This is a genomic window from Tropicimonas sp. TH_r6 (assembly GCF_033101155.1).
Classification (GTDB): Bacteria; Pseudomonadota; Alphaproteobacteria; order Rhodobacterales; family Rhodobacteraceae; genus Tropicimonas.
This window is the reverse complement of the sequence record NZ_JAWMPX010000027.1, coordinates 1-55257: the sequence shown is the minus strand read 5'-3', so window position 1 is coordinate 55257 and position 55257 is coordinate 1. Positions and strand designations below refer to the sequence as shown.

55 protein-coding genes and 2 tRNA genes (1 of these 57 only partly in view) are annotated in these 55257 nt (G+C 64.2%); 25 read left to right on the top strand and 32 right to left on the bottom strand.

The genetic code is table 11. The annotated features are described in order from the left end of the window. Positions 1–670, top strand: the 3' portion of a protein-coding gene (locus tag R3X27_RS20400; RefSeq protein ID WP_317710736.1) for a Hint domain-containing protein. The gene continues 458 nt to the left of window position 1, outside the view; the window shows 670 of its 1128 coding nt (coding positions 459–1128); its start codon lies beyond the left edge, outside the window; it ends in the stop codon at positions 668–670. Here the strand turns inward: R3X27_RS20400 and R3X27_RS20395 are convergent. Beyond that, positions 660–1754 carry an alcohol dehydrogenase family protein gene (locus R3X27_RS20395; protein WP_317710735.1) on the bottom strand — a complete coding sequence of 365 codons (1095 nt, stop codon included), beginning with the start codon at positions 1752–1754 and terminating at the stop codon, positions 660–662. The genes R3X27_RS20400 and R3X27_RS20395 overlap by 11 nt on opposite strands. Positions 1755–1950: 196 nt before the next feature. Here R3X27_RS20395 and R3X27_RS20390 point away from each other — a divergent pair, with 196 nt between their 5' ends. Together R3X27_RS20390 and R3X27_RS20385 are read left to right on the top strand one after the other, a co-directional pair. Further along, positions 1951–3405, top strand: a complete 1455-nt coding sequence (locus tag R3X27_RS20390) for an aldehyde dehydrogenase family protein (protein ID WP_317710749.1) — start codon at positions 1951–1953, stop codon at positions 3403–3405. A 333-nt stretch (positions 3406–3738) separates the two neighbouring features. Then, a complete protein-coding gene (locus R3X27_RS20385) occupies positions 3739–3966 on the top strand; it encodes a DUF1127 domain-containing protein (protein ID WP_317710734.1) in 228 nt (75 codons plus the stop codon). Positions 3967–4070: 104 nt separating this feature from the next. Here R3X27_RS20385 and R3X27_RS20380 read toward each other — a convergent pair whose 3' ends face one another. Next, the gene (locus R3X27_RS20380; protein ID WP_317710733.1) at positions 4071–4484 is read right to left on the bottom strand and encodes a response regulator; all 414 of its coding nucleotides are present in this window, start codon (positions 4482–4484) and stop codon (positions 4071–4073) included. 72 nt (positions 4485–4556) lie between these two features. Further along, positions 4557–7004 (bottom strand): ATP-dependent helicase, encoded by a 2448-nt coding sequence (locus tag R3X27_RS20375; RefSeq protein ID WP_317710732.1) that lies wholly within the window; start codon positions 7002–7004, stop codon positions 4557–4559. A 226-nt stretch (positions 7005–7230) separates the two neighbouring features. Here R3X27_RS20375 and R3X27_RS20370 point away from each other — a divergent pair, with 226 nt between their 5' ends. From R3X27_RS20370 to ureG, 6 genes are all read left to right on the top strand, one after another. Next, complete coding sequence (locus tag R3X27_RS20370; RefSeq protein ID WP_317710731.1) at positions 7231–10671, top strand: pyruvate carboxylase; 3441 nt, start codon at positions 7231–7233, stop codon at positions 10669–10671. A gap of 183 nt (positions 10672–10854) precedes the next feature. Next, positions 10855–11166 (top strand): hypothetical protein, encoded by a 312-nt coding sequence (locus R3X27_RS20365; protein ID WP_317710730.1) that lies wholly within the window; start codon positions 10855–10857, stop codon positions 11164–11166. A gap of 82 nt (positions 11167–11248) precedes the next feature. Beyond that, entirely contained in the window at positions 11249–11860 is a 612-nt protein-coding gene (locus tag R3X27_RS20360; protein WP_317710729.1) for a hypothetical protein, read from the top strand. 84 nt (positions 11861–11944) lie between these two features. Next, complete coding sequence (locus R3X27_RS20355; RefSeq protein ID WP_317710728.1) at positions 11945–12415, top strand: urease accessory protein UreE; 471 nt, start codon at positions 11945–11947, stop codon at positions 12413–12415. Next, positions 12405–13058: an urease accessory protein UreF gene (locus R3X27_RS20350; protein ID WP_317710727.1), complete on the top strand. Its 654-nt coding sequence runs from the start codon at positions 12405–12407 to the stop codon at positions 13056–13058. Before R3X27_RS20355 ends, R3X27_RS20350 begins: the two co-directional genes overlap by 11 nt. A 21-nt stretch (positions 13059–13079) precedes the next feature. Then, positions 13080–13691 carry an urease accessory protein UreG gene (gene ureG, locus R3X27_RS20345; RefSeq protein WP_317710726.1) on the top strand — a complete coding sequence of 204 codons (612 nt, stop codon included), beginning with the start codon at positions 13080–13082 and terminating at the stop codon, positions 13689–13691. A gap of 195 nt (positions 13692–13886) precedes the next feature. On the opposite strand, the gene ureC is transcribed toward ureG, so the two are convergent. The 7 genes from ureC to R3X27_RS20310 form a co-directional block, all read right to left on the bottom strand. Then, positions 13887–15596, bottom strand: a complete 1710-nt coding sequence (gene ureC / locus R3X27_RS20340; protein ID WP_317710725.1) for an urease subunit alpha — start codon at positions 15594–15596, stop codon at positions 13887–13889. 26 nt (positions 15597–15622) lie between these two features. Then, positions 15623–15943, bottom strand: a complete 321-nt coding sequence (locus R3X27_RS20335; protein ID WP_317710724.1) for a hypothetical protein — start codon at positions 15941–15943, stop codon at positions 15623–15625. A 208-nt stretch (positions 15944–16151) separates the two neighbouring features. Further along, complete coding sequence (locus tag R3X27_RS20330; protein WP_317710723.1) at positions 16152–16823, bottom strand: hypothetical protein; 672 nt, start codon at positions 16821–16823, stop codon at positions 16152–16154. A gap of 64 nt (positions 16824–16887) precedes the next feature. Beyond that, the gene (locus tag R3X27_RS20325; protein ID WP_317710722.1) at positions 16888–17193 is read right to left on the bottom strand and encodes an urease subunit beta; all 306 of its coding nucleotides are present in this window, start codon (positions 17191–17193) and stop codon (positions 16888–16890) included. After that, on the bottom strand, positions 17190–17636 hold the full coding sequence (locus R3X27_RS20320; RefSeq protein WP_317710721.1) for a hypothetical protein: 447 nt from the start codon (positions 17634–17636) through the stop codon (positions 17190–17192). Before R3X27_RS20320 ends, R3X27_RS20325 begins: the two co-directional genes overlap by 4 nt. Positions 17637–17647: 11 nt before the next feature. Next, on the bottom strand, positions 17648–17950 hold the full coding sequence (locus R3X27_RS20315) for an urease subunit gamma (protein ID WP_317710720.1): 303 nt from the start codon (positions 17948–17950) through the stop codon (positions 17648–17650). Between the two features lie 8 nt (positions 17951–17958). Further along, on the bottom strand, positions 17959–18786 hold the full coding sequence (locus R3X27_RS20310; RefSeq protein WP_317710719.1) for an urease accessory protein UreD: 828 nt from the start codon (positions 18784–18786) through the stop codon (positions 17959–17961). 185 nt (positions 18787–18971) lie between these two features. On the opposite strand from R3X27_RS20310, the gene pyrC reads away from it, so the two are divergent. Next, a complete protein-coding gene (pyrC, locus tag R3X27_RS20305) occupies positions 18972–20012 on the top strand; it encodes a dihydroorotase (protein ID WP_317710718.1) in 1041 nt (346 codons plus the stop codon). On the opposite strand, the gene R3X27_RS20300 is transcribed toward pyrC, so the two are convergent. Beyond that, positions 20009–20824: an alpha/beta hydrolase gene (locus R3X27_RS20300; RefSeq protein ID WP_317710717.1), complete on the bottom strand. Its 816-nt coding sequence runs from the start codon at positions 20822–20824 to the stop codon at positions 20009–20011. The two genes, pyrC and R3X27_RS20300, sit on opposite strands and share 4 nt — an antisense overlap. 107 nt (positions 20825–20931) lie before the next feature. Here R3X27_RS20300 and R3X27_RS20295 point away from each other — a divergent pair, with 107 nt between their 5' ends. Continuing rightward, positions 20932–21609, top strand: coding sequence for an orotate phosphoribosyltransferase (locus tag R3X27_RS20295; protein WP_317710716.1), 678 nt, complete (start codon positions 20932–20934; stop codon positions 21607–21609). A 209-nt stretch (positions 21610–21818) separates the two neighbouring features. After that, positions 21819–23336: a replicative DNA helicase gene (locus R3X27_RS20290; protein WP_411572517.1), complete on the top strand. Its 1518-nt coding sequence runs from the start codon at positions 21819–21821 to the stop codon at positions 23334–23336. Position 23337: 1 nt separating this feature from the next. On the opposite strand, the gene R3X27_RS20285 is transcribed toward R3X27_RS20290, so the two are convergent. Together R3X27_RS20285 and R3X27_RS20280 are read right to left on the bottom strand one after the other, a co-directional pair. Then, positions 23338–24387: a Gfo/Idh/MocA family oxidoreductase gene (locus R3X27_RS20285; protein ID WP_317710715.1), complete on the bottom strand. Its 1050-nt coding sequence runs from the start codon at positions 24385–24387 to the stop codon at positions 23338–23340. A 197-nt stretch (positions 24388–24584) separates the two neighbouring features. Then, entirely contained in the window at positions 24585–25283 is a 699-nt protein-coding gene (locus R3X27_RS20280) for a helix-turn-helix transcriptional regulator (protein ID WP_317710714.1), read from the bottom strand. 157 nt (positions 25284–25440) lie between these two features. Here R3X27_RS20280 and R3X27_RS20275 point away from each other — a divergent pair, with 157 nt between their 5' ends. From R3X27_RS20275 to rarD, 5 genes are all read left to right on the top strand, one after another. After that, positions 25441–25797: a VOC family protein gene (locus R3X27_RS20275; RefSeq protein WP_317710713.1), complete on the top strand. Its 357-nt coding sequence runs from the start codon at positions 25441–25443 to the stop codon at positions 25795–25797. Positions 25798–26223: 426 nt separating this feature from the next. Beyond that, positions 26224–27273 (top strand): alanine racemase, encoded by a 1050-nt coding sequence (alr, locus tag R3X27_RS20270; protein WP_317710712.1) that lies wholly within the window; start codon positions 26224–26226, stop codon positions 27271–27273. After that, complete coding sequence (locus tag R3X27_RS20265) at positions 27270–28058, top strand: ABC transporter permease (RefSeq protein WP_317710711.1); 789 nt, start codon at positions 27270–27272, stop codon at positions 28056–28058. The genes alr and R3X27_RS20265 overlap by 4 nt, the downstream gene beginning before the upstream one ends. Continuing rightward, positions 28055–28801, top strand: a complete 747-nt coding sequence (locus R3X27_RS20260) for an ABC transporter ATP-binding protein (RefSeq protein ID WP_317710710.1) — start codon at positions 28055–28057, stop codon at positions 28799–28801. Before R3X27_RS20265 ends, R3X27_RS20260 begins: the two co-directional genes overlap by 4 nt. 195 nt (positions 28802–28996) lie before the next feature. Then, complete coding sequence (rarD, locus tag R3X27_RS20255) at positions 28997–29908, top strand: EamA family transporter RarD (protein WP_317710709.1); 912 nt, start codon at positions 28997–28999, stop codon at positions 29906–29908. Here rarD and R3X27_RS20250 read toward each other — a convergent pair. Then, positions 29839–30405 carry a TIGR00730 family Rossman fold protein gene (locus tag R3X27_RS20250; protein ID WP_317710708.1) on the bottom strand — a complete coding sequence of 189 codons (567 nt, stop codon included), beginning with the start codon at positions 30403–30405 and terminating at the stop codon, positions 29839–29841. The genes rarD and R3X27_RS20250 overlap by 70 nt on opposite strands. Before the next feature lie 105 nt (positions 30406–30510). Between R3X27_RS20250 and R3X27_RS20245 the strand changes: the two genes are divergently transcribed. Then, entirely contained in the window at positions 30511–31971 is a 1461-nt protein-coding gene (locus R3X27_RS20245) for a LysM peptidoglycan-binding domain-containing protein (RefSeq protein WP_317710707.1), read from the top strand. A 6-nt stretch (positions 31972–31977) separates the two neighbouring features. Here R3X27_RS20245 and R3X27_RS20240 read toward each other — a convergent pair whose 3' ends face one another. The 13 genes from R3X27_RS20240 to R3X27_RS20180 all read right to left on the bottom strand — a co-directional run bounded on the left by R3X27_RS20240 (position 31978) and on the right by R3X27_RS20180 (position 45815). Beyond that, on the bottom strand, positions 31978–33045 hold the full coding sequence (locus R3X27_RS20240; RefSeq protein ID WP_317710706.1) for a Hint domain-containing protein: 1068 nt from the start codon (positions 33043–33045) through the stop codon (positions 31978–31980). Between the two features lie 180 nt (positions 33046–33225). Then, a complete protein-coding gene (locus tag R3X27_RS20235) occupies positions 33226–33642 on the bottom strand; it encodes a secondary thiamine-phosphate synthase enzyme YjbQ (RefSeq protein ID WP_317710705.1) in 417 nt (138 codons plus the stop codon). A 223-nt stretch (positions 33643–33865) separates the two neighbouring features. Continuing rightward, complete coding sequence (locus R3X27_RS20230) at positions 33866–34300, bottom strand: hypothetical protein (protein ID WP_317710704.1); 435 nt, start codon at positions 34298–34300, stop codon at positions 33866–33868. 79 nt (positions 34301–34379) lie between these two features. Then, positions 34380–34874, bottom strand: a complete 495-nt coding sequence (locus tag R3X27_RS20225) for a mismatch-specific DNA-glycosylase (RefSeq protein WP_317710703.1) — start codon at positions 34872–34874, stop codon at positions 34380–34382. Next, positions 34874–35146, bottom strand: coding sequence for an HlyU family transcriptional regulator (locus R3X27_RS20220; protein WP_317710702.1), 273 nt, complete (start codon positions 35144–35146; stop codon positions 34874–34876). The genes R3X27_RS20225 and R3X27_RS20220 overlap by 1 nt, the downstream gene beginning before the upstream one ends. A 9-nt stretch (positions 35147–35155) precedes the next feature. Beyond that, a complete protein-coding gene (gene rpoD / locus R3X27_RS20215; RefSeq protein WP_317710701.1) occupies positions 35156–37147 on the bottom strand; it encodes an RNA polymerase sigma factor RpoD in 1992 nt (663 codons plus the stop codon). Between the two features lie 141 nt (positions 37148–37288). Next, positions 37289–39322, bottom strand: coding sequence for a DNA primase (dnaG, locus tag R3X27_RS20210; protein WP_317710700.1), 2034 nt, complete (start codon positions 39320–39322; stop codon positions 37289–37291). 260 nt (positions 39323–39582) lie between these two features. Then, the gene (locus R3X27_RS20205) at positions 39583–40134 is read right to left on the bottom strand and encodes a sarcosine oxidase subunit gamma (RefSeq protein ID WP_317710699.1); all 552 of its coding nucleotides are present in this window, start codon (positions 40132–40134) and stop codon (positions 39583–39585) included. Next, positions 40131–43061 (bottom strand): sarcosine oxidase subunit alpha family protein, encoded by a 2931-nt coding sequence (locus R3X27_RS20200; RefSeq protein ID WP_317710698.1) that lies wholly within the window; start codon positions 43059–43061, stop codon positions 40131–40133. The genes R3X27_RS20205 and R3X27_RS20200 overlap by 4 nt, the downstream gene beginning before the upstream one ends. Further along, positions 43058–43324, bottom strand: coding sequence for a sarcosine oxidase subunit delta (locus tag R3X27_RS20195; protein WP_317710697.1), 267 nt, complete (start codon positions 43322–43324; stop codon positions 43058–43060). The genes R3X27_RS20200 and R3X27_RS20195 overlap by 4 nt, the downstream gene beginning before the upstream one ends. Before the next feature lie 10 nt (positions 43325–43334). Beyond that, on the bottom strand, positions 43335–43934 hold the full coding sequence (locus R3X27_RS20190) for a hypothetical protein (protein WP_317710696.1): 600 nt from the start codon (positions 43932–43934) through the stop codon (positions 43335–43337). Continuing rightward, positions 43912–45165 (bottom strand): sarcosine oxidase subunit beta family protein, encoded by a 1254-nt coding sequence (locus R3X27_RS20185; RefSeq protein WP_317710695.1) that lies wholly within the window; start codon positions 45163–45165, stop codon positions 43912–43914. Before R3X27_RS20185 ends, R3X27_RS20190 begins: the two co-directional genes overlap by 23 nt. A 221-nt stretch (positions 45166–45386) precedes the next feature. Further along, positions 45387–45815 carry a hypothetical protein gene (locus tag R3X27_RS20180; protein WP_317710694.1) on the bottom strand — a complete coding sequence of 143 codons (429 nt, stop codon included), beginning with the start codon at positions 45813–45815 and terminating at the stop codon, positions 45387–45389. A gap of 615 nt (positions 45816–46430) precedes the next feature. Between R3X27_RS20180 and R3X27_RS20175 the strand changes: the two genes are divergently transcribed. The 3 genes from R3X27_RS20175 to R3X27_RS20165 all read left to right on the top strand — a co-directional run bounded on the left by R3X27_RS20175 (position 46431) and on the right by R3X27_RS20165 (position 47968). After that, entirely contained in the window at positions 46431–46715 is a 285-nt protein-coding gene (locus tag R3X27_RS20175) for an SH3 domain-containing protein (RefSeq protein ID WP_317710693.1), read from the top strand. Between the two features lie 4 nt (positions 46716–46719). Then, complete coding sequence (locus R3X27_RS20170; RefSeq protein WP_317710692.1) at positions 46720–47559, top strand: hypothetical protein; 840 nt, start codon at positions 46720–46722, stop codon at positions 47557–47559. A gap of 262 nt (positions 47560–47821) precedes the next feature. After that, positions 47822–47968 (top strand): hypothetical protein, encoded by a 147-nt coding sequence (locus R3X27_RS20165; RefSeq protein WP_317710691.1) that lies wholly within the window; start codon positions 47822–47824, stop codon positions 47966–47968. A gap of 226 nt (positions 47969–48194) precedes the next feature. Here the strand turns inward: R3X27_RS20165 and proS are convergent, their stop codons facing one another. From proS to R3X27_RS20150, 3 genes are all read right to left on the bottom strand, one after another. Next, positions 48195–49535 carry a proline--tRNA ligase gene (gene proS / locus R3X27_RS20160; RefSeq protein ID WP_317710690.1) on the bottom strand — a complete coding sequence of 447 codons (1341 nt, stop codon included), beginning with the start codon at positions 49533–49535 and terminating at the stop codon, positions 48195–48197. 90 nt (positions 49536–49625) lie between these two features. Further along, positions 49626–50291: a chromosomal replication initiator DnaA gene (locus R3X27_RS20155; RefSeq protein WP_317710689.1), complete on the bottom strand. Its 666-nt coding sequence runs from the start codon at positions 50289–50291 to the stop codon at positions 49626–49628. After that, positions 50291–51376: an AI-2E family transporter gene (locus R3X27_RS20150; protein WP_317710688.1), complete on the bottom strand. Its 1086-nt coding sequence runs from the start codon at positions 51374–51376 to the stop codon at positions 50291–50293. Before R3X27_RS20150 ends, R3X27_RS20155 begins: the two co-directional genes overlap by 1 nt. Before the next feature lie 358 nt (positions 51377–51734). On the opposite strand from R3X27_RS20150, the gene R3X27_RS20145 reads away from it, so the two are divergent. Further along, positions 51735–52121 carry an MAPEG family protein gene (locus R3X27_RS20145; protein ID WP_317710687.1) on the top strand — a complete coding sequence of 129 codons (387 nt, stop codon included), beginning with the start codon at positions 51735–51737 and terminating at the stop codon, positions 52119–52121. A gap of 6 nt (positions 52122–52127) precedes the next feature. Here the strand turns inward: R3X27_RS20145 and R3X27_RS20140 are convergent, their stop codons facing one another. Further along, positions 52128–53051, bottom strand: a complete 924-nt coding sequence (locus R3X27_RS20140; RefSeq protein WP_317710686.1) for a 2-dehydropantoate 2-reductase — start codon at positions 53049–53051, stop codon at positions 52128–52130. A 147-nt stretch (positions 53052–53198) separates the two neighbouring features. Between R3X27_RS20140 and R3X27_RS20135 the strand changes: the two genes are divergently transcribed. Together R3X27_RS20135 and R3X27_RS20130 are read left to right on the top strand one after the other, a co-directional pair. Then, positions 53199–53273 (top strand) — tRNA-Gly (locus R3X27_RS20135). Positions 53274–53312: 39 nt separating this feature from the next. Continuing rightward, positions 53313–53387 (top strand) — tRNA-Gly (locus tag R3X27_RS20130). 215 nt (positions 53388–53602) lie between these two features. On the opposite strand, the gene R3X27_RS20125 is transcribed toward R3X27_RS20130, so the two are convergent. Beyond that, complete coding sequence (locus R3X27_RS20125; RefSeq protein WP_317710685.1) at positions 53603–54355, bottom strand: hypothetical protein; 753 nt, start codon at positions 54353–54355, stop codon at positions 53603–53605. A 413-nt stretch (positions 54356–54768) separates the two neighbouring features. On the opposite strand from R3X27_RS20125, the gene R3X27_RS20120 reads away from it, so the two are divergent. Further along, the gene (locus R3X27_RS20120; RefSeq protein WP_317710684.1) at positions 54769–54966 is read left to right on the top strand and encodes a hypothetical protein; all 198 of its coding nucleotides are present in this window, start codon (positions 54769–54771) and stop codon (positions 54964–54966) included. The last annotated feature ends 291 nt before the right edge of the window (positions 54967–55257 follow it).

Here is a 55257-nt window from a genome sequence, read left to right as displayed (position 1 = left end):
TGATTTTGACGACGATGGCGCCATTGACGAGGGGACAAACGAAGAAGCCAACGGCCTCTTCAATGTGGACGGCGCGCCTTGTCTGGTGGCCGGGACGCTGGTGCGAACCCCGACCGGTGCCCGCCCGGTGGAGGAAATCCGCGCAGGCGATCTTGTGGACGTGCTGGACGGGCCACCGCAGCGCGTGCGTTGGAGCGGACAGCGGACCGTCTGCGGCACCGGCCGGCTCGCCCCGATTCGCATTGATGCAGGCGTTCTTGGCAACAGCCGCAGCCTGCGCGTTTCGCCCAATCACCGGATGCTCATCCAGGGCGCCGTGGCGGAGTTGCATTACGGAACGCCCGAAATCCTCGTCGCAGCGGAACACCTGACCGACAATCCGGGCATCGCGGCGCAGCCCTGTGAACGCGTCACCTATTGCCACCTGCTCTTCGACTCCCACCAGGTCATTTTCGCCGAGGACTGTCCGACCGAGAGCCTTCATCCTGGCCAGATGGCGATCAACGCGATGGGTTCGGACACGCGGCCGGAGCTCCTGCGCCTCTTCCCGGACCTGTCCACTCAGGCGCGGGAGCGCCCTCTCAGCCGGCTTGCGCCGTGTCGCGCAGAGCTTGTGCCGCTGCTTGCCGGACAGGCTACGCAACGACCACATTCAGCGCTCAGGGCGTGACGACGATATTGCCGGTATGCATTTTGTCGATAAAGGCCTGCTGTGCGCGGTGCAGCTCCCGCAGCGGATAGGTTGCGGCGAGAGAGGGACGCAGGGCACCGGATTCGATATGGCGCAGGACGGCCGGGAAGACCTCCGGCGGCACGACGGTCGAGCCGGTGAACGTCAAGTCTCGCAGGTAGAGCGTGCGCAGGTCGAGATCGACAATCGGTCCGGCGATAGCGCCTGAGCAGGTATAGCGTCCGCCGCGCGCCAACCGGTCAATCAACCGGCCGAAATTGTCTCCGCCCGCAATGTCAGCCACGACCGTGACAGTATCGGTCCCGATTGCGGCGTGCAGTGCCGCACCCAGATCCTCCGGAGCCCGATCAAGCAAGGCATCTGCCCCGAGCTGCGCAACTGCCTCATGCTTGGCCGCGGACGCCATCGCGATGACCGTCGCCCCCCGCAGCTTGGCCAATTGCACCAGCGCTCCGCCGACACCGCCCGACGCTCCGGTGACGAGCACGCGGTCCTCCGGGCCGACCTTGGCGCGTGTCAGCATGCCCTCGGCAGTGATATAGGCGCAGGGGAAACTCGCCAGCTCCGCATCGCTCAGCGTGCTTTCGACGGGGGCGAGATTGCGCTGGTCCGCCACGGTGTATTGCGCGAAGCCGCCATCGCATTCGGAACCGAAGAACCCCGTCTTGTCGCGATTGAGCGGGTCGTCCCAGTCGCGCAGCCAGCAATCGACCATGACCCGCCGCCCCATCAGCGCCGCATCCGCGCCCTCGCCGAGCGCTGCGACCCGGCCCACCACATCCGCCCCCTGAATGCGCGGGAAGGAAAGCGGCGCGCCGCCCCAGGTCGGGTCGTCCGGATCGACGCTGTCATGGGCATCGCCCGTCGTCGCCTCGCTGACCTGCTTGGAATACCAGCCAGAGCGGGTGTTCACGTCCGTGTTGTTGAGCCCGCAGGCACCGACGCGGACCAGCGCCTGCCCCGGGCCGGGCGTGGGCACCGGCCAGTCCTCATGCCATTCCAGCATCTCGATGCCACCATGTCCGGTCAGCACCATTGCCTGCATGGTTTCCGAAATTCTCATATCGGCCTCCTGCGGACTGGGAGCCGCCAGATGGCGGTTCGAACCCTATAACATGCTCTGTCTCGACCGGTACGCGAAATCCGGCTCCGAACGCTCCTATTCTTCGCTTGTGCCGGAAGCCGCCAGCGAAGATGGTCGCAACAAGCGAAAAACAGACGCGCCTCGGCGCGCGCGACAGGGACAGGCACGGGAAGCGATGACGGAACTCAAGGATTATTGGCAGAATTACATCGACGGCGAATGGGTCGATGGCGGCGCCGGGCGGATCGAGGTGATCGACCCGGCCTCCGGCAAGGTGTTGGCGACCCACGCGCTGGCCGATGCGCGCGATGTCGACTTCGCGGTGCAGGCGGCCCGGCAGGTGCATCGCTCGGGCGAGCTGTCCGGGCTGCGTCCGGTCGATCGCGGCCGGATGGTGCAGGCGATGGGGCGTTTCCTGCTGGAAAAGATCGACGAGATTGCGCCGGTTCTGTCGCTGGAACAGGGCAAACCGCTCTGGGAAGCGCGGGTCGAGATCACCGGGGCCGCGCGCTATTTCGAGTATTACGGCAACCAGGCGGAGACGCTGGAAGGCCGGTCGATCCCGCTCGGGCGCAACTATTTCGACTTCACGACCTATGAGCCTTATGGCGTCTCGGCCCAGATCATCCCCTGGAACTACCCGCTGGAAATGGCCGCCCGCTCGCTCTCGGCCGCGCTCGCAACAGGCAATGCCTGCGTGATCAAGTCGCCAGAACTGACGCCCCTGAGCCAGGCCTGGTTCGCGCTGGCGGCGGAGGCTGCCGGGCTGCCCTCCGGCGCTGTCAACATCCTGTGCGGCTATGGGCGCGAGGCCGGCGCGGCGCTGGCGGGACACCCCCAGGTCAACCAGGTCGTCTTCACCGGCTCGGTCCCGACCGGCGTCGCGGTGGCCAAGGCGGCGGCGCTCAACGTGGTGCCCTGCGTGCTGGAACTGGGCGGCAAATCGGCCGCCATCCTGCATGATGACGCCGATCTCGATGCCTTCGTCAACGATGTCCGCTGGGGGATCTATTTCAACGCCGGCCAGACCTGTTCGGCGATGAGCCGGGTGATCGTCCACGAAAGCCGGCATGACGACCTCGTCGACCGCGTGGCCGAGATGGCGGAGACACTCTCGGTCGGTCCCGGGATCGACCGGGCCGAGTTTGGCGCCAATATGGGTGCGATGGTCAGCCTGCAACAGCGCGACCGGGCCGAGATCATGGTCACGGAAGCGATCAATGCCGGCGCCAATCTCGCCACCGGCGGACGGCGTCCGAAAGACTATAGCGGAGCCTTCCTCCAACCGACCGTGCTGACCGATGTCACCCCCGACATGGCCATCGCCCGCGAGGAGATCTTCGGGCCGGTCCTCTCCGTCATTCCCTTCCGGGACGACGAGGAGGCCATCGAGATCGCCAATTCGACGCAATACGGACTGGTCGGCGGGGTTTTCACCTCGGATCTCGACCGCGCCATGCGCGCCGCGCGCCGTATCCGCGCCGGGCAGGTCTTCGTCAACGAATGGTATGCTGGCGGGGTGGAGACGCCCTTTGGCGGTTACGGAAAGTCCGGATATGGGCGGGAAAAAGGGCGCGAGGCGCTTTTGAACTACGTCCAGACCAAGAATGTCGCAATCCGACTGCGGTAAGGGCAGGCCCGATCCGGACGAATACGCTGCCCGGTCTCCGCGAACCCGTTTGGACGGATATCCATGCCCCGGCGCCTGCCTGCGCGCCTAGCGACGGCCGTGAACAGGCACGCGCCCCGCAACGCGGCGCAAGTCTCAGGACCGTGACAGAAGGTGCTAGCGCTTACAGCAAAGCTTCGTGCAGAAAATGCATAGCGGGTTTGACAGCCACCCCGGTTGTTCAACCCGCGTCCTTCGGTACGTTCGATACCGAAGTGAGCGCTAACAATTCGAGTATACGCGTTCCAGGAAACGGTTCGATCCGATGTCGAACACATATCGAAGGATCGTCAGATGGCCCTTGCCTTCCAACTGCCCCGCGCCGCAACCGGCCTTTTCCAGGGTCGGATGACGGACATGATCGAGACCGGGAAGCTGAACCGCGCCCGCCGCAAGGCCTATCTGCAAACGCTGGGCGAGCTTCGCCAGATGAGCGAGAAGGACCTTGCCGATATCGGGCTTTCCAGCGTCATGATCCGCGACATTGCCCTGCAGGCGGCGGACCGCGTAACCTTGGAATAGCCATCCGGAAAACTGTCTCCGACCCTGTTTGCCGATCTGACGGAGACGCACTCCACCCTGCGTCGTCGTCAATCTGTCTTTAGGACGAAAAAACCGAATGGGCCTTATTGGCGGAACGCAACGCCACTGGCTTCGAGCACCGGCAGCGGAACGTGGCGTTCGTTGCGCCCGACGGCTTCGCAGACCTGGACAAGATCCTCGATATCGACAGGTTTTCGCAGCGTAGCGGCCACAGCCGGCGACATGGCGAAGAGCGTGCGGCGTGAGTATTCCGCCGAGCCGCTGACGATCACCACCTTGCACAATGGGTTGCGATAGGTCGCAAGCGTCGCCACGCCGAGCGCTTTCTTGCCATGAAGGCAGAGATCGAGAATGACGAGATCATGGGGCGTCTTCTGTAGCGACGTCACCGCAGCGGTTTCCGTATCGACTATCCGGACGTCATGCCCCGCATTTTCCAGGACCTCCCCCCAAAGAAAGGCCAGGTTCGGGTCGTCCTCGACAACCAATACGTCCATGCGTACCCTCCGCGACTCAGCGAGCCAGAACTCGCGTCTCCGGCCCCCTTCATACACACAAAATGTCGCAGGTCAAAAGGGCACATCGCCTGCTGAATCCGCCGGAACGACGAATTTCGCGACAACTTTCTTTACCCCGGCCTTGTCGAAGGCGATCTCGAGCTTGTCCCCCTCGATTGCCGTAACGGCACCATAGCCGAATTTCTGGTGGAAAACCCGGTCACCGAGGCCGAAGGACGAGACCGCGTCGAGATCGATGGTCACGTTGCGGCTCTCGCGCGGCTGGCTCATGCCACGGGACTGGCTGCGCGCCTGCATCCGTTTCCAGCCCGGAGAATTGTAGACATCGGCGCGGGACGCCTGATCATGCAGGTCCGACCGCACGGGCTGCGCCGTCGCTGCCGCGCCATAGCCGCCGCCATACAGACCGGGCGGGGTCAGCACGTCGACATTCTCTTCCGGCAACTCATCGATGAAGCGCGAGGGCAACGCCGATTGCCACTGCCCGAAGATCCGCCGGTTGGCGGCGAAAGAAATCGTGCAAAGCCGTTCGGCCCGCGTGATGCCGACATAGGCCAGCCGCCGCTCCTCCTCGAGCCCCTTGAGCCCGGTCTCGTCCATCGCCCGCTGATTGGGAAACAGCCCGTCCTCCCAGCCCGGCAGGAAAACGGCCGGGAATTCCAGCCCTTTGGCGCCATGCAGCGTCATCAGCGTGACCTTCGGCTCGCCATCATCGGTCTCATTGTCCATGATCAACGAGACATGCTCGAGAAAGCCTTGAAGATTTTCAAAGTTTTCCAACGCCTTGACCAGTTCCTTGAGGTTCTCCAACCGCCCCGGTGCCTCCGGAGACTTGTCGTTCTGCCAATACGCCGTGTAGCCGGATTCCTCCAGGATCGTCTGGGCCAGCTCGATATGCGAGACCTGCGGACCCGCGGTCACGCCCGGCTCCGGCGCCGCGAACAGCCCGTCGTCAAGCACATCATCATCGTCCGGCAACGGCGGTGCTGTCCCGACGACCGCCCGGTGCCAGCGCTCAAGCCCGTCAAGCAACGTCCCAAGCGCCTTGGCGCCCTTGCCCGTCAGCCCCTTGGCCGCCAGCAGGATCTTTGCCCCTTCGACCAGCGAGACGCCATTGGTCCGCGCCGCGATCTGGATTTTCTGTTGTGCCTTGTCGCCCAGCCCCCGCTTGGGTGTATTGACGATGCGCTCGAAGGCGAGATCGTCCTCCGGGCTGACGGCGAGGCGGAAATAGGCCATCGCATCGCGGATCTCCATCCGCTCGTAGAAACGCGGCCCGCCGATGACGCGGTAGGGCAGGCCAATGGTCAGGAAGCGGTCCTCGAAGGCCCGCATCTGGTGCGATGCGCGGACGAGAATGGCGCATTGGTCGAGGCCGAGTGGCGCGAGCCCGCGCGTCCCCTGCCCCATCGCCTCCAGTTCCTCGCCGATCCAGCGCGCTTCTTCCTCGCCATCCCAATGGCCGATGAGGCGGACCTTTTCGCCTCCGTCGGCCGCCGTCCAGAGCGTCTTGCCGAGTCGTCCCTTGTTGGCTTCGATCACGCCGGACGCGGCGGCGAGGATATGCGCGGTAGAGCGGTAGTTCTGCTCCAGCCGGATCACCGTCGCGCCCGGAAAATCCTTTTCGAACCGCAGGATATTGCCGACCTCGGCGCCGCGCCAGCCATAGATCGACTGGTCGTCATCGCCCACGCAGCAGATATTCTGATGCGCCCCGGCCAGCAGCCGCAGCCAGAGATATTGCGCGACATTGGTGTCCTGGTATTCGTCGACGAGAATGAAGCGGAACCAGCGCTGATATTGCGCCAGCACATCCTCGTGCCGTTGGAAAATCGTAACGACATGCAACAGCAGGTCGCCGAAATCCACCGCGTTGAGCGTCCGCAGCCGCGCCTGATACGCACGATACAAGGCAACGCCCTTGTTGTCGAAAGCCCCCGCCTCGGCAGTGGGAACGTTTTCCGGCGTCCAAGCGCGATTCTTCCAGTTATCGATGACCTGCGCCAGATGTCGGGCAGGCCAGCGCTTCTCGTCGATATTGGCCGCCGCGATCAGCTGCTTGAGCAGGCGGATCTGGTCATCGGTGTCCAGGATGGTGAAATTCGATTTCAGGTCGACCAGTTCGGCATGGCGCCGTAGCAGCTTCACGCAGATCGCATGGAAGGTTCCGAGCCAGGGCATCCCCTCCAGTTCCATCCCCAGCAGCCGCGCCACGCGCAGCTTCATCTCGCGGGCGGCCTTGTTGGTGAAGGTCACCGCCAGGATCTCGTTCGGCCGCGCCTTGCCCGAATTCAGCAGATGCGCAATCCGCGCCGTCAACGCCTTGGTCTTGCCTGTCCCTGCGCCCGCCAGCATCAGCACCGGCCCTTCCAACGCCTCCACGGCTTCCCGCTGGGCGGGATTCAACTCGTCGAGATAGGGGGCCGGGCGCGCCGCCATGGCGCGCTGCGACAGGGGAACCGCGGCCGCGAAGGCCTCGTCTTCATCGAAACTGCTCATGGCCGAACCATATCCGTCTCTGCGTGGAAGGAAAACCTTTGTTCGCCATGTGTTCCGTAGAGGCGGGCCATCAAAGATCTTTCAAACGGGCCAATAATTGTCTACTTTTATAGCCAAGAAGAGCAATTATCGACAAAACCGGTCGCGACATACCAACTTTTACGTTATTGCCATGCAAACCCAATCCGCCTTACACAATTGCTGCGACTGCAAAAGGGAACCATCGATGTCCGATTTCAAGAAAATCCTCGTCGCCAACCGTGGCGAGATCGCCATCCGCGTCATGCGCGCGGCTTCCGAGATGCGCAAGCGCACGGTGGCCGTCTACGCGGAAGAGGACAAGCTCTCGCTGCACCGGTTCAAGGCGGACGAGGCCTATCCGATCGGTGCCGGCATGGGCCCCGTCCAGGCATATCTTTCGATCGACGAGATCATCCGGGTCGCGCTTGAATGCGGCGCCGATGCGATCCATCCGGGTTACGGCCTGCTCTCTGAAAACCCCGATTTCGTCGATGCCTGTACCGCCAATGGCATCGCCTTCATCGGACCGAAGGCCGAGACCATGCGCCAGCTTGGTGACAAGGCCTCCGCGCGCAAGATCGCCGTCGAGGCGGGCGTGCCGGTCATCCCGGCCACCAATGTGCTCGGCGATGACATGGACGCAGTCAAGAAAGAAGCAGCCGAGATCGGCTACCCTCTCATGCTCAAGGCAAGCTGGGGCGGTGGCGGGCGCGGCATGCGTCCGATCCTGGGCGAGGACGAGCTGGTCGAGAAGGTGCTCGAAGGGCGGCGCGAGGCCGAGGCCGCCTTTGGCAATGGCGAGGGCTTCCTGGAGAAGATGATCCAGCGCGCCCGCCATGTGGAAGTGCAGATCCTCGGCGACCACCATGGCCGCATCTACCATCTTTACGAGCGCGACTGCTCTGTTCAACGCCGCAACCAGAAGGTCGTCGAACGCGCCCCCGCGCCCTACCTGTCGAGCGCCCAACGCGAGAAGATCTGCAATCTCGGCAAGCGCATCTGCGAACATGTGGACTACCAATGCGCGGGCACGGTCGAGTTCCTCATGGATATGGACACCGGCGAGTTCTACTTCATTGAGGTGAACCCACGCGTGCAGGTCGAGCATACCGTGACCGAAGAGATCACCGGGATCGACATCGTGCGGGCCCAGATCCTTGTCACCGAAGGCAAGAGCCTCATCGAAGCCACCGGTACGGCGTCGCAATATGACGTCAAGCTCGACGGCCACGCCATGCAATGCCGGATCACCACCGAGGATCCGCGCAACAACTTCATCCCCGACTACGGCCGCATCACCGGCTATCGCGGCGCCACCGGCATGGGCGTTCGCCTCGATGGCGGCACGGCCTATACCGGCGCCGTCATCACCCGCTATTACGATTCGCTGCTGGAGAAGGTGACCGTCTGGGCGCCCACCCCCGAGGACGCGATCGCCCGGATGGACCGCGCCCTGCGCGAGTTCCGCATCCGAGGCGTGGCCACCAATATCGCCTTCGTCGAGAACCTGCTCGCGCATCCGATGTTCCTCAACAACGAGTACCACACCAAGTTCATCGACGAGACGGCCGAGCTCTTCCACTTCCCGGCGCGCAAGGACCGCGCGACCAAGCTCCTGAACTACATCGCCGACATCACCGTGAACGGCCATCCGGATGTCGCCGGCCGCGCCCGGCCGCCCGCCGATATCCGCCAGCCGCAAGTGCCGCCGCTGCAGACCCGCAAGCCGGTGCCGGGTACGCGCAACATCCTCGAGGAGTTCGGCCCGCAGGCCGTGGCCGACTGGATGGCGGATCAAAAACAGCTCCTGATCACCGACACCACGATGCGCGACGGCCACCAGTCGCTCCTGGCCACCCGCATGCGCTCGATCGACATGATCAACGTGGCCCCGGCCTATTCGGCCAACCTGCCGCAGCTTTTCTCGGTCGAATGCTGGGGCGGCGCGACCTTCGACGTGGCTTATCGGTTCCTGCAGGAATGCCCCTGGCAGCGCCTGCGCGAGCTGCGCGCCGCGATGCCGAACCTTATGACGCAAATGCTGCTGCGCGGGGCCAATGGTGTCGGGTACACGAACTACCCCGACAATGTCGTGCAGGCTTTCGTCAAGCAGGCCGCCGAGACCGGCGTTGACGTGTTCCGCGTCTTCGACAGCCTGAACTGGGTCGAGAACATGCGCGTCGCCATGGATGCGGTGGTCGAGAACAACAAGGTCTGCGAAGGCACGGTCTGCTACACGGGCGATATCCTGAACCCGGACCGCGCCAAATACGACCTGAAATACTATGTCGCCACGGCCAAAGAGCTGAAGGCCGCCGGCGCCCATATCCTCGGGCTCAAGGACATGGCCGGCCTGCTCAAGCCCGCCGCCGCGCGCGTGCTGATCAAGACGCTGAAAGAAGAGGTCGGGCTGCCGATCCACTTCCACACCCATGACACTGCCGGCATCGCCTGCGCGACCATCCTCGCGGCCTCTGAAAGCGGTGTGGACGCGGTGGATTGCGCCATGGATGCCTTCTCCGGCAACACCAGCCAGGCCACGCTCGGCACGGTTGTCGAGGCGCTCGCCCATACCGAGCGCGATACCGGTCTCGATATCGAGGAGATCCGCCAGATCTCCAACTATTTCGAAGCCGTGCGCAGCCATTATGTCGCCTTCGAAAGCGGCATGCAGGCCCCGGCCTCCGAGGTCTACCTGCACGAGATGCCCGGCGGACAATTCACCAATCTCAAGGCGCAGGCCCGCTCCATGGGGCTGGAAGAGCGCTGGCACGAGGTTGCGCATGTCTATGCCGAGGTGAACCAGATGTTCGGCGATATCGTGAAGGTCACGCCCAGTTCGAAGGTCGTCGGTGACATGGCGTTGATGATGGTCTCCCAAGGCCTGACCCGCGCCGATGTCGAGAACCCGGAACGCGATGTCGCCTTCCCGGATTCCGTGATCGACATGATGCGTGGTGCGCTTGGTCAGCCTCCCGGCGGTTGGCCCGAGGCGTTGCAGTCCAAGATCCTCAAGGGCGAGACGCCGTCGGTCGAACGGCCCGGCAAGAATGTCCCGCCGGTCGACCTCGACGCCGTGCGCGCCGAGATGAAGGCCAAGTTCGGCTTCGAGCCAGATGACGAGGACATGAACGGCTACCTTATGTATCCCAAGGTCTTCGCCGATTACGTGACCCGGCATGACGAATATGGCCCGGTCCGTGTCCTGCCGACCCATGCCTATTTCTACGGCATGCAGCCCTCCGAGCAGATCGCGCCGGCCATCGAAGCCGCCAAGACGCTGGAGATCCGCATGCAGGCGGTCTCGGAGACCAATGAGGAAGGCGAGGTGAAGGTCTTCTTCGAGCTCAATGGCGAGCCGCGCACCATCCGCGTGCCGGACCGCAAGATGCAAGGCGCCGTGGCCGTCCGCCCGAAGGCCGACATCACGAATGCGGACCATATCGGCGCGCCGATGCCCGGCTCCATTGCCTCCGTGGGCGTGAAGCCCGGACAACATGTCACGACCGGCGACCTGATGGTGACCATCGAGGCAATGAAGATGGAGACCGGCATCCATGCCGAGCGCGACGCCGTTGTGAAAGCGGTCCATGTCCATGCCGGCGAACAGGTCGATGCCAAGGATCTTCTGATCGAGCTGGAGTAAAACAGCGGGCGGCGCGATGTTTCGCGCCGCCACCCGGAAATCGATGCCCATGCAGGGCATTTTGATCCGCATGCGGACATTGGACCTGAGGGCTCATTGGCACGGCTTGGGGCGCAACTGATGCAAACGGCCGCCCCGTCCACAAATTGACAACGGCTCCATCTCCCCCTAAGAAATGCTGCAATGCAGAAACACGAAGCCGGGAGCGCCGGGATGCGGACCAGCCAGAGCACCGAGACCGAGATTTCCATCGCGCAGGTACTGTTTTCACCGCTGCGGGGGCTGTGGGAGATGATCATCGCGCCGGGTCGGCAGGCCGCGCGGATCGACCAGGTCCGGATTCTCCAAAGCCTCGGCGACGAACAGCTCGCGGAGCGCGGAATGACCCGCGCCACCATGCTGCAGCACCTCTATGCCGGCCCGCTCTATAACGGCCCGATCCGCCGCGAGACTGTTGCCGAAGACCCGCTTCGGGACGGAATGACCGCCGGCTGATCCGGTCGACATCGCCATTTTGACACCACCGTGATAGCTGCGCTGAGATGGGGCCGGAACCTGGCCCGCTGAGGCGATACGCATGCGTTTACTCTCGATACTGGTTCTGGCGGGTCTGCCGGGGTCAGCCATGGCGACGGACTGCCCGACCCGCGCTGAGCTCGATCAGGGCGCGACGGCCTACGCCACCTATCCCGATGGCGGCACCGTTGGCCTGCGCTGGCTGGGGGCTGGAATGATCCAGGAGACAACGCGCTTTCCCGATGGGGAAGGCGAGTTCCGGATGATCTCGATGGGCGGTGTCTTCATCATCGACGAGGTGAATCTCGACGGCGACGAAGAGCTGGAAAACAGCCGCATCCTGTCGCGTTTCCCGGGCGGGTTGCATGAGAAGATGCCCGTGCGCCCCGATACGGAAATGACCGTCACGGCAATGAATCGCTTCGCCGACGGCACCGAGTCGGAAGAAGAAGTCATCGAGATGAAGAGCGGCAGTCTCGCCGCGATCACTATCGCTGGCTGCCCGTATCAAGGCTTTCCGATCCTGCTGACCTATCACTGGGACGCGGATTTCTTCACCTCGATGATGACGCATCTTCCAGAGCTCGGCCTCTCGCTGGAACTGGCGCGGATGGACCCTGACGGCGGCACGCAGCCTTACGCGCCTGAACGCTTCAGCCTGACCCCGCCCTGACTCCACAAATACCCGGGTTGGGCTTCACATGCTGCAGCGCGGCGGCTAGGCTCTCGCGATCGGAACCAGAGGCGGGAGCGACAGATGGAGCGGGCAGTCAGGGTCGAGCGGCAATCAGGCTCAGAAACCGTCGATTCCGTGCTTCTGGATTACGAGGGTCGCTTCCTGAGGCGCAAACGGTTGGAGACGGCGTCCGGAACGGATCTGCTCGTGGACCTGCCGGAAACGGTCTCGCTCGAGGATGGCGATGCGCTGGTGCTGGAAAGCGGTGCGCATGTCGCAATCGTCGCGGCGCAGGAGCCGCTCCTCTCCGTGACCGGGGCGAACCTTGCGCGGCTGGCCTGGCATGTCGGCAACCGCCACACACCCTGCCGGATCGAGGCTGACCGGCTGTTGATCCGGGAGGATCGGGTGCTGGCGCAGATGCTGGAAGGGCTCGGCGCCACGGTCGCGCCGATCTCCGCGCCCTTCACCCCGGAAGGCGGCGCCTATGGGCACGGCCGGACGTTGGGACACAGCCATGGCGAGGACGGGCATCACGCGCATGAGCACTGAGTCCGAGACAACATCCGCTTTGCTGCAGCTGACGCAATGGCTTTCGCCGGCCTTCCCGCTCGGCGCCTTCGCCTATTCGCACGGACTCGAAACGGCGATCGCGGACGAGACGGTCCGGGACGCGACAAGCCTCGAACGCTGGCTCACCGTTATTCTCACGCAGGGCGCAGGCCGCAGCGACGCGATCCTGCTCGCCCATGCCCTGCGCGCGCCGGATCAGGCCGGTGCACTGGCCGATCTGGCCGAGGCGCTGGCGACGTCGCGGGAGCGCTGGCAGGAAACGCAGGCGCAGGGCGCCGCCTTCACCCGCACCGTGAATGCGATGACCGGGAGCACAGTGCCGGAACGCCCGCTGCCGGTCGCACTCGGCGTGGCGGCGGCGGAGTTGCCGCTTGCACCCGCGCAGGTCGTGGCGCTCTACCTGCATAGCTTCATGGGCAACCTCGCTTCGGCAGGCATCCGGTTCATCCCTCTCGGCCAAAGCGACGGGCAAGCGGTGCTGGCGCGGCTGAAAGAGGCAATTGTCGCGGTTGCGGAGGCTTCTGTTGAGGCCTCTCTCGAAGATATCGGCAGCGCAGCCTTCGGCGCGGATCTCGCCGCGATCCGCCACGAGGAACAGGAGGTTCGGCTCTTCCGGAGCTGACCAATAGACGGAGAGACAGTGATGAGCAGCCCCAACGGACCCTTGCGCGTCGGCATCGGCGGCCCGGTCGGCGCCGGCAAGACCACCCTGTCGGCGGAGCTTTGCAAGGCGCTGGCGGACGAGGTCTCGATGGCCGTGGTCACCAACGACATCTACACGCGGGAGGATGCCGATTTCCTCATGCGCGCACAGCTCCTGCCGAGCGAGCGGGTGCGCGGTGTAGAGACAGGCGGCTGTCCGCATACAGCGATCCGCGAAGATGCCTCGATCAATCTCGCCGCCATCGATGAGCTGGTGACCCGGTTCCCGGATCTGGACCTGGTTCTGATCGAGTCGGGCGGCGACAACCTGGCCGCGACTTTCAGCCCGGAACTGGCGGATCTGACGCTCTATGTGATCGACACCGCCGCCGGGCAGGACATCCCGCGCAAGAAGGGGCCGGGCGTGACCCGGTCGGACCTGCTCGTGGTGAACAAGACCGATCTCGCCCCGCATGTCGGGGTCGATCCCGTCCAACTCGAACGCGATGCGGCGGCGGCACGAGGGGCACGGCCTTTCGTCATGGCGGCGCTGCGCAGTGGGATGGGGGTTGAGGAGATCGTTGCCTTCATTCGGCGCGAAGGTGGGCTTTGATCGCGATATAAAGTCGGCGGCACTTTGCTGCTGTGCGGACGGTGCGGCCCTTCGCTGCGAATGCAAATTCGTGCGCCGCAAGCCGTGTCAGCGCCCAGAAGTGCTCAGTCAAGGCGTCGTCCTACGACTCAACCCAGCCACCCCTCCGAGCGCAAAACGGGCCGACATCCCGCCCCGCCTTGCGTCGGCAGACGATCAGAACAGGAAATACCGCTGCGCCATCGGCAACTCGCTGGCGGGCTCGCAGGTCAGCAGCTCGCCATTGGCGCGCACTTCGTAGGTCTCCGGATTGACCTCGATCTCGGGCCGGGCGTCGTTCATCACCATGTCCGACTTGCCGATCCCGCGCGTGTCACCCACCGCCAAAGTGTCCTTGGCCAGCCCCAGCGACGCACCGATCCCTTCCGCCTGGGCCGCCGCCGACACAAAGCACACCGCCGAACGCTCGACCGAGCGGCCATAGGCGCCAAACATCGGGCGCGTATAGACAGGCTGCGGCGTCGGGATCGAGGCGTTCGGATCGCCCATCTGCGCCACGGCAATTGTCCCGCCCAGCAGCACCATCTCCGGTTTCACACCGAAAAAGGCCGGCGACCAGAGCACGAGATCCGCCCGCTTGCCTTCCTCGATCGCGCCGATATGCCCCGAGATACCATGCGCGATGGCCGGGTTGATGGTGTACTTGGCGACGTAGCGCTTGACGCGGACATTGTCATTGTCCCCCGTCTCATCGGACAAGCGTCCACGCTGGACCTTCATCTTGTGCGCCGTCTGCCAGGTCCGGATGATCACCTCGCCGACGCGGCCCATCGCCTGGCTGTCCGAAGCGATGATCGAGAAGGCACCCATGTCGTGCAGGATATCCTCGGCCGCGATGGTCTCCTTGCGGATCCGGCTCTCGGCAAAGGCCACGTCCTCGGGGATCGCCTTGTCGAGATGGTGGCAGACCATGAGCATGTCGAGATGCTCTTCCAGCGTGTTGACCGTGTAGGGCCGGGTCGGGTTGGTCGAGCTGGGAAGCACATGTTCCTCGCCGACCACCTTGATGATATCCGGCGCGTGACCGCCCCCTGCCCCCTCGGTGTGGAAGGCGTGGATGGTCCGGCCCTTCATCGCTTTCACGGTGTTCTCGACGAATCCCGATTCGTTCAGCGTGTCGGTGTGGATCATCACCTGCACATCCATCGCGTCCGCGACGGACAGGCAGCAGTCGATGGCGGCGGGGGTCGTGCCCCAGTCCTCGTGCAGCTTGAGCGCGCAGGCGCCGGCCTTGACCTGTTCTTCCAGCGCCGCCGGGAGCGAGGCATTGCCCTTGCCGGCGAAGGCGAGGTTCATCGGGAAGGCATCCGCCGATTGCAACATGCGCCCGATATGCCAGGGCCCGGGCGTGCAGGTCGTCGCCAGCGTGCCATGCGCTGGACCGGTTCCGCCGCCAAGCATGGTGGTGAGGCCGGAATGTAGTGCGTCATCGATCTGCTGCGGGCAGATGAAATGGATGTGGCTGTCGAACCCGCCGGCGGTCAGGATCTTGCCCTCGCCCGCAATGGCCTCGGTGCCGGGGCCAACGACGATGTCAACGCCGGGCTGAGTGTCCGGGTTGCCTGCCTTGCCGATCTTGGCGATCCGCCCATCCTTCAGCCCGATATCGGCCTTGTAGATGCCGGTCACGTCGAGGATCAGCGCATTGGTGATGACCGTGTCGACGGCCCCCTCTGCGCGGGTCGCCTGGGACTGGCCCATGCCGTCCCGGATCACCTTGCCGCCGCCGAATTTCACCTCTTCGCCGTAGCTTGTAAGGTCTTTCTCAACCTCGATGACGAGATCGGTGTCGGCCAGGCGTACCCGGTCTCCGGTGGTCGGTCCGAACATCGCGGCATAGGCGTCGCGGGAAATCTTGGCAGGCATGACTGGCCTCTCGGGTCGGTTGGTCTTCAGGCCTCGCCGCCAAGGCGACGAAGGTTCCTGTTGGTTTCTGTGCGAAGCGGGTGCAGCGCGGCGGCGATAACCTGATCCGGACGCTGACCGCCAAAAGCGGTCAGCCCGGCGGCCATGGCCGCGGCGGCGAAGGCCGGCGGTTTTTCGGCGAACATCCGATGGATTTCCGCACCGCTCATCGGCCGGAAGCCGCAAAACGCCCCGGTCCGATAGGCAACGACCATGTTCGCCTCAACGGCAAGCATGGTCGCTTCCATCCCGGTATCGAGAAGGTCGCGTGAAAACTCGTTGGCTGTCGGGGATACGGGCGTCGTCATGCGCGCCCCCGGGAGTGGCTCAGCGACGAGGCCCCTTGGGATCCCGCACAGGGATCGGAATGGGCTGCGGCGCAGGCGCCAGCAGTCCAAGGAGACGGTCGATCAGGGTGAGCAGACGCATGAGAGGCCTTGTCTGGCTGTTTCTGACTGCCACACAAGGTAATCTCTCTTCCGCGAAGCGCAAGGGCGGAATCTGCGCTGTTAGCGATCACGCGTCATCCTTCTTCGTCGCAGCCGGGGTAGACTTGGCCGCAACGGGTTTCTTCGCGGGCGCCCGACGGCGCGGCGCGGGCTTCGCGACCGCCTCGACAGCCGGGACCGACTCAGCCGGTTTGGCCTTCGGAGCGGGTTTGGCGCGCGGTGCCGGCTTGGTCGCGGGCTTGACCTCCGCGACCGGCGCGGCGGCCTTGGTCAATGTCGCAGGAGTCTTGGGCTTGGACGGCGCGCGGCGACGCGGCGCGGGCTTCGACGGAGCCTCGGCCTTCACCTCTTCCTTGACGACTTTCGCCACCGGCTTCGCCACGTCCTTCGCGTCCTTCGTTGCCGGCTTCGGCGTCTCCAGCGGAACGACCTTGGCGGTCGGCTTGGCAGCGGTGCGGGCCGGCTTGCGGGCCGGCGCCTTGGCAGCCGGTTTCGGAGCGGCAGGCGACTTCGCTGCCGGCTTCGGCGCGGGTGCGACGGTCGCCTTCTGGGTCTCGGAGGACATGCCGGTCGGCGTGAAATACTTCATCAGCTCCGGCTTCGGCGTCATCGCGCCGCCGGTCCAGCTATCGGCCATTCCCATCGAAAGCCGCATCATCTCGAGCTGCAGCTCGGCGGTCTTGCTCCACATCGTCATACTCGTGCGCATGAAATCGACCGGGGTCATATATTGGAACATCTCATCAACTCCTGAATTGTCATCTGCCGCCCATGACTGGGCGGATCGTCGGCTGTCACGCTCGTCAGAGCTTTCCCATGACCGCCTGATTGAAACCAAAGACCCGGCGCGCGCCCGCGAGCGGCACCAGGGACACTTCCCGGCTCTGGCCGGGTTCGAAACGCACCGCGGTCCCCGCGGCAATGTCGAGCCGGCAGCCCTTTGCGGCCTCCCGGTCGAAGTCCAGCGCCGAGTTGGTCTCGGCGAAATGGTAGTGACTGCCGACCTGCACCGGACGGTCGCCGGTATTGGCCACCATCAGCGTGATGGCCGCGCGGCCCTCGTTGAGGGTGATCTCGCCCGGGACGGTCATGATTTCACCAGGGATCATTTCTCACTCTCCTTCTCGGGGGCCGGTTCCGGCGACTGAACCGCCTCCTGAACCGCCCGCAATGTCTCTTCTTCGCGTGTCGCCCCGGCCTCGCCATCAGTGCCGAGGGTGCGGCGTGTGCCGGGGGCCGCGATCTCGCCATCCCAGTTGTCATCATCCTTGCCCGCCGCCCCGGCCGGATCGCGCAGCACCGCCACAATATCCTTGCCGAAGAGCCCAAGAAGCCCGCCGAGCACCAGCAGGAAGGCGGAACTGTCCGCCCCCACCAGCCAGACCAGGAGTGCGGCCAGCAGCAGCATCGCCCCGAAAGTGATTGCGCGCAGTTCCTGAACGCCGAGCCAGAGCGCCATGCCGTCGATACGCCCGAGCGCGTCGCCCAGCGGGCGCTCCACATATGGCGTCACGAAACCGGCCATCAGGGCAAAGAGAAAGGAGGCGAACATCGCGTGGGTTCCTAGCGGATCGGGTGATGGACGGTGACGAGCTTCGTACCGTCCGGGAAGGTCGCCTCGACCTGCACTTCGTGGATCATCTCGGAGATCCCGTCCATGCATTGCTCCGCCGTGATCACCTTCGCGCCGGCTTCCATCAGTTCGGCCACGGAGGTGCCGTCCCGCGCGCCCTCGACCACGAAATCGGTGATCAGCGCAATCGCCTCGGGGTGGTTCAGCTTGACGCCGCGCGCCAGCCGGCCCCGCGCCACCATCGCGGCGAGCGAAACCAGGAGCTTGTCCTTTTCACGGGGGGTCAGGTTCATGTCTTACCTCAGATCTGCCAGACGCGCGGCGGCACCGTGCCCCTGATATGTGTCAACAGCTTGACCATCAGCCGCCGGAGCGGCCAGCCATCGCGTGCGGTCATTCGGACAAGGCAGCGCCCGTCCCAGCCGGAAGCGGCGGCGTCGACGCCGTCCTCCTCCTCCAGCAGCGCCCGGATCGGCGCCAGCGCATCCTCCGCGCCGGGGCAGACCAGCGCCACCAGCGCCACGGCCCGCGCCTCGCCCAGCATCGCCGGGTCACCGGCGAGCGCAAGGCTCTCTCCATTCATGCGCACCGCGTCGACCAGGACGGGCTTGCCGTCCCGCGTCACGTCGCGCCGGTCTCGCAGCCAGAGCCTGTCCACGCTCTCGCCCATCGCCGTCCGGCCGAAAACCAATGTCTCGCAGAAGAGCAACCGGGCGTCGCCCTCCAGCGCGATCCGTGTCTCCCGTTCTAAAGACGCGCGATCGAAAAGGATCGTCTCCTGCGGCAGCCAGTCGAGCGAGGCCCCTGCCCCGGCCGTCAGCTGGCAGTCCACCCGCGCCGCCCCGGCATTTGCCTCATAGGCGCGCTCGGCCGTTTGAGTCGTCCCGGTCACGCGGACACCAGCCGGCACGTCGAGCCGATAGGACAGCCGGTCGCCACTTGTCAGCCCGCCCGCCGTGTTGAGAAACACGACCTCCGGATCGCCCGGGACCTGTGGCAGCATCGCCTTGGCGCAACCGGACTGGTGCAAATGCTTGAGCCGGGCCCGTCCATCGCGGCAGACGAATCCCGCTTCGGCCCGCCCTTTGGCGCGCTGAAGCGTCTGATCTGCCGGTTCAAGGTCGAACATGGAACCCCCGCAAGTTGGCCGGACCCTAGCGCGAAGCGACAAATGCTGCAATGCAGCATAGATGAATTCCACGGCGAAATGCTCAGTTTTCCGCTCAATGCCCGGAAATCAGGCAAGCAATTGCGCCGATTGCGGCTCCGCGCGCTCTGGCCTTGGCGCATTTGCTGGGCTAAGCCGCTCTTATCATGACCCAGACCCTGACGCTCCGCCGCCCCGATGACTGGCACTTGCACCTGCGCGATGGCGCGATGCTGGAAGCCGTCCTGCCCGAAAGCGCCCGCGATTTTGCCCGCGCCATCATCATGCCGAACCTCGTCCCCCCGGTGGTCACCTCGGCCGACGCGATCGCTTATCGGGACCGCATCCTCGCCGCCCTGCCCGACGGGGCCGACTTCACCCCGCTGATGACGCTCTATCTCACCGAATCCACCGACCCGGCCGATGTGGTCGCCGCCCATGCCTCCGGCCTGATCTCGGCCGTGAAGCTCTACCCGGCAGGCGCCACCACCAATTCCGCCTCCGGCGTGCGCGACTTCGACAAGGTGCGCGGCGTGCTGGACGCCATGGCCGAAGCCGGCATCCCGCTCTGTTTTCATGGTGAGGTCACCCGCGACGAGATCGACATCTTCGACCGCGAAGCCGTCTTCATCGAGGAGGTGCTCGACCCGATCCGCCAACGCACGCCCGGCCTGCGCGTGGTGATGGAGCATATCACCACGGCCGATGCCTGCGCCTACGTGAAGGAGAGCGACGGCTCGCTCGGCGCGACGATCACCACACATCACCTGATGATCAACCGCAACCACATCCTCGTGGGCGGGATCAAACCGCATTACTACTGCCTGCCCGTCGCCAAGCGCGAGAGCCATCGCGAAGCGCTGGTCGAGCTTGCCACGTCCGGTTTCGAACATGTCTTCCTCGGTACGGATTCGGCGCCCCACACCCAGGCCACCAAGGAATCCGACTGCGGTTGCGCCGGCGTCTTCTCGTCGAGTGTGACCATGCCCTGCCTGGCGCAGGTCTTCGACGACGCCGGCGCGCTGGACAAGCTCGAAGCCTTCACCTCGCTCAACGGCCCGGCCTTCTACCGCATGGCCCCGAACGAGGCGACGATGACGCTGATCAAGGGCACACCGTTGCAGATCCCCGCACCGCTGACGACCGATGACGGCCCGGTTGTGGTGTTTGATCCGGCCCGCCCGGTGCATTGGCACGTGAAGCGCTAACCGCTCAGCACACCAGCCTCGACAAGCGCGGCGGCAAAGCCCGCCGGGTTCTGTCGCACCATCATGTGCCCGGATTCCGGCACCACATGCACCCCGACTCCGTTGGCGCGCAGCCAGTTGGGGTCCGGCGCATCCGGCGTTGCCTCCTCCGGACTGGCCGGGAAAGTTTCTGCGCCATAGACGAAGCTTTTGGGCATCGGCAAGTCAAAGAACCGATGCGCAAAACCAAGCGGCAGGTCGACCAGTGCGCGGGCACTTCTGTGCAGCGCCTTCGGGTCTGCGAGCCGCCAGGCACCATAGAACTCGGCCGCGTCACCATCCCCCGCCATCGCTCGTTTGCGCAGCTTGTCGGTAATCGACGCCAGCCCGCCGGCCTCGAACGCCTCTTTGTCCATCAGGGCGATCTTGCGGCTTGCCGCCCCGCCGCCAGGCTTGAGGTTGCCCTCGGCCACCACCAGATGCCGCACTGCATCCGGGCGGGCCAGCGCCAGCGCAATCCCCACCGTACCACCCATCGAATGGCCAACAACGCTGACAGTCTCGCAACACAGGTAGTCCATAAGCCGACCCAGCACCTCGGCCTGCGCATCAAGCGTGCCCGAAAACCACGGCGCGGGGTCGCTGTCGCCCGAACCGAAATAATCCACCATCACGAGGCTGCGCCCTGCCAGTTCCGATTGCTGGGCCAGCCCGAGAAACGTCCAGCTCGCCGGGATACTCAGGCCCGGCAGGCAGAGCAGCACCTCATTGCCCCGCCCGACCCGGTGCCAGCGCAGGAACGCATCGTGATCTTCGTAGTACAGACTCTCCAAATCTCTCTCCTGCGGCGAATGCTCCGGGCTATAGAACCATCTCGGTCGAATCTGGCAATCCCCACGCCAATTCGGTATCGCCTGTCAAAGCCGAGAGAGGATGCGAAATGACGATTCCCACCACACATATTGACGACGCGACAATGGCCCGGATTTCCGCCGGCATGCTGCTGGAAATCGGCGCGGTGCATTTCAACGCCTCCGAGCCGTTCACGCTGGCCTCCGGCCTGCCCTCGCCGACCTATATCGACTGCCGCAAGCTGATCTCCTACCCGCGCATCCGCACCACGCTGATGGATTTCCTGACCGCCAAGGTCATGCGCGATGCGGGTTTCGAGGCCTTCACCAATATCGCCGGCGGCGAGACGGCGGGCATCCCCTTTTCCGCGATGGTCGCCGAGCGGATGGGCCTGCCGATGACCTATGTCCGCAAGAAGCCCAAGGGCTACGGGCGCAACGCCCGGATCGAGGGCGTGATGGGCGAGCAGGACCGGGTGTTGCTGATCGAGGACCTGACCACCGATGGCGGTTCCAAGCTGAGCTTTGTCGACGCGATCCGGGCAACCGGCGCAAGCTGCGCCCATACGGCCGTCATCTTCTATTACGGCATCTTCCCCGAGACGATCAAAACACTCGGTGATCACGGTGTCGCGCTGCATCACCTCTGCACCTGGCATGACGTCCTGGCCGAGGCGCGGCGCCGCGAAAGCTTCGATTCGGAGACGCTGGGCGAGGTCGAGTCCTTCCTCAACGATCCGCGTGCCTGGCAGGCTGCACGGAGCTGAGCGGGCGCGACAGACCGTCTCGCGCGGCGGGAAACCGCCGACGGGGGGGCGGTCGGGTCGCCTGAAAACTTGCAGGTCGCGTCAGGGGGTTATGAAGCTCCCTTCCGCGCTCCGATCCACCCACAGGTTTTCCACACACTTATACATTTTGACCGGCGCGCGGCCGGTTCTGTATGACCACGGAATACAAATAAACGGGCAGTGCGGCGATGAACGAATTGACGACGGTGGAGGATTCCGCCCCGGAATTGGCAGCGCAGGCGACAACGGGCAGTGCAATGGAGCTTGCAGCTCCGCATAATGTCGAGGCCGAGCAGCAGCTGCTGGGCGCGATCCTGACCAATAACGACGTCTTTGACAGGGTCGCGTCCATAATCACCGAAGAGCATTTCTACGATCCGGTTCATGCCAAGATCTACGAGGTCGCCAAGGCCCGGATCGCCAAGAACCTGCAAGCCACCCCGGTCACGCTGAAGGCCTTCATGGAGGACCATCCGGGGCTCAAGGAGCTGGGCGGGCCCGCCTATCTGGCCAATCTCGCCGGCAGCGCCGTGGCGAGCTTCGCCGCCGGGGATTATGCACAGATCATCTATGACCTCGCCATCCGCCGCGAGCTGGTGACGCTGGGCAAGGATATCGCGGCCAAGGCAAACAACGTCGACGTGGCCTCCGAGCCGCGCGAACAGATCGTCGAGGCCGAACAGGCGCTCTATAAGCTGGGCGAGGCCGGCAAGTCCGATACCGGCTTCCAGAGCTTCCTGCGCGCCGTGACCGATGCCGTGCAGATGGCCCATGCCGCCTATCAACGCGAGGGCGGGATGGCGGGCATCTCGACCGGCCTGACAGATCTCGACAAGAAGCTCGGCGGTCTGCACCCCTCGGACCTTCTGATCCTTGCCGGGCGCCCCTCGATGGGCAAGACCTCGCTGGCCTGTAACATCGCCTTCAACATCGCCAAGGTCTACAAGCGCGGCCTGAAGCCGGACGGGCGCGAAGGCGCGGTGAATGGCGGCGTCGTGGGCTTCTACTCGCTGGAAATGTCGGCCGAACAGCTCGCCTCGCGGATCCTGTCGGAAGCCTCGCGCATCCCGTCGCACAAGATCCGGCGCGGCGATATGACGGAGGACGAGTTCCGCCGCTTCGTCGCCGCCGCCAAGGAGCTGGAATCCTGTCCGCTCTTCATCGACGACACGCCCGCGCTGCCGATCTCCCAACTCGCCGCCCGCGCCCGGCGCCTCAAGCGGACCCACGGGCTGGACGCGCTCTTCATCGACTACCTGCAGCTCGTCCGCCCGGCCACGGCCAAGGACAGCCGCGTCAACGAGGTCTCGGAGATCACCCAGGGCATGAAGGCGCTGGCCAAGGAGCTCGAAATCCCGGTTATCGCGCTGTCCCAGCTCTCGCGCCAGGTTGAGAACCGGGACGACAAGCGCCCGCAGCTCTCGGACCTGCGGGAATCGGGATCGATCGAGCAGGACGCCGACGTGGTGATGTTCGTCTACCGTGGCGAGTATTACAAAGAACGCGAGAAGCCGCCCGAGAACGATACCGAGCGCATGGCGAGCTGGATGGAAGACATGGAAGCGCTGCATGGCAAGGCCGATGTGATCATCGGCAAGCAGCGTCACGGCCCCATCGGTGATGTGGCGCTGGCCTTCGAAGGCGAGTTCACCAAGTTCAGCGACCTGGTCCAGCCCTGGCAGCAGGGCGAGGACGGGTATCAGTAGATCAGGACGCGATCTCGACGGGACGACCGGTCCGCGAAGAGGTTTCGATTGCCTCGATCAACCGGTGCGATTGCAGGGCCTCGCGACCCGTAACACACGGGGCGCGTCCGGTGTGAAGGGCCTCGATGAAATCCTCGATCACGGCCTGGTGCCAGGCGTGATTGCCCGTCAGGGGCGAATCTTCCGGCATGGGTTCGGGTTTTGCTTCGACCTGCCGGCGTCCGTCCCGCCAGCTCACCTCAAGCGAGTCCTTGTCCATCCGCAGTGAGCCGTTCTCGAAATGCAGCGTGATCGTTTCCGTCCGGTGCGGGAACATCGCGGTTGAGGCGACAAACGAGCCGGCCGCGCCATTGGCGAAGCGCAGCCCCGCCACGGCGAAATCCTCCGCCTCCATCTTGTGCAGGGGAGTCGTCGCGGTCATCGCCTGAACGCTGGACACGGGGCCGGTGAGGCTCAACGCGAGATCGATGGAGTGGATAGCGTTGGTGATCATCACACCGCCGCCATCGCGCGCATAGGTACCCCGGCCAAGCTCGTCATAATAAGACTGCTCCCGCCACAGCGGCACCGCGATCTCCAACAGGCCGAGCTTGCCAAGCGCGCCGCTCGCGACATGCCGCGCCGCCGCGAGAGCCGGCGCCCGCATCCGGTGCTGGAACAGCACACCGAGCGACACCCCCGCACGTTCGCAGATCTCGACGACCTCCAGTGCTTCCTTCGTCGTCCGACCGACCGGCTTCTCCAGAAGGATATGCTTGCCCGCGCCCGCCAGTTCCTCAATGAGCGCTCGGCGGACGCTCGGCGGCGTCGCGACGATCGCCATCTGGATCGATGGAGAAGCGGCGACCGCCGCAACATCTGCCGAAAAGCTGGGCGTTTGCCCGTCACAATACTCGGTGAGATACCGCGCACGGTCAGGGTGCCGGGAGACAATCACTTCGAGTTTCGCCACGTCCTGTGCAGCCGAAAGCGCGGCCACATGGGTCTTCGCGATCATGCCAGCCCCGAAGAGCGCGACCCCGATACGCGGCGTTTTGACCGAATTCTCCATGTTTCCAGCTCCTGGATGATCTTTTCGAACATCTATCCGGCAAGATCGCCCGGGACGCCAGCGCAAAGCCGGCAACCGCAGGATGGCGGCCCGAGAAACGGACTTCGGCGACGGGCCTCGCCAATGGCAAATCAGCGAACAACAGCGCCGTTGCGTCTTTACGTGTGGATGACGGTCTTGGTGATTCCACGGTGAAATCACAGCGAGAGATCGTCCCGCGCTATCGAAGGTGCGAACTCTGCCTTTGGCAACAAGCGGAACGGAGTCTCCGTCGTTCTGGCCGAGAGTATCCGGTCGCAACGAAGGGTGCGCGGACCGCCCCTCAGGTGATCAAATGCAACAACATACCAAATCGGGTATTTCAGCAGAAGATAGTGAGGCGCGATCTGGCGTTCGGACGTTTCGCCGTCTTCTCTTTGATATCGTATCTCCAACACCGTCTGATTGATGAAGGCTTGGTGCAAGGCCTGAACGACGCGCTTCGGCGGAGCGCTCGCGCCCGCCTGCACATAAGTTGATGCTGTGACCCCGATCATTACGCGCGATTTCAGTTGGTCTACCTGCTTACGCTTTTCCGGAGAGAATGAAGCCACCATCTGCCGCCGAACGGACCCAAGACTCGCCAAGAATATCGGCGATCTCATTTGCTCTGCCACCGCGATACTGATGAGAAGATCGACTGCTTCAGCGTAAGGCAAATTCAACCTGCCCACGCCCCAATTCCGATCGAGACGCACGCCACCACCACGCCCTCGATCTGCGTCGATTTGCATACCCTGTTCCCGCATCACGGACAGATCCCGCGCAATCGTACGCGTGCTGACGCCATGTTGCCGCGCAAGATCTTTGACCGTGCAATGTGCGTCCTGCTTGAGCTGAACAGCGAGCAATTCCATCCGCCTCAGCCTCTCATGTGCATTTGTTCGCTTCATGGATCAAATACGACATAAAATGTCATATTTATCAATATGACGACGGGCAGGCGGAGCCCGCAATTGATCTTCGTCCTTATGAAACGCGAATTGCCCCACCAAAGGCGCTGGAGAGAAACCTATGAAAATGAACTATTTTGTTGTCGGAACGAACGACATGGACGCGTCAAAAGTCTTCTACGACGCACTGTTCGCGGATGCGGACCTTCAAACCGTTTCGCCGAACGACCGCATGACCTACTGGATCGGGGAGGACTTTGCCTTCGCAGCGGCGATACCCTTCGACACAAAGCCAGCCACCAACGGCAATGGCACGATGGTTGGCTTTTGCGTTGGCGACAAGGAAGACGTCGTAAGACTGCACGGGTTGGCGATTTCACTCGGCGGAACATGCGAAGGTGCGCCAAATCAGCGTGGGCCGAAATTCTCCGCATATGTGAGAGATCTTGACGGCAACAAACTGTGCTTTTCTGACTAGGAGACAGCATGAGAGATGACGTCCGCTCGAATATGAAATGCTTCCAGAAGCGGGCGTCGGTCCGTCTCGCAGCATCAGGTCAAGCGGACCCCGCAGCGTCGTTTACCGCGACGCCACTGGAATGGCGGCTTCTGGGTCGGCGAGTGATGTTGCACACGGGAAATGTCGATGCGTCGTGACCAGAAGTTTCGCTCGGGACGGTGACGGTTTTTCGAACATTCCGGACATCGGCGAAATCTCGAGAAAGGGGCGCCTCTCCTCGCGCTGGCCGCCTTTGCAGGATTAAGCGCGGAGGACGCGGCCCTATTCAACATGTTTCTCCGGGCTATCCGTCCACCCCTACAGCACATCTCGCAAAGGGCCTGCATCCGCCCCCGACCCTCTCTTTCCCCTTGACCTTGCCCGCCGGTTTGGCACAACCGCTCCATGGCGACTGGTACTCTCACGATTGATCTCGACGCGATTGCCGCAAACTGGCAGGCGCTGAACTCGAAATCCGACGCGTCCGTGGAAACCGGCGCGGTGGTCAAGGCCGATGGCTATGGGCTCGGCGCCGCGCGGGTGGCGCGGGTGCTGGCCCGGGCCGGGGCACGAACCTTTTTCGTGGCCGTGGCAGAGGAAGGCGCGGCCGTGCGCGAGGCGCTTGGGCGCAGCGCAGAGATCTATGTCTTCGGCGGGCATATGGCCGGCGACACGGACATGATCCACGATCTCGACCTGATCCCCATGCTCAACTCGATCAACCAGTTGACCCGCCATTTCGAAGCGCTTCCCGGCGCCCCCTTCGGATTGCAGCTCGACACCGGCATGAACCGGCTTGGCCTCGAACCCGCCGAATGGGCGGCCGTGCGCGAGTTGGCCCTGAGCCAGGCGCCGCGCCTGATCATGAGCCACCTGGCCAGCGCCGACGCGCCGGACTCGCCCCAGAGCGCCGACCAGCTGCGCCAGTTCCTCGAAATGACCGACGGCACCGACATTCGCCGGTCGCTCTCGGCCACCGGCGGCACCCTGCTCGGGCCGCAATATCACTTTGACCTGACCCGCCCCGGCATCGGCCTCTATGGCGGCATGCCCTTCGCCAACGCGAAACCCGTCGCCCATGTCTCGCTGCCCATCATCCAGACCCGGCTTGTCGCTCCCGGCGAGGTGGTCGGCTACAACGCCACCTGGACCGCCCCCGAAGAACGCCTCATCGCCACCGTCGCTGGCGGTTATGCGGATGGGCTGCTTCGGGCGATCTCCGGCAAGGGCAGCCTCTGGCATGACGGCGTCGCCTGCCCCATCGTCGGTCGCGTCTCGATGGACCTGATCACCGTCGACATCTCCGCCCTCTCCGAGATCCCGCCCTCGTTGGACATCCTCTGCGCCGAGCAGGGCGTGGACGATGTCGCCACGACCGCCGGGACCATCGGGTACGAGGTCCTGACCTCGCTCGGTGCGAGGTACGAGCGCAAGACCATCGGCGGTCTGGCGTGAGCGCCGCGATCACGCGCCCACTCGCCGCCATCGGCCGGCCCGTTCTCGCTGGTCTCGCAAGCATCGGGCGCATGGTGCTCTTTGCCGCCGCCGTGATCAGCCATATCTTCCGCCCCCCCTGGTATCCGCGCGAATTCCTGCATGCCGTGATGACCATCGGCTGGTACTCGCTGCCCGTGGTCGGGCTGACCGCGCTCTTCACCGGCGGCGCGCTTGCACTGCAGATCTATGACGGCTCCTCGCGCTTCTCGGCCGAGGCCGCCGTGCCCTCCATCGTCGCCATCGGCATGGCGCGCGAGCTCGGCCCCGTGCTCGGCGGCCTCATGGTCGCCGCCCGCGTCGCCTCCTCCATCGCCGCCGAGATCGGCACGATGAAGGTCACCGAACAGATTGACGCTCTGGTCACCCTCTCGACCAACCCGATCAAGTATCTCGCCGTCCCGCGCGTCCTCGCCGCGACGCTGACCGTTCCGGTCCTCGTGGCCGTGGGCGACAGCATCGGCATCATGGGCGGCTGGTTCGTCGGCGTGAACCGGCTGGACTTCAATTCCGCCGCCTATCTGCAGAACACGATCGACTTTCTAGAAGTTTCGGACGTCATGTCCGGGGTCGCCAAGGGCGCCGTCTTCGGTTTCCTCGTGGCACTTATGGGCTGCTTCTATGGCATGAATTCCGGGCGCGGCGCACAGGGCGTCGGCAAGGCGACCAAGCTCGCGGTGGTCTCGGCCTCGGTGCTCATCCTGGGCTCCAACTACCTTCTCACGGAGCTCTTCTTCTCGGCATGATCCAGCTCGAAAACGTCCATAAATCCTTCGGAGCGAAGCAGGTGCTTCGCGGCGTGACGCTGGAGGTGCCCAAGGGCGAGTCGATGGTCATCATCGGCGGCTCCGGCACCGGCAAATCCGTCACCCTAAAATGCATCCTCGGCCTGGTTCACCCGGACAAGGGCACGATCACGCTGGACGGCCAGCCGGTCGAGAGCGGCGACCGGGACGCGTTCCTCGCCCGGTTCGGCATGCTCTTCCAGGGGGCCGCGCTTTTCGACAGCCTCACCGTTTGGCAGAATGTCGCCTTCCGTCTGTTGCGCGGCCGGCAGAAGCTGCCCAAGGCTCAGGCGCGCGAGATCGCCATCGAGAAGCTGCGCCGCGTCGGGCTGGTGCCGGAGACGGCGGATCTCTTTCCGGCGGAGTTGTCTGGCGGCATGCAGAAACGCGTGGGCCTGGCCCGCGCCATCGCCGCCGACCCCGAAGTGATCTTCTTCGACGAGCCCACGACCGGGCTGGACCCGATCATGGCGGGCGTCATCAACGAGCTGATCCGCGAGATCGTGGTCGAGATGGGCGCGACGGCGATGACCATCACCCATGACATGACCTCCGTGCGCGCAATTGCCGATGATGTCGCAATGTTGCATGACGGCGTGATCAAGTGGTCCGGAACGGTTTCGGAAATGGACGCTTGCTCAGATCCTTACGTTCAGCAGTTCATTCATGGGAAGGCCGACGGCCCGATCGCGGCTGTTCGATAAGGTCAAAGTCTTCGGTTCCTGAACACCGCGCATTCGGCGTGTCTCCGCGCCATTCTGAACTCGGACTCACCGCAAGCTCGCAATTCGGCACGCAGCCCGCTTTCCGAGCATCCCCGTCCTTCCGACAACAAAGCACGCCCCGCCCCCTTGCAACCGCCCGCGCGCCGTGATCGAGGGAAACGGAAGGGGAAGACCATGTCCGACACGCAACGCGGTATCCTGGCCATGCTGGCCGCCTGCACGATCTGGGGCCTCTCGCCGCTCTTTTACAAGCAGCTGGCCCATGTGCCGCCGCTGGAGGTGCTGTCCTACCGAACGCTCTGGTCTCTTGGTGTCTTCGGCGTCGTGCTGATCCTGCAGCGGCAAACCGGCCAGCTCTGGAGCTTCCTCGGTCGACGCTGGCCAATCGCAGCCCTCGCAGCGCTGCTGATCTCGACCAATTGGGGCTTCTATATCTGGTCGATCCAGGTCGGGCGCGCCATGGAGGCCTCACTCGGCTATTATATCTTCCCACTTGTCGCCGTCCTCTTTGGCGCCCTGTTCTTCGGCGAGCGTCTCGGTGCCTTGCAGTGGTTTGCCGTCGCCCTGGCCGCGACGGGTGTGCTGGTTCTGACGCTGGGGCTCGGGCTCGTGCCGCTGGTCGCGCTGACGCTGGCAACCACCTTCGGCCTCTACGGGCTGATCAAGAAACAGCTCCGCAGCGGCGCCATCATCTCGGTTACGGCGGAGGTTCTCTTGCTCGCCCCGCTCGCGATTGTCTGGCTCGGCTGGATCGGCAGCGGCGCGGCGGGCGGCGCACAGGCGCTCGACTGGCAGAGCCAGACCCTGCTCGCGCTCTCAGGTCCGATAACGGCCGGCCCGCTGATCCTCTTCTCCTATGCCACGCGCAAAGTGCGGCTGGCGACGGTCGGGCTGCTGCAATATCTCAACCCGACGCTACAGTTCCTCTGCGCCGCATTGGTCTTCGGCGAACCCTTCACCCAGTGGCACGCGATCACCTTCGGGCTGATCTGGGCCGCGCTCGGCCTCTACTCCGCTCAGGCACTGCTCTCGGACCGCGCCGCGCGCAGGCGTTCCATCAACGCGGAGAGATCCGGAACGGTCTGAACGAAATCGAGCAGGCTCGCTTCGGCAAAGCCCTGCGCGACCACATGCTCCATCAGCGCGTTGAGCGGTGCCCAGTAATTGCCGGTGTCGAGCAACAGGATCGGCTTGGAATGCAAGCCGAGCTGCGCCCAGGTCACCGCCTCGAAGAACTCGTCCAGCGAGCCAGCGCCGCCGGGCAGTACAACGATGGCATCGGCATTCATGAACATGACCTTCTTGCGCTCATGCATCGTCTCGGTGACGATGAAACTTGTCAGGTCCCGCTTGCCGACCTCGCGGTCGAAGAGATGGATCGGGATGACACCGAATGTCTCGCCGCCCCCGGCCTGTGCCGCGCGCGCCACACGCCCCATCAGCCCGATATCCCCCGCGCCATAAACGAGCCGCCAGCCCTCGGCAGCAATTGCCGCGCCAAGCGCCTCCGCAGCCTCCGCATAAGCCGGTTCGACCCCGTCCCGGGAGCCGCAATAAACGCAAATGGAAAAGTTTTGTGACATTGCTGCATATCCCTGACGCTAGCTCTCGTGCTCCGGTGATAGCGGGCTTGCCATTGGGGCTCAAGCCGCGCAGGGAGAGACCGGGATGTCTTGGAAAGAACGACAATGATCGGAAAAGGCCATTTCGGCAGTGCCGGCAGCGTCGCTACCGGTGTTGGCGCCGGAATCGTCATACTTGCTGGCATGGCTGGCATTTATACCTATTTCGTCGGAGCTCCGGAGCCCGCCGTCCCTGCAGCGAGCGTCGAGGAAACCAAGCTCGCACAGCCCTCGGAAGCGCGCACCGCTGCGGACGAGACCAAGCCGCACGTTCCCGCCCCAGAAACACAGACCGACGCTGCCCCCGAAACGCAGACCGACGCTGCGCCTGAACCGAAACCGGCGCCGGACACGCAGGCCAAACCGGTCGTGCCACCGGTCGCGCTTCCCCGCTTTGGCGATGTCCGGCTTGAAGCAGACGGTCAGGCCGTCATCGCCGGCTCCGGCCCGGCCGGGTTCGCGCTGCGGCTGGAAGAGGACGGCACAGTTCTTGGCACCACTCAGGTCAATGGCTCAGGCGATTTCGCCATGCTGCTCGAGCTGCCGCCAAGTGCCGAGGCCCGGGTGCTCTATCTCGTGGCCGTGGACGAGGACGGCACCGAACATCGCTCCGAAGAGAGCATCGTCCTGACCCCGCCCGCGCCGCCGCCATCCGAGCCCCTCGTGGCGTCCCTGCCGGAAGAAACGCCGGACGAAACGGACATCAGCGATGCGCCTGTCGTGGCAGAAACGGAGCCCTCGGCACAACCGGACATCCCGGCGGACCCGGCGGAGGAAGAACCGACGGCCGCCGAGGACTCTCCAGAGATCGCGTCGCTTGAGCCCGAAGAAGACGAACCGGAAGCCCCAGCGGACAACGCTGAAGTCCTAGCGCAGGCCCCCGAACGCCCGGTCGAAGAGGTTGCGGACGAGCCGACCCTCAAGACGGACCGGCCCGCTGAAGTGACGCCAACAGTGCTGCTGGCCGGCCGTGACGGCGTCGAGCTGCTGCAGCCCGCAGCCGCCCCGCGCGAGCGGCTTGAGAACCGAGTCGTCGTTGATGTGATTTCCTATGCCGGCGATGGCAGCGTCTCGCTCTCCGGGCGCGCTGCCGCCTCGCCGTCACAAGATGATCGCGTACGGGTCTATCTCGACAACAAGCCGGTCGAGACCTCCCAGGTCGGGTCCGATGGAAACTGGAGGATGGGCTTGCCGTCCGTCCGCCCCGGTGTCTACACGCTGCGGGTCGACCAGCTCGACGAGAGCGGGCAGGTGGTTGCGCGGTTCGAAACGCCGTTCAAGCGCGAGGATCCAAGCGAGCTGGCCCGCATCGGGCCGCACGACGCGACACCCGGCGAGGTATCGGCTGCCCTTATCACGGTCCAGCCGGGCTACACGCTCTGGGGCATCGCCTCGGAGCGCTATGGCGACGGCTACGACTACATCCAGATCTTCGAGGCCAATCGCAGCCAGATCCGCGATCCCGACCTGATCTATCCCGGACAGGTTTTCGAGCTGCCTGACGGCGACGCCGACAGCGCGAACTAGGCCGGATCAGTTCGGAGACGCGGACAGGATGGCGGCCTCGCCCAGCCCAAGACGGCGCCGGACAGGCGGCCCATAGGCGGCGGGATCGATAAAGACACTCGGATGCTGCCGCTCGAGAACCGCGCGGTCCGTCGGTGCAAGTGCAAAGAGATCCGCCTCGTCCGGGTGGAAGCTTTCGCAGGGCATCCCGGCCGCGGTAAGGACCTGATGGCGGTCCAGCATCAGGTGCACATAGGTCACCTGTGTTACGTCGAGATCCTCGGAAACACCCGGACGCCCCAACAGATCTTCGGCCCGCACCAGCACCTCCCTCTCGGCAAAAAGCGCACGCGGCCCGCGTCCGGCCATGAGCAAGCGGTGCCCGCGCGAAACCAGAAGGTCCGGCTCTGGCCGCGCCGCGCCGAACGCGTCTGCCACAATGCGGATCGGGCGCAGGTGCGGTTCAAGATGCAGCCGCGCTCCGGAGATCTTGCGGGATCCGACCCAGAGGATCGGTTGCGGCCCGTCATCGCGGGTCTCAACAAGGTCGCCCGGCTGCAGGGCCTCGACAGAAACTCGCCCCTTGGGCGTCGCGATCGGCGTGCCAGCGGCGAAGCAGATCACGCCACCCGTCGGTGCCATCCGCGCCCGTGCCTCGGCGCGCGACGTGGTGGTGACCCGCGCCACCCAGAGATCCGTATCGCCCGGTGGCAGGTCGCCCAGAAACGCCACGAGCCGGTCGCGCCCGGTGTCGGTCTCGATGATGCTGGCGGCAAAGGCGCGGCGTCCGTCGGTGAGCAGGAAGCCGCGATCCAGGAGCTGGTCTTCCTCAAGCTCGAGCATATCCCGATCCGGCATGTGCATCACCTGTCCGCAGAGCTGTCGCGCCTTGCGGGCGGCGCGCCGGTGCAGTTCCTGCGCCTCAACGCCCGCGCCCAGACGCGCGATCCCATCGGGACCATCGACCCGCATCGCCCGACCGGTCCAACGCCAAGTCGCGCCCGGACGCAGATCCTCCGGATCGCCCCCGGGGAGGTCGTCAAGGATGATCTGTGTCCAACGGATGACGAAGGTGCCGGTTACACCCGTACCCATTTCTGTAGCCTGCTCTTTTGTTCTGATCTTGTGCCAAAGGCGTAGCATGGAATGCGTGCGCGCGAAAGAGTCCTGGCCTGAGGCCGCGCGCATGATCCGTTGCTCGGATCGACGAGCCCGTCGTCTTGGCGGGGGGCGTTTCACAGCAGAAAAATGCCCGAAAGGCGTCGAGCGCCCGGATCAGGCGAAATGCATGGCGATCTGGCGGCGATGCGGTCGGGTACGATGCTCGAAGAGATAGACCCCCTGCCAGGTGCCGAGCCGCATGCGCCCATCCCAGACAGGCACGGACAGGCTGACTGGCAGGAGTGCTGCCTTGATATGCGCCGGCATGTCATCCGGGCCCTCATAGGTGTGGCGCAGATAGGCCATGGACGGATCTGTCGCTGGCGGCACCAGGCGCTCGAAGAAGGCCTTCAGGTCGTCCTGCACCTCTGGGTCGGCGTTTTCCTGTATCAGGAGCGACGCGGACGTATGGCGCAGGAGTAGCGTCAGCAGGCCCTCAACCGCCCCGATCTCGCGCAACCAGGTGTCGATCCGCCCCGTCACTTCGTAGAGTCCCTGCCCCCTCGTATCGACGTCGAGCATCCGTTGCATTGTCAGACCAATCCCCGTTGCATGAAGTGTTTCAGGCTGTTGGCGCGGACGGCCATGGAATGACCGGCACCCGGGTCTGCATATCCTCTCGCCTGGCGGCGCAAAAGACCACGATTCCCATCTTCAACGGCGTTGGCGCAGTTTTCGGCATCGTCCACTAGAATACGAAATGGCCAGAACACAGGTCGCGCCTCAGAAATCCGCAGATACTCGCGTCGCGCCTTTAGTTCAGTTGCCCGGAAGAGCCCTTCTCGACACTGCACAACGCCTCCGAATGGCCCACGGAGGCAGACTGGCCAACCCGCGGACCGCCCACCCGCAGCGTATCCTCCAGCGGTTTCTCCGACGCCTCAGGCCCATTGACCGCGAAAACGACGGCAAGCCGGTTCTCGCGGTAACGGCTCGGGACACGGACAGCCGTGACCACGAGGCGGTCCGTCTTTCTTGCACCGAGCTTGAGAGTGGCAAAACGTCCGGCGGAACAGAAATACTCCGCCTTTCCCGCGCCCGCCCGGGTCAGGATTTCGAAGGATTGCGCCGTTCCGACGGCCTGAAGCCCCTCCGGTGCCGCGCGGATCACCGCCTCTTGCGCCGGGACCGCATGGCCCATGACAAGCAGTGCCAGAAGCGCCGTTCCAACCGTCATACTCTTTCGCATCCTGCACCCTCATGTTCCGTGGGACCGCCTATCTCCACCTATCCTATACCAGCTCTCACCCCGCACCAAACCGGGCTGGTCACGTTGCCGCGACATCCTCGGCCAACTCCCGCCAAGGTGCGGGATCCCAATATCGGATCGCTGCACCAGAGGTCGATGGCAGCACCCAGACCGGCGGCAGGCCCGTTGGATAGCAAACACCTGGCGGTGGGTTTCTCTTCAACCCCAGGGCAATACGGGCCGATGTTCGCCCCGTGAAGGCGAGCCGATACGGCTGCCAGAGATCAAGGACGCACCGCAGCCGATCCGGATCGAACGCCGTCGGCGCGAGGTCGCCATCGACGCCGGAAGCCTCCTTGGCAAGATCGGTCAACCCGAGACCGTATTCCAGCACCCGGGCGTCCTCTTCGGGCGCCAACCGCTTCGGGGTCAGCCCCGTCTCCTGCAGGATGGCCCAGAAACGGTTTCCCCGCCCGGCGTAATAATGACCAATGGCCGCCGATCTGGGACCGGCGGCCATGCCGCAGAATACAATGTCGAGATCTGGCGCGAGATAGTCGGGCAGGACCGGCATCAGCCGAACACACCATCGCCCTTCTCGTCGATCAGGATCTTCGCCTTGTTGGCCGAGATCTCCTGCGCATCCGTCTCCGACTGGCAGACATCGGCGCGGATCAGCTGGTGGGTCTTCACTTCGCCGTCGATCTCCTTCTCGATCCGGGCCGCGACTCGGTAGCCGCCAGCCTCCTTGATCGGCTCGGGGAAGACGTTGAACCCCTTGTAGATTTCCGGCTCGGCAGCAGGTTTTCCGCCGCCGCCACCGAAGAGACGAGACAGTATCGACATTGCTCCCCCCTACTGGTCGAGGAAACTGCGCAGCTTCCGGCTCCGGCTCGGATGCTTGAGCTTGCGCAGTGCCTTGGCTTCGATCTGGCGAATCCGCTCTCGGGTGACCGAGAATTGCTGGCCAACCTCTTCGAGCGTGTGGTCGGTGTTCATGCCGATGCCGAATCGCATCCGCAGGACACGCTCCTCACGCGGCGTGAGCGAAGCCAGAACGCGGGTCGTGGTCTCCTTCAGGTTCTCCTGAATGGCCGAGTCGAGCGGCAGGACGGCGTTCTTGTCCTCGATGAAATCGCCAAGCTGGCTGTCTTCCTCGTCGCCGATGGGGGTTTCGAGGGAGATCGGTTCCTTGGCGATTTTCATCACCTTGCGAACCTTCTCCAGCGGCATCTGCAGCTTTTCCGCCAATTCTTCCGGTGTCGGCTCGCGGCCGATCTCGTGCAGCATCTGGCGACCGGTGCGGACCAGCTTGTTGATCGTCTCGATCATGTGGACCGGGATCCGGATCGTCCGGGCCTGGTCGGCAATCGAGCGCGTGATGGCCTGACGAATCCACCATGTTGCATAGGTGCTGAACTTGTAGCCGCGGCGATACTCGAACTTGTCCACGGCCTTCATCAGGCCGATATTGCCTTCCTGAATGAGATCAAGGAACTGCAAGCCGCGGTTGGTGTATTTCTTGGCAATGGAGATCACGAGCCGAAGGTTCGCTTCGACCATCTCCTTCTTGGCCTGCCGCGCTTCCTTCTCGCCCTTCTGGACCTGCTGGACGATGCGGCGGAACTCGGGAATGTCGACGCCGACATAGGTGCCGACCTGCGCCATCTCCGCGCGCAGCTCTTCGATCTTGCCCGAGGAGCGGTCGAACAGCGCCGCCCAGCCCCGGCCAGGTTTTTCGCCCATCCGGTCCATCCAGGTCGGGTCCAACTCGTAACCCTTGTAGGCCTCGATGAACTCGCGACGGTTGATGCGGGCCTGGTCCGCCAGCTTCACCATGTTGGAATCGATCGACATGATCTTGCGGTTGATACCGTAGAGCTGGTCGATCAGCGCTTCGATCCGGTTGTTGTGCAGGTGCAGCTCGTTGACGAGCTCGACGATCTCGGCGCGCAGCTTCTGGTAGGTCGCCTCTTCCTTGGTCGAAAAGGAGCCGTCCTCGTTCAGCGTCGCGGACATCCGCGCGTCCTGCATTTCCTCGAGATCGGTAAAGTCGCGGGCAATACGGTCGAGAATGTCGAGAACGCGCGGCTTGAGCGCGGCCTCCATCGCGGCGAGCGACATGTTGGCCTGCTCGTCGTCGTCGTCTTCTTCTTCTTTCTTGATCGGGTTGCCGTCAGCGTCGTATTCCGGCGTCTCGGTCTTGTCTTCCGGTTTTGCCTCGACATTGAGGCTGTCGACGACGGGCGCTTCTTCCTCGTCCTCCTCCATGCCGCTGCCGAAAGTCGTCTCGAGATCGATCACATCGCGCAGCAGGATCTCCTCGGAGAGAAGTTCCTCGCGCCAGATCGTGATGGCCTGGAAAGTCAGCGGGCTCTCGCAGAGCCCCGCGATCATCGTGTTGCGGCCGGCCTCGATGCGCTTGGCAATCGCGATCTCGCCCTCGCGGGACAAAAGTTCGACAGACCCCATCTCGCGCAGATACATCCGGACCGGGTCATCCGTGCGGTCGAGCTTCTCGGTCTCGGTTGTAGCGACGGTGACCTCGCGGGAGGTGGAGGCTTCGACCACTTCGGTCGAGCCGGACTTCTTGTCGCCGTCCTCGTCCTCGGCTTCTTCGCCCTCGATCACGTTGATGCCCATCTCGGAGAGCATCGACATCACGTCCTCGATCTGCTCGGAAGACACTTGGTCGGGGGGAAGCACCTGGTTGAGCTGATCGTAGGTGATGTAGCCCCTCTCGCGGGCTTCTGCGATCATCTTCTTGACCGCAGTCTGACTCATGTCGAGCGAAACTTCCTGCTCTCCGTCGTCGGGCTTGCGGTCTTCGGTGTCCTTGGCGGCCATCTAGAACTCCTGTCTCGCGGGCGGGCTCGGTCGCTGTGGCCCCGAATCGGGAGCCGAATCAGTACGAATCATTAGCGCGGTCAACGCTGGATTCCACCCCGCATATCCATTGAGGGCCGGAATGGAAAGACCGCCCCCCGCTCAATCCTGTTGCTGCCCCTTGGTTTCTTCCCCGGCGAAACCGATGGATTCCAGCAGCCTGTCCAAATCCGAGCGTTCGTCCCGGTCGATCCGGGCCCCGTTCTCGGCAATGTCGAAATCGGCGCGGTCACCATCGCTGTTGCTCACAGCCATTTCGCGCGCGCGGGCAGAGAGCGTCAGTCGGTGGCCGATCCATTCATCCGGCGCTTCCGCCATACCCGCCACTGCCTCCGCGACCTCCGCCCGCGTGCCGCGCAGCGCGGCCAGCTTGGCGATTTCCCCGGAGAGGCAGAGCCGTGCAAGTTCGACATCCCCCGGCTTTCGAACCGACGGGACCAGCGACACATGGCGCTCGGCCCGCAGGCTTTCAAGGGTACCGGGGCCAAGCACGTCACAAATGCGGGTCTCGATCTCGTCTTTCGTGTCTTGCGGGTTGCAGGCAAGCAACAGGCTGGCCAGTGCAGAATGCCCCTCGCCCTCGAACCAGGTCTCTTCAAGCACATGGGAATACTCGTCGAGCAGGGAGGGGGTGGCGATCAATGTGGCGAGAATGACGGCCTCGTAGCGGCAGATATGTTGCGCGGAAAGCTCCTTGGGACCGGCAAGATTGGATTGCCGCGTACTCTGTGTCGGAGCCTCGGCCGGCTTGAACTTGAAACGCCCGCCGCGCGGCTGCCACGCGGACTGTCCTCGTCCCTGCCCATATCCTTGTCCATATCCCTGCCCCTGTCCAACCGGGCCGTGACCGAAGCCGAACAGCTCGGAGCGCAGGCGGCGAATTTCCTCGGCGTAATGGCCACGGATGCCGGGATCGCTGATGCGCTTGATGGCTGCGCGCAGGGACTTGTCGAGGGCGGCGCGGCGCTCCGGGCTGTCGAGCACCTTGCCTTCCGTCTCGCGTTGCCAGAGCAGCTTGACCATGGGCTGGGCGGCATCGAGCAACGCCTGCATGGCTGGCGCACCCTCGGCCTTGATGAGATCGTCCGGGTCCTTCCCTTCAGGCAGGATGCAGAAGCGCAGCGACTGTCCCGCCTCCAGCAGCGGCAGCGCAACATCGACCAGCCGCATCGCGGCGCGCAGGCCGGCCGTGTCGCCGTCGAGCGCAATGATCGGTTCGGGATGGATGCGCCACATCAGGCGGATCTGGTCCTCGGTAATCGCGGTGCCGAGCCCTGCCACCGTGGCGCCGAACCCGGCCTCGCTCAGCGCGATCACGTCCATGTAGCCTTCGGCGACGATCAGCGGCGCGCCCTTGCCGGCGGCTTCGCGGGCGGGCCCGTGGTTGTAGAGGCTGCGCCCCTTGTCGAAGAGTTCGGTCTCAGGCGAGTTGAGGTATTTCGCGTTGTCGCCGGGATCCATGGCGCGGCCGCCAAAGGCGATCACCCGGCCCCGCGCATCGCGGATCGGGAACATGATCCGATTCCGGAAGACGTCATAGGGGGTGCGCCCCTTGTCCGAGGGTTTGGCAAGGCCGCAGCCGAGGATCAGGTCGGCGGCAATACCCTTGCCCGTGAGGTGATTCCAGAGATTCTGCCAGCCCTCTGGCGCGAACCCCATCTCCCAACGCTCCATCGCCTCGGGGGTGAGACCACGCGCGCCTGACAGATAGGAGCGCGCCGACGCGGCGGCGGCGGTCTTGAGCTGGAGGCGGAAGAACTTCACCGCCTCCTCCATCACCGCAGTGAGCTGTCCGCGCCGGTCTGCCTTCTCCTTCGCCTTCGGATCCCGAGCAGGCATCTGCAGGCCGGCCTCCTGGGCGAGAATCTCGACGGCTTCCATGAAGCCGATATTCTCGGTCTCCTGAACGAACTTGATCGCGTCGCCCTTCTCGTGACAGCCGAAGCAGTAATAGTAGCCCTTGCGGTCATCGACATGGAACGAGGCCGTTTTTTCCTGGTGGAAAGGGCACGGGGCCCAAAGATCGCCCTTCGCCTGATTCGACTTGCGCATATCCCAAATGACCTTGCGCCCCACGACCTGTGCGATCGAGGTGCGGGTGCGAAGCTCGTCAAGGAATCCGGGGGGCATGGACATCCGCCGACTATCGCCCCGCTGCGCGTCCAAGTCCAGATCCCGGGCGTGTCCCGACCCCGCTTTTCTGAGGACAAGATGAACGGAACCGTGGAACACCCTGTTGCTACGGGGCCCGGGTCGCCCCCCCCAAAAAAAAAAGCGAAAGGGATACCTGCTGACGGAAGAACACAGGCCGATCGGGCCGCAGGCCCGCGCCGCGCAGCGGCGCCCCCGCCGCACGAGCCCTGCTCGGCGGCAACGCCCCCCCCTCCCGGCCCGCGCTATTCGCCGATCTGCACGCGTGCCGCGACCGACTTCATTGCTTCTTCGATCTCATGCGCCGCCGTTCGGGCCATCGAGCGCATGACCAGCAGTTCGAACCCGGTCTCCGTCGGCGTGATCTGGGCATTCATATGCCCCAGAAGGCTTCGCGCCGTGCGCCATATCGGGAAGACCGATGGCCGTAGGTCCAGCGGCACCAGTCGTTGCAGGGTCTCGACCGCGCCCTCTCCCTCCAGCGTCAGCGCCGCCCAGGCATCGCTCTGGTCGATCACCGCCGCGATGCCCGAAAGCGCGGCAGGCGGTTGCGGGCCGAGCAGCAGCGCTTGTGACCGGCCTGTCCAAAGGATGCGCCCGGCAAGACTGTTGCGGGTCTCGCCCGGTGCCGGAAAACTCAGGCTGAGCGCAGATTGCAAGCTGTGGGAGCAGTTGATCTCTTCGCCCGGATAGGGGGCGATCCAGGTGATGCGACCGATGTCGACCTCGGCGAGGCGCAACGCGCCATGACGTCGCTCGAACCCGCCCAGTGGTGCTTGCGCCTGAAGCAGTTTCATCGCATCCGCCCTCCCGTGGGATCGTAGAAGACCGGGTCGCAGACCTCGCAGAGCAGGTCCACCGCCCGCAGGTGATCGACCAGCCGCAGGATCTCGCCATGCCGCGCCCGCCCGCGTTGCAGGAAGCCGAATGCGACACCACGCCCGAGTGTCGGCGAGTGGCAGTTGGACGTCACATAGCCCTGGTCATTGATCCGGGTCGGCTCGGCGTCGCGTTCGAAGAGATGGGCGCCGGCGGGCAGGCTGTCCCCGGGCCCGAGCGCGCGCAGGCCAACAAGCTGTTCACGCTCCTGCGCCAACAGGCCAGGGCGCGCGGCAGCAGCTTTGCCAATGAAATCCTTCTGCGTCGACATCATCCGCTGCAACCCGAGATCGAAGGCGGTCGTGCGCCCGTGCAGCTCGGCATGAGTCGGCAGGCCCTTCTCGATCCGCAGCACATTGAGCGCCTCCATCCCGTAGGCGCCGCCACCAAACCCTTCCGCCTGTGCCACCAGGAGCCGGAAGAGGCTGGCGCCATAGCGAGTCGGCACCGCCAGCTCATAGGCTTGTTCTCCGGAGAAGGAGATGCGGAAGAGCCGGCCAGCCACGCCACCGACACTCACAGCGCCGCATTGCAGGAAGGGAAAGGCGTTGGCGTGCAACGGCTGGTCGAGCACCGCGTTAACCACCTCTCGCGCCCGCGGCCCGGCAATGGCGAACTGCGCCCAGGCCTCGGTCGTCGAGGTGAAGCGCACCCGCGCGGTCGGCAGGAAGCATTGCTGCACCATCTCCAGATGCGCCATGACCTGCCCGGCCGCCGCCGTGGTCGTGGTCAGCGCCCAACGGTCCAGCGACGGGCGCGCCGTGGTGCCGTCATCCATGACATGGCCGTCCTCGCGTAACATCAGCCCATACCGAACGCGGCCCGGCTTCAGCGTCGAGAAACGGTTGGTATAGACCATGTCGAGCAGCGCGCCGGCATCCGGCCCCATCAGCTCGATCTTGCCCAGCGTGGAGACATCGCAGATGCCGACGCTCGCGCGCACCATCCGCACCTCGCGATCGCAGCTCTCGCGCCAGTCGGTCTCGCCCGGATCGGGGAAGTAGCTCGGGCGATACCAGAGCCCGGCCTCGACCATGGGCGCCCCGCGCTTGAGGCTGGCCTCATGCGACGGGGTCAGACGCTCCGGCGCGAAGCCCTTGCCTTGCCCGCCCGCGCCCATCGCTCCGATCGAAACCGGCGAGAAGGGTGGCCGGTAGATCGTCGTGCCGGTCTCGGGGATCGTCCGGCCCGTCGCGTCGGCGAGGATCGCCAGCGCGGTCACATTGGAACTCTTGCCCTGGTCCGGCGCCATGCCCTGGGTCGTGTAGCGCTTCATGTATTCGACGCTGTCATAGCCTTCCCGAACGGCCCCGGTCACATCCTTGGACGTCACGTCATTCTGGAAATCGAGCCAGGCCCGCCCCTTGCCCTCGACCAGCCAGAGCGCCTTGCCCGTGCCGGCCGTGGTCGCGGCCTCTGGCAGCAGTAGAACAGGGGCCACTTGTCCCAGGCGGCTCAACGCCTCGCCCGCCGCCCGCATGCCATCCGCAAGACATCCCGCTGTGTCAAACACCCCGCGCGCCGCCCCTGCCGGGACAAGCCCCGGAACAGCGTCCGGTTTCGGCACGAACGCCTCGATGGATGCCTCCCACTCCGGCCGCGAACCCATGTGACAGCTCAGGTGCACCGACGGGTTCCAGCCGCCGGAAACGGCCAGTGCATCGGCGGCGATGGTCTTCGAACCGGTCCCGGTCTTGACCGTGATCTGCCGCAGCCCGAGGCGACCGCGCGTTCCCGTGACCGTCGCGCCCGCGAAGAGCTCATAGTCCCCGATTGCGGTGGCGTCCTCCCGACTGTCGATCACGGCAGCGACCTCCAACCCGGCGTCGAGCAGGTCCCGTGCCGTGCGATGGGCGTCGTCATTGGTGGCGAAGAGCGCGATGCGCTTGCCCGGCGCCGTCCCGTAGCGGTTGAGATAGGACCGCAGCGCGCCGGCCATCATCACGCCGGGACGGTCATTGTTCGGAAAGGCGATGGAGCGCTCGATGGCACCCGCCGCGAGCACCGCCGAGCGCGCCGTGATGCGCCAGAAACAGTCCTTCGGCAGGTCCGGATGGGGCGTGCAGAGGTGCTCCGAAACCCGTTCAAGCGCGCCGTAGACGCCACCATCATACGCGCCATCGACGCTGGTCCGGGTCATGAGTCGCAGGTTGGGGGCCTTTTTGAGCCGCGCAACGGTCCGCGCCACCCAATCGGCGGCCGGCACCCCGTCGATCTGCTCGCACTCTGACAGCAGCCGCCCGCCCGGCTCGCTGCCTTCATCGGCGAGGATCACGTCCACCCCTGCCTCGACACCGGCCAGCGCCGCCATCAACCCGGCCGGGCCAGCACCGATCACCAGCAGATCGCAATGGGCGAAGGCCGTCTCGTTCCGCGTCGGATCTGGTTCCGGCACAAGCCTTCCAAGCCCCGCCGCACGGCGGATGATCGGCTCATACACCGTCTCCCAGAAGCGCGCCGGCCACATGAAGGTCTTGCAATAGAAACCGCCACCGAGAAAGGGCGAGAGGAGGTCGTTGACGGAGAGAATGTCAGCGCTCAGCGAGGGCCAGCGGTTCTGGCTTCTCGCCTCCAGCCCCTCACACAGCTCCTGCACGGTGGCGCGGACATTCGGCACCATCGCCACGCCGGAACCGATCTCGACCAGCGCGTTGGGCTCCTCCGAACCGGCGGTCATCACGCCACGCGGGCGGTGATACTTGAAGGAACGACCGAGGAGATGGATGTCATTTGCCATCAGCGCCGAGGCGAGCGTGTCGCCCGGGTGCCCCGTCAACAGCTTGCCGTCAAAAGAAAAGGGAAGCGACACGGTTCGGTCGATACGGCCACGATCTGAGAGCCTCATGAGAGCGCATCCTCTTCGGCAAGAATGGCCCGGTGCACCGCATGGCTGAGCGTGTCGCGTTCCACCACCAGCCAGGCGCCGCAGCCCGCGCCATGCCACCAGAGTTCGCGCGACGGCCCGGCGGGGTTGTCGCGCAGGTGGAGATAGGCGTGCCATGCCGCTGGGCCAGCCGCCTCGTCGGGGCGGTGGACAGTCATGGCCGCGCCGCGTGGCGTGAATTCGCGCAGGTCGCGCGGGCCGCAGAGCGGACAGGGGATCAACATGGCGCGGCCCTCACTGGCTCAAACAGAAATTCAGATCGACCGAATGCAGGCGAAAGATCACGCTCTCCTGCCCTTCCGGCGCCAGGAAAGCGTTGCCCTCGCATTCACCGCCCGCCTCGTCGACAAAGAGCCCCCCCGTGCGCAGCGCAAGCGTCTGGCCGTCGAAATCCGCGATCTGAACCGCGCCACCATCGCATTCGGCGAAACAGGTCAGATCGCCCGTCCTTGCCCAACCGGGCGGCGTCGGGCCGCCCTCCTGACGGCAGAAGACAGTCTGGCCGTACCAGAGTCCTGGGGTGACATTTTCAGCGCCCAGCCCGCCCTCACGGAACAGCACCTTGAGGAAGACTTGCGCATCCATCCGCTCGGTCGGATCGGGTTCAACCAGCGCCAGCATCTGGACCACCGATTGCTCAGGAACCCTTGCCAGATGGTCGTCCGAATAGGCGCGGGCGAAGCAGCCCTCGGGGACATTGCCGGCGGTTGCGGCGCCTGCATAGACTGCAAGAAATCCTCCTGTGATCCGGCCCGCATGGCGCGGAAAAAAGCTCGAAGGCCGCCGTGCCAGCATTTCCTGCGCGGCTGTCTCAGTGAAGATTGTGTTGCGCACCGGTCCCCTCCTCATCCATGAGGCCCCTGCCCGTCTCAAACCGGTCCAGCCGCAGGCGCTCCGCCGCCTCATGCGGCCGGTCCGTTGCCAGAAGATGGGCGAAGCAATGGCCGGACCCGGGTGTCGCCTTGAAGCCGCCATAGCACCAGCCGGTGTTGATATAGAGACCGCCGACACCTGAACGGTCGATGATCGGCGAGCCGTCGGGCGACATGTCCATGATCCCGCCCCAGCTGCGCAGAAGCCGCGCCTTGCCGATCATCGGCATCAGCGTCATCCCCGCCTCCATCACGTGTTCCTGCATCGGCAGGTTGCCGCGCGAAGCATAGGACGGGTAGAAATCCAGGTCCCCGCCAAAGACCAGCCCGCCCTTGTCCGACTGGCTGATATAAAAATGCCCCATGCCATAAGTCACGACATGGTCGAGCACCGGTTTCAGCCCTTCGGTGACAAATGCCTGCAACACGTGGCTCTCGATCGGCAGCCGCATCCCCGCCATTGCCGCCACCCGGCTTGAATTGCCCGCAACCGCGACCCCGATCTTCTTCGCGCGGATCGCCCCGCGCGTGGTCTGCACACCGGTGACTGATCCGTTCGCGACATCGATCCCGGTCACCTCGCACCGGTCGATCAGGTCGACACCCAAGCGATCCGCCCCGCGCGCGAAGCCCCAGACCACCGCATCATGCCGGGCCGTACCGCCGCGCGGATGGTAAAGCCCGCCATAAATCGGGAAACGGGTCTGGGCGTAATCGAGATAGGGCAACATCTCGCGGCAGGCGGCGCGGTCGAGCAGGATCGCGTCGTCGCCCTGATTGATCATCGCGTTGCCACGGCGGGCGAAGGCATCGCGCTGGCCGTCGGAATGGAACAGGTTGATGATGCCGCGCTGAGAGTGCATCAGGTTGAAATTCAGCTCCTGCTCCAACCCCTCCCAGAGCTTGAGCGAATGCGAGTAGAACTCGGAATTTCCGGGCAGCCCGTAATTGGCGCGCACGATGGTCGTGTTCCGTCCAGCCGAGCCACCGCCGAAATAGCCCTTTTCCAACACGGCGATCCGCGTCTTCCGATGGACGGAGGCAAGGTAATATGCCGTCGCCAGCCCATGCCCGCCGCCACCGATGATGACGATGTCATAGTCCGGTTTCGGATCCGGCTTGCGCCAGGCGCGCTTCCAGCCGCGATTTCCGGCCAATCCCTGTTTCAGGACTTGCAGAGCGTTGTAGCGCATGCCGCCTCCGATCGTTACGGGCAGCAAAGCAACTCGGCCGGATGATTGCAATGGGACAGGGGGACCGGACATGCGAAAGATTCAGTCGGAAGCCGGAGCAACCCAAGGCGTCCTCCGGACAACCTCTCTGACTGGACTGCACTGAAAGCGACAGGCATCTCACGCCTTCGTCCAACTTTCCGGCTTTCGCCGACTTTTGCATCCGACAACCGTCCGCCTGTTCATTGGTTGTCGGGTTTCTCCGTTGACCTCGGTTCAGGCGCAACCCTATAGGCGAGACCGGAATGTCCTGTTCCCGCGTCGTTTTCTTTCCAACTCAAGAACGCGGAATACCCACGCTTCTCGATTTCACGCTGCTCCACGGCTGGAAGCGATCCAAATTCTGTATATCCGACATCAGGCAAAAGGGAGAGCTTCAGCTCAAGGTAGCTCTGTGAACAATTTCTCGCTTCAACAAATGGCAGCATCCGAATTTCGGCGTCCCTTGAGCAACGTTGATAAGATGCGACGAGGTTTTCGTCCGGAGCCACCCAATCAAGGTTTTCAGCAAGGTTTGCTTCGTTTTGAATCGGAGACAGGGAAACCCAGGACGCCATTCCCCATGCTCCCAAGCTCAAGATACCACCGCCAAGCAGAAAGATATTTTCCATTTCTATAGCCTTTTTCTTTTATTTTGTTCCCTCAAAAAAATTGGAAAAACACCAAAGGGTCCACTGCCGAAACGCGAGACGCACATCGAACAGGAAGGGCCATACACAATTGAAAAACACGCACCTGCCTGTCAAAAAAACAGGACAACAATCGTAAAGAATGGCCAGAGTTCCGAATCGGCCATTTTCTTCCAGTGCTCCGCAGAGACTACCACATTGCATCAAACAAGTCCGCTGCCGACGCCGTAAAAATCTTTCGACACGTTCGTTCGGATGAGGGGAGTCCTGACATACCCTGGTTAAGACCGCCTGCGGCACCGGGTAAAATGGGTGAGAATTCATCGTCCGCGCGATCGGAAACGATTGGCCACACAGAGGTCCCGAAATTGGTGCGGAGCAAAGCTGTGCTTGCTTCGCGATTGGACCGACGGGTCTCATCCAACGGGATTCCCGGCGAGGTTGTGTTCAGGGGCGTGGCCAGAACCGAAATCTTCACACAAGCAGGCGCGTCCCGGAGGCGACATCCCGCGATCACGTCGCGCGACGCGGTTGCCTTGTGGCGACAGACGCGGGACACTGACAGCAAAAGAAGACGACAAAACGAGAGAGCAGCTGATGAAACTCCTTCCAAAGACGGCGCTGGCCGCATTCATGCTCGTGGCCATGCCGGCCGGGGCGGCATCTATCTCGGAAGTGTCAGGGGTCGACGAGGGCGACATGCTCAAGCTTCGGTCCGGGCCGGGGCTGGGATACCGCGTCGTGGTCGGTCTGCCCAACGGCACCGTGGTTCGTGTGCAGGGCTGCGATCGGGTCGGCGGCACCCCCTGGTGCAAGGTCTCGCTGCGCGATGTGCGCGCGCTCAAGGGCTATGTCTCGGGGCATTACCTGAAAGAGAAATAGGCGGATGATCAGCGAGATCGTCCTCTACGACATCGTGTCGGACGAGACGCAGGTCGTCTTGCGCAGCGAGAGGCATGTGGAGGCACCAAATTTCCTGCCCGGGAACGCGGCGCTGCTGGTCAATTGCGAAGGACGGCTCTACCGGGTGCCGCTGGAGGCGCCGGCACTGGAGCCCGTGGAGACGGGCTTCGCGACCATGATCAACAATGATCACGGTCCCTCGCCGAATGGGCGGCTGATCGCCATCAGCGACAAGACAGAAACCGGCGCGAGCTGTATCTACACCCTGCCCATTGGCGGCGGGATGCCGCGCCGGGTCAGCGAGACGTTGCCGGCCTATTTCCACGGTTGGTCGCCCGATGGCGCGACGATCACCTATCCGGCCTTTCGACGCGGATATGACGATGGGGCCGATATCTATACCTGCCCCGCAAGGGGCGGGCCGGAACAGCGGCTGACCTCCGGTTTCGAGCATTGCGACGGGCCGGATTTCACCCCGGACGGGGAATGGATCTGGTTCAATGGCGAGAAGGACGGAGCGGTTGAATTGTGGCGGGTTCGGGCGGACGGTTCCGGGCTGCAACGGATGACTTCGGACGACCGGGTCAACTGGTTCCCCCACCCGTCACCAGACGGACAACACGTGCTCTACATGGCCTATGAAGCCGGCACGGAAGGACACCCGCCCGAACGGAATATCGAGCTGCGGCTGATGCCGGCGGCTGGCGGCGCGCCAAGGGTTCTGCTGTCATTTTTTGGCGGACAGGGGACGCTGAACTCGCCCTGCTGGGCATCGGAATCTCGGCGTTTCGCCTTCATACGCTATGAACAGGCGGCGGATTAGCGGCGTACCAGCCCAAAGGGGCCAGGCACACAGCCGAAAGCCGCAGGACAGGCAACAAGGGGCTCCCGCCGGTTTTCGCTCGCATTGAAATGCTCGGATAACGGTTGGGGGTGGCGCCCTTCGGGCGCGGCTGTGCTCCAACGGTTCAGACGGCTCCCAGCAGGAGATCGGCAAGGCGGATCGACCCCGCGACGACAGGCGGGGGCAGGGCCATGCCGCCGAGGCAGCAGAGAGCGATGCCGCGCCGGGACGGAAGGCCGAAATGATGCAGCGCCAGGAACAGGAAGGCCGCAACCGGTCCTATCAGCAGCAGTCAGGAATACAGGCCGGGCATGAGCGTCAGGGTTGCCAGCGATATGGCAAGGTGGCTCACCGCATCGGCCAGCAGCGCGCCCTTCGAGCCGCCTGAGGCCGGCGCCAAGCAAAAGCGCCGACAGGACCAGCAGCCCGATCACGGCGCGGGTGAAGCTTTCATCGCTCAGCCAGGGCCGTGTGATGCCCTGCGCGGCGCCCCAATCGACAAGCCCGCGCGCCTCCTCGACATTGTGGATGAGGAAACTGCCCCAGAGCCATCGCGCCGACACGGTAAGCAGGTGGCGGGGATCATCGCCGGACATGGCACCCCCGCCCCGGCGTCAGAGCCCGGCGTAGATTTCGGCCACCCGCGCCACCGCCAGCTCCGGCGTCAGCTCCTCGCTCTCGCCCGTCCGGCGCGAGGTGAGTTCCACCACGCCGTTCTTGAGCCCGCGCGGCCCCACGGTGATGCGCCAGGGCAACCCGATCAGGTCCATCGTCGCGAACTTGCCGCCCGCGCGTTCGTTACGGTCGTCATAGAGCGGCTCCAGACCCTTGGCGGTCAGCGCCTTGTAGAGATCCTCGCAGACCCCATCCGTCGCCGCATTGCCCTGCTTGAGATTGACGATGCCGACATGGAAGGGCGTCACGCCTTCGGGCCAAATGATGCCGTTCTCGTCATGGTTGGCCTCGATCAGCGCGCCCAGCAGACGGGAGACGCCAATCCCGTGCGAGCCCATATGGACCGGCACCTTGTTGCCCTCGGCATCGGTCACGGTCGCGCCCATCGGCTCGGAATACTTGGTGCCGAAATAGAAGATCTGGCCGACCTCGATACCGCGCGCTTCGCGACGGCGCTCCTCGGGGACCTGCGCCTCAAACTCATCCTGATCGTGCGTGTCGTCGGTGCGGGCATAGCGGGAGGTGAACTCCTCCAGCACGCCCTCGCATTGCGCGACATCGTCGTAATCGACCGCGCGGTCACCGAATTTCAGGTCGGTGATATCGCTGTCATAGAAGACACCGCTTTCACCAGTCTCGGCCAGAACGAGGAATTCATGCGTATTGTCACCGCCGATCGGACCGCTCTCGGCGCGCATCGGGATCGCCTGAAGGCCCATGCGCTCATAGGTGCGCAAGTAGCTCACGAGATGGCGGTTATAGGCGTGCAGTGCGTCTTCCTTGGTCAGATCGAAATTGTAGCCGTCCTTCATAAGGAACTCGCGGCCACGCATGACGCCGAAGCGCGGACGGATCTCGTCGCGGAACTTCCACTGGATCTGGTAGATCGTCAGCGGCAGGTCCTTGTAGGACTTCACGTAGGAGCGGAACGTGTCCGTGAACATCTCTTCGGCGGTGGGCGAGAAGAGCATGTCGCGGCCCTGACGATCCTGCATGCGCAGCATCTCCTCGCCATAGCCATCATAGCGGCCGGATTCACGCCACAGATCGGCCGATTGCAGCGTCGGCATTAGCACCGGGATGTGGCCCGCGCGGATCTGCTCCTCGTGGACGATGTTCTCGATCTTGCGCAGCATCTTGAAGCCGAGCGGCAACCAGGCATAGATCCCGGCGCTCATCTGCTTGATCATGCCGGCGCGCAGCATGAGGCGGTGGCTGACGATCTGGGCTTCCGCGGGCGTCTCCTTGAGAACGGGCAGGAAGTAGCGGCTCAGGCGCATATGTCGATTCCTCGTGTCTATCCGTTTCCGGTTAAGCAAAGGGGGCCGGGTTTTCCACCCCCTCCATCCGTTTTCGCCCCAGCTAGCGGCTCAACGCTCGTTCTCGGCCAGAACCTCGGCGGCCAGTTTCACGCCAATCGGACGCCCCGTCGCCAATGCGCGAGCGTCCAGCGCGGCAACAATTCGGCCGGCCTCGGCGAAGGAGCGATCCATGCGCTTGACCAGCCAGGGCAGAAGGCTTGGCTGTGGCGTGATCTGGCGGTCAGCGAAGAGCTTGAGCAGCAGCGCCTGCAAGAGCGCGTCATCGGGCGCCTCCAGCCGCGCACTCGGGGTGCCGCGCATGCGACTGGCGAGATCCGGCAGGTCGATCTCCCAGAGCGCAGGTGGGGTCGCGCCGGTCACCAGAAGATGCCCACCTTCGGCCAGAACGAAATTATGCAGGTGGAACAGCGCCCGCTCCGCCTCCGCGTCGCCGGTAATCTCCGGCACATCCTCAATGGCGTAGTTCCCCGGAGCAGGCTCCCATTCGACCAGACCGGTCGCGGGCAGGATCGTGGCCCCGGCAAGCTCTGCCCAGACATGCGTCAGATGGGTCTTGCCCGCGCCTTCCGGCCCGATCAGCGCCAGCTTGCCCGTCGGCCAGTCCTGCCAACGGTCGATCTCCGCCACCACAAGAGCATTGCCGGGCGACAGGAAGAAATCTTCCCGCCCGAGAGCCGGCCGCACGGGCAGGTTCAGAGCGAGTTGTTCGGGCATCAGAGCTCCTCGAGGTCCTGTGCCGACACCTGGCCGGTTTTCCCCTGGTAGAGCGGACCCTCGATGTATTTGCCGGTCAGGAAGCGGACGATCACGCCGATCACAGCGGAAACGGGCACGGCAATCAGCATTCCGACAAAACCGAACAGAGAGCCGAAAACGGAGAGCGCCAGCAGCAACCAGACCGGGTGCAGGCCGACAGACCCGCCGACCAGCTTGGGGGTTAGCACATTGCCCTCAAGCATCTGGCCGGAGAAGAAGATCCCGGCGACGATGGCGATCATGGTCCAGTCGCCCCAGAACTGGAACAGCGCCAGGCCGATGGCCAATGCACCGCCAACCAGCGCGCCGATATAGGGGATGAAGGTCAACAGCCCCGCGACAGCGCCGACGACGAGGCCGAAATCGAGCCCGACCAGCACCAGCGCGATGCAGTAATAGATGCCGAGCAGGAAGCAGACCGTGCCCTGCCCACGGATGAACCCGGCCAGCGTGGCATCGATTTCGGAGGCAAGGAGGCGGATGGTCGGGGCATGATCGCGCGGCAGCAACTCGTCAACCCGACCAACCAGCCGGTCCCAGTCGAGCAGCATGTAGAAAGTCACAACGGGCACGATCACGATCAACGTGACGATAGAGAAAAGGCTGGAGACGGAAGCGAGTGCCCCGTTGAGCACCTCGCCGCCCTTCTCGGAGAGGGCGGTGCCGAGCGAGGCAAGCGATTGACGGATGGTCGAATCGGCATCGACCAGCGATGGGAAACGGCGGGTGAGGAAGTCCTGCATGTTATGAGCGAGATCGGGCAGCGCGGCGAAGAGCGCGGTAGTCTGTTCGATCAGGGTCGGGATGACAAGCAGGATCATCAGCACGAAGAGCATCAGGCTGACCAGGGTGATGATCGAGACACCGAGAGCGCGGGAAAGTCCCTTGCTCTCGAACCAGTCGGCAAAGGGGTCCAGCAGGTAGGCGATCGCCGCACCAAGGACGAAGGGCAGGATCACATCGCCGAGAAACCACAGCACGACGAAGAAGATCGCAGCTGCGATGGACCAGATCTTGACCTGGGATTGTGCGGGCAGGGCCATTGAACATCCTTTCGCGCCCGGTTTCGCTCAGCCGCCGATCTTTTGCAAGCGGCGCTGGCTGGCTGGCCCGTTGCGCTCTTCCTGGCCATGCGCCGAGCACGGCGCGTCGGGATCGACAGTCGCGCCCCAACTGCGCGGGAGCCGCGACGGGGCTGACGGGCCATCCCGGCCAGAACGCAGACCACCCCGCTTTGGGAGCTCCTGTGTCTCCCCGCTTCGCTCTCCTTCCGCGGATCTGAGCTTCCCACAGGTCCAGACGCCGCGTGCCACTTGCTCCCGGGTGCGCCCCACCGTCACGCTGGCATGCGCCAACGCGTCGCCCTATCGTGCTACAAAACCGACACAGGACCCCCGATCAATGCTCCAGACAACCCCGCTCTATGCCGGCCTGCTGGCCCTGCTTTTCGTTGTCCTCAGCGCCCGCGTGATCGTCCAGCGCGGCGTAACCAGGACCTCTCATGGCGATGGCGACGACGAGGTCCTGCTCCGCCGCATCCGCGTTCATGCGAATTTCGTCGAATATGTCCCCCTCGCCCTGCTGCTTCTGGCCATGGCCGAGCTTCAGGGCATGCCGGTCTGGCTGGTCCATCTCTTCGGCGCGATGCTGTTTCTTGGCCGTACGCTGCATGCCTGGGGCTTCGGCGCCGAACCACAGGTCTTCAAGGCGCGCAAATGGGGGATGATCCTGACCTTTCTGGTGATCCTGATCACCGCGATCGCCAATATCGGCCACGCAGTCTTCTGAGGACCGTCAGTCCGGCGTCCCGTTCAGATAAGGGCGCAGCACGGCGTTGGCGAACCCATGCACCGGTGTCGGCACACCGTGCGCCGCGCCAAGCCGCACGATCTCGCCGCAAATGTCGTCCAGTTCCAGCCGCTTGCCGCGCCGCAGGTCGTCCAGCATCGAGGCATGGACCTCGCGCCGCATCGACTGGATCAGGTCCCAGGCCCGCTCGCCCGCGGCCAATTCCAGCCCCGGACAGACCGCCCGGCCAACAGCCATGGTCTCGTCCAGCGCTGCCCGCAACAACACATTGGTCTCGTGCGTGTCCCGAATCGGCCCAAGGTTGAGCCGGGTCAGGCAGGTGACGTTCGCAACCGAGGCGAGCAAAGCGAATTTCTCCCAGAGCGAGGGCCCGGCATCCGCAACCAGCGGCATCTCCAGCCCGGCACTTTCCAACGCAGCGGCCATCGCCTCCAGCGGCGCCCGCCGGCCATCCATCAGCGGCCCGGTCACCAACCGATTGAAATCGGAGGAATGCCGGATCACGCCCGGTTCGACCACGTCGGCCGGCATGTAGACCATCCCCGGTGCGACCTGCCCCGGCGCGAGGATCTTCGCCAACCGCTGATGCGCGGTCACCCCGTTCTGCGCCGTGACCACGATCGTCTCGGGCGTCAAACAGGGCAGCAACGACCGCCCTGCCGTTTCAACGTCATAGGTCTTGACCATGAACAGCACCGCATCGACGTCCCCGGCAGCCTCGGGCCGATCAAAGGCGCGGACCTGCGGCAGGTCCAGATCGCCCAGCGGACTCCGGACACGCAGCCCGCCGCGTTGCATCGCTTCGAGATGCGCCCCACGGGCGATGAACGCGACATCATGGCCCGCCGCCTGCAACCGCGCGCCAAAATAACTCCCGAGGGCCCCTGCCCCCATAATCATGAACCGCATCTTTCGCTTCTCCGTCTGCTGCGTGCATCCGACACCGAAGCGGGGGCGGCGGCAAGGCCATCGGCATGGGCAAAAAACCGCGCCTCCAGACAACTTTCTGCTTGAAGCTGACGGCCGGGGCCGGTACATCCCCGCTCACTCTCGGATGCGGGCGTAGCTCAGGGGTAGAGCATAACCTTGCCAAGGTTAGGGTCGTGAGTTCGAATCTCATCGCCCGCTCCAAGAGAGAGACCGGAATGCCGGTCGGACATACAGTGAAGCGCGGGCGTAGCTCAGGGGTAGAGCATAACCTTGCCAAGGTTAGGGTCGTGAGTTCGAATCTCATCGCCCGCTCCACTGGATGTTAGAATACTGAAATCAAACAGTTGTATGGATGGGATTCTGCAACGGGCCCCACTTTCGGACCGGCGTTGCGCAAGACTTGCTCGCCCCCGTGCTTTTGAAAGGGCTCGAGTTCCAAGCCGGGGTCAGGCCTCTGCATCCGGCTGCATTGTCGTTCTCTCAAAGACCCGGCATCTCCGGTTCCGAACCTTCCCCCTCACCGTCTGCCGTCAGGGTCGCTTGAACCGATGCGCCGCGCGTTGGCCGGGATTGGCCAGCAGCCCGAGAACCATTTGCTCAAGCCGTTCCGTAAGACCCCATCCGAGCGAGGCAAATCGCGCCTGTGCGGACTTGATAAGATCGAACACCTCCTCGTCACTTAGCTCTGCGGTCTGGGCGATGGCGATCGCCGTCGGGTCCGGATCCGCCACGCAGAGATAGACCACCGTGTCCCGCTCCACATGTGCCAGTGGCCGGAAATAGGCGCTCAGGAGTTCCATCTGCGCCACGACCCAGGGCTGGCTCCAGTGCAGCAGGTCCTGCTGCACCAGAAGCGAGCGTCCGGCGATCAGATGCGGCAGGAAGCTCGCCGCCATCCTGTCACCGGTCTCCGCTCTCTTGGACGCGTCCATCGCCAGGATCTCGATCGGCCCACCGGCCCACGTCATCTGGTCAATCTCACCGCGATGCAGCGTAATGCGCTTGCCCCAAGGCGCCAGCAACTGCCGCGCCAGGGGCAGGATATCCTCGCCCTCGAAAGGCGCGACGCCGTTGGCATAGAGCAGTCCTTCCTTGGCGCGCTCATGGGCAGTAAAACGGTCGAACCCGTGCAGCCCGCTCTTCAATCCCGCCGCCTGCGCCCCCTCGGCCAGCCGCGCCGTCGAACCACCGGCGAAACAGCCGAGATCAACAATCTCTCCTGCCCCTTCGGCCCAGAACGCCGAGAGCCAGAAATAGAGTAGCTGCTCTTGTAACGTCAGCATTGTCGGCACCTGCCGCGCCTTACCGAGCGACATTTCGTGCAGGTTTGACCAGGGCGACGCGGCAAAGGCAGTATTGCGGGGGGCTTCTTGACGTTCCATGAAGAGGCCATAGCAGAACCGTCCTACCTCGACCAAGCTCCGCTCTTTCGTAGCCCATTTTTTACGAATGACAGACGACCGCGCGCAACAGCCTGCGCCCCCTTCAGGGCCCGACCTAGACCGTCAGCACATAGCGGGGTGTACGCCTTTTGTATGGCACCGTATGCACACATCTGGCATATCGAATTCGCGCAGACCTTACCCCTTGGTAAGGGACGCGCAAAGCTAACCCGAGACACACGTTGCCCTGGCCAAGCCGCGCCCTGGCGGCGGCGCGTCTCCACCCCACGGCACCTGCCCCTTCGAGGATGAAAATGGAAAACGCGTCTAAACTCTTCACCCGCATGAGCGCCACCCAACACGCGCTGGAAGAGCTCCGTAACGATGTCAGCCAGGAGTTGGTTGACCGCCAGGTTGCGTGCCAACACAACGACCAGCCGCGTTTCGAAGAACTGCACAGCCGGCTGTCCACTGCGATTGCCGCGCTGCACGGCGAAGTGCGCGAGCACTAAGGCTTTCAGGCCGCGGCATGCAGGCCCGCTGAAATAGCTTCGACCGAAGCCGGTCATACCAAGATATGTGAACGAACAGAAAGCGATCCCGGGCCGCCAGCGGTCCCGGTTGCCTGTAAGGTCGGGGCGCGATCTGCATCTTTCTTGGCGCAGTTTTTAATGATTGAACAAGCTTTTACTCAAGCTTGATGATCTACATCCGCCCCCGCTTGCTCCCCAAAGCATCCAATATCTTGGATACAGACGTATCGGACGTTGCAGGGTCAGGAGTGATCTGCGGTTGTTCCTATA

What these genes read in the sequence shown, in the direction of transcription:
- R3X27_RS20320 (WP_317710721.1), bottom strand. Translation starts at nt 17,636, where the DNA reads ATGTTCGCCTCCTTTCTCTTTGCCCTGATGGCCGGTTTCGTGACGCCA.
- R3X27_RS20220 (WP_317710702.1), bottom strand. Translation starts at nt 35,146, where the DNA reads ATGTCGATACTGTCTCGTCTCTTCGGTGGCGGCGGCGGAAAACCTGCT.
- R3X27_RS20355 (WP_317710728.1), top strand. Translation starts at nt 11,945, where the DNA reads ATGGAGCGGGCAGTCAGGGTCGAGCGGCAATCAGGCTCAGAAACCGTC.
- R3X27_RS20175 (WP_317710693.1), top strand. Translation starts at nt 46,431, where the DNA reads ATGAAACTCCTTCCAAAGACGGCGCTGGCCGCATTCATGCTCGTGGCC.
- R3X27_RS20245 (WP_317710707.1), top strand. Translation starts at nt 30,511, where the DNA reads ATGATCGGAAAAGGCCATTTCGGCAGTGCCGGCAGCGTCGCTACCGGT.
- rarD (WP_317710709.1), top strand. Translation starts at nt 28,997, where the DNA reads ATGTCCGACACGCAACGCGGTATCCTGGCCATGCTGGCCGCCTGCACG.
- R3X27_RS20395 (WP_317710735.1), bottom strand. Translation starts at nt 1,754, where the DNA reads ATGAGAATTTCGGAAACCATGCAGGCAATGGTGCTGACCGGACATGGT.
- R3X27_RS20325 (WP_317710722.1), bottom strand. Translation starts at nt 17,193, where the DNA reads ATGATCCCTGGTGAAATCATGACCGTCCCGGGCGAGATCACCCTCAAC.
- R3X27_RS20155 (WP_317710689.1), bottom strand. Translation starts at nt 50,291, where the DNA reads ATGCCCGAACAACTCGCTCTGAACCTGCCCGTGCGGCCGGCTCTCGGG.
- R3X27_RS20120 (WP_317710684.1), top strand. Translation starts at nt 54,769, where the DNA reads ATGGAAAACGCGTCTAAACTCTTCACCCGCATGAGCGCCACCCAACAC.
- R3X27_RS20260 (WP_317710710.1), top strand. Translation starts at nt 28,055, where the DNA reads ATGATCCAGCTCGAAAACGTCCATAAATCCTTCGGAGCGAAGCAGGTG.
- R3X27_RS20185 (WP_317710695.1), bottom strand. Translation starts at nt 45,165, where the DNA reads ATGCGCTACAACGCTCTGCAAGTCCTGAAACAGGGATTGGCCGGAAAT.
- R3X27_RS20145 (WP_317710687.1), top strand. Translation starts at nt 51,735, where the DNA reads ATGCTCCAGACAACCCCGCTCTATGCCGGCCTGCTGGCCCTGCTTTTC.
- R3X27_RS20275 (WP_317710713.1), top strand. Translation starts at nt 25,441, where the DNA reads ATGAAAATGAACTATTTTGTTGTCGGAACGAACGACATGGACGCGTCA.
- ureC (WP_317710725.1), bottom strand. Translation starts at nt 15,596, where the DNA reads ATGCCTGCCAAGATTTCCCGCGACGCCTATGCCGCGATGTTCGGACCG.
- rpoD (WP_317710701.1), bottom strand. Translation starts at nt 37,147, where the DNA reads ATGGCCGCCAAGGACACCGAAGACCGCAAGCCCGACGACGGAGAGCAG.
- R3X27_RS20225 (WP_317710703.1), bottom strand. Translation starts at nt 34,874, where the DNA reads ATGCCGGTCCTGCCCGACTATCTCGCGCCAGATCTCGACATTGTATTC.
- R3X27_RS20360 (WP_317710729.1), top strand. Translation starts at nt 11,249, where the DNA reads ATGCGTTTACTCTCGATACTGGTTCTGGCGGGTCTGCCGGGGTCAGCC.
- R3X27_RS20140 (WP_317710686.1), bottom strand. Translation starts at nt 53,051, where the DNA reads ATGCGGTTCATGATTATGGGGGCAGGGGCCCTCGGGAGTTATTTTGGC.
- R3X27_RS20165 (WP_317710691.1), top strand. Translation starts at nt 47,822, where the DNA reads ATGATGCAGCGCCAGGAACAGGAAGGCCGCAACCGGTCCTATCAGCAG.
- R3X27_RS20310 (WP_317710719.1), bottom strand. Translation starts at nt 18,786, where the DNA reads ATGTTCGACCTTGAACCGGCAGATCAGACGCTTCAGCGCGCCAAAGGG.
- pyrC (WP_317710718.1), top strand. Translation starts at nt 18,972, where the DNA reads ATGACCCAGACCCTGACGCTCCGCCGCCCCGATGACTGGCACTTGCAC.
- R3X27_RS20170 (WP_317710692.1), top strand. Translation starts at nt 46,720, where the DNA reads ATGATCAGCGAGATCGTCCTCTACGACATCGTGTCGGACGAGACGCAG.
- R3X27_RS20330 (WP_317710723.1), bottom strand. Translation starts at nt 16,823, where the DNA reads ATGTTCCAATATATGACCCCGGTCGATTTCATGCGCACGAGTATGACG.
- R3X27_RS20365 (WP_317710730.1), top strand. Translation starts at nt 10,855, where the DNA reads ATGCAGAAACACGAAGCCGGGAGCGCCGGGATGCGGACCAGCCAGAGC.
- R3X27_RS20250 (WP_317710708.1), bottom strand. Translation starts at nt 30,405, where the DNA reads ATGTCACAAAACTTTTCCATTTGCGTTTATTGCGGCTCCCGGGACGGG.
- R3X27_RS20195 (WP_317710697.1), bottom strand. Translation starts at nt 43,324, where the DNA reads ATGTTGATCCCCTGTCCGCTCTGCGGCCCGCGCGACCTGCGCGAATTC.
- R3X27_RS20370 (WP_317710731.1), top strand. Translation starts at nt 7,231, where the DNA reads ATGTCCGATTTCAAGAAAATCCTCGTCGCCAACCGTGGCGAGATCGCC.
- R3X27_RS20200 (WP_317710698.1), bottom strand. Translation starts at nt 43,061, where the DNA reads ATGAGGCTCTCAGATCGTGGCCGTATCGACCGAACCGTGTCGCTTCCC.
- R3X27_RS20390 (WP_317710749.1), top strand. Translation starts at nt 1,951, where the DNA reads ATGACGGAACTCAAGGATTATTGGCAGAATTACATCGACGGCGAATGG.
- R3X27_RS20380 (WP_317710733.1), bottom strand. Translation starts at nt 4,484, where the DNA reads ATGGACGTATTGGTTGTCGAGGACGACCCGAACCTGGCCTTTCTTTGG.
- R3X27_RS20290 (WP_411572517.1), top strand. Translation starts at nt 21,819, where the DNA reads ATGAACGAATTGACGACGGTGGAGGATTCCGCCCCGGAATTGGCAGCG.
- R3X27_RS20280 (WP_317710714.1), bottom strand. Translation starts at nt 25,283, where the DNA reads ATGGAATTGCTCGCTGTTCAGCTCAAGCAGGACGCACATTGCACGGTC.
- R3X27_RS20240 (WP_317710706.1), bottom strand. Translation starts at nt 33,045, where the DNA reads ATGGGTACGGGTGTAACCGGCACCTTCGTCATCCGTTGGACACAGATC.
- R3X27_RS20205 (WP_317710699.1), bottom strand. Translation starts at nt 40,134, where the DNA reads ATGAAACTGCTTCAGGCGCAAGCACCACTGGGCGGGTTCGAGCGACGT.
- R3X27_RS20150 (WP_317710688.1), bottom strand. Translation starts at nt 51,376, where the DNA reads ATGGCCCTGCCCGCACAATCCCAGGTCAAGATCTGGTCCATCGCAGCT.
- R3X27_RS20285 (WP_317710715.1), bottom strand. Translation starts at nt 24,387, where the DNA reads ATGGAGAATTCGGTCAAAACGCCGCGTATCGGGGTCGCGCTCTTCGGG.
- R3X27_RS20315 (WP_317710720.1), bottom strand. Translation starts at nt 17,950, where the DNA reads ATGAACCTGACCCCCCGTGAAAAGGACAAGCTCCTGGTTTCGCTCGCC.
- dnaG (WP_317710700.1), bottom strand. Translation starts at nt 39,322, where the DNA reads ATGTCCATGCCCCCCGGATTCCTTGACGAGCTTCGCACCCGCACCTCG.
- R3X27_RS20235 (WP_317710705.1), bottom strand. Translation starts at nt 33,642, where the DNA reads ATGCAACGGATGCTCGACGTCGATACGAGGGGGCAGGGACTCTACGAA.
- R3X27_RS20385 (WP_317710734.1), top strand. Translation starts at nt 3,739, where the DNA reads ATGGCCCTTGCCTTCCAACTGCCCCGCGCCGCAACCGGCCTTTTCCAG.
- proS (WP_317710690.1), bottom strand. Translation starts at nt 49,535, where the DNA reads ATGCGCCTGAGCCGCTACTTCCTGCCCGTTCTCAAGGAGACGCCCGCG.
- R3X27_RS20230 (WP_317710704.1), bottom strand. Translation starts at nt 34,300, where the DNA reads ATGCGAAAGAGTATGACGGTTGGAACGGCGCTTCTGGCACTGCTTGTC.
- R3X27_RS20350 (WP_317710727.1), top strand. Translation starts at nt 12,405, where the DNA reads ATGAGCACTGAGTCCGAGACAACATCCGCTTTGCTGCAGCTGACGCAA.
- ureG (WP_317710726.1), top strand. Translation starts at nt 13,080, where the DNA reads ATGAGCAGCCCCAACGGACCCTTGCGCGTCGGCATCGGCGGCCCGGTC.
- R3X27_RS20295 (WP_317710716.1), top strand. Translation starts at nt 20,932, where the DNA reads ATGACGATTCCCACCACACATATTGACGACGCGACAATGGCCCGGATT.
- alr (WP_317710712.1), top strand. Translation starts at nt 26,224, where the DNA reads ATGGCGACTGGTACTCTCACGATTGATCTCGACGCGATTGCCGCAAAC.
- R3X27_RS20125 (WP_317710685.1), bottom strand. Translation starts at nt 54,355, where the DNA reads ATGCTGACGTTACAAGAGCAGCTACTCTATTTCTGGCTCTCGGCGTTC.
- R3X27_RS20335 (WP_317710724.1), bottom strand. Translation starts at nt 15,943, where the DNA reads ATGACGACGCCCGTATCCCCGACAGCCAACGAGTTTTCACGCGACCTT.
- R3X27_RS20180 (WP_317710694.1), bottom strand. Translation starts at nt 45,815, where the DNA reads ATGGAAAATATCTTTCTGCTTGGCGGTGGTATCTTGAGCTTGGGAGCA.
- R3X27_RS20375 (WP_317710732.1), bottom strand. Translation starts at nt 7,004, where the DNA reads ATGAGCAGTTTCGATGAAGACGAGGCCTTCGCGGCCGCGGTTCCCCTG.